Below are 56,646 nucleotides of genomic sequence, written 5' to 3' on the forward strand. Positions count from 1 at the left end.
AAAGTGTGTGCTGCACAATTTTCGATCAGTTGGACGTCGCGCTGATGAAGTTCAGCGCGTTCTTGTGCACGAGGGGGTGCCGCTACGCGCTGTGGAAAGCTTGCGCGCCGGATATGCCCGTCCGCTGCGCGAGTCGCGACCCGTTCGTGCGGCGCTCAGCCGCCCCAGATTACCGCATCGGGAATGTCGTAACGCTCGGCCCCGATCGTAAGGACGGTGGTATCGCCCTCATGCGTCGCGATCATGGGCGTTTCGGCGTTCGACGAGACGGGTGCGCCGCCCTCGAACGTCACCTCCCGAAGGGTGCCATCAGGCCAGGAAATCACCACAAGCCCGTTGCCATTGCCCGCACGGGTCACGCCAAAGGTGCAATCGACAACCATACCGTCACGCTGGCAGGGAAGCGGCCCGGTCGCGTGGAAGGCGGTGCCGGGCATGAGGGCATCCTGTTCAGCGGGTAGGGGTGTCATGTCGGGCTCGGCCGGGCCGCTGCCCTCGATTAGGAACTCACCCGCGGCCCAGCCTTCCAGTCCGGGCTCGGACAGGGGTGCGACGCGGCACCAGCGCCGCCCCTCGGCCATCCGGCAGCCGAGGTTGCGCAGCTGCGCCCCGTTCGCCGCCTGTCCAAGAACTGGGGCGCCCGCGCTGGCACTTTCACGGATATTCAGGGAGCCGCCCGGCGTTGCAGTGCGCACGGCGTAGTAGTCCGGCCCGCCTGCCAGCCCGTCGGCAAAGTCGCCGTCGATAATCGCTCCGGTCGTGCCGGTCACGGCGATATCAAGCGTATAGGACGAGGTCAGCCCCTGCCGCGCGGCGTTGCGCATCTGGTAGACCAGAATCTGGTAAAAGCCGGAGGTGTCCAAGGCCGCGTCGAAACGGTTGATCTCGGGCACCATCGGGCCGGTCAGGTCGCTGGCGGCAAGGCCCTCGCCCCCCGGCGCCTGACCGGGGCCGAAGACGGCGAAATAGGTCTGGTTGTTGGAGGCCTTGAGGCCAAGCACCATGCGCTGCCCGGCTTCCGCACCGATCATGTAAGAGACCGCATCATACCCGGTGATCGCGCCGCACAGCCGCGTTCCGGTCTGGCCCGCTGGGAAGGCCACGCTTTCCTTGCGGATCTGGTCTTGCGCCTGCACGCTGCTGGCGGCGACAAGCAGGGCGCACAGCAGGGTGGCGATCTTGAGCTTCATGACATTCCTCCGATGCAGGACGGGGTCATCCTGGCATGGGCGTGCGCTGTTGCTCCCCGCGAATTGTCGCGCCGTGCTTATAAACCGTAGCGATTGCGTGAGGCGGGCGATTTTCGCGGCCAAGGCTCCCGCGCCATGCTAAAGCCGGGCCAAAGATGGCCAGACGTGAGTGCCGCATGAGCACCCCTCAATCCCAGACCGCACGTATCCATGCCCTTGATCTGGCGCGAAGCTTCGCGCTGGTGGGGATGGTGATCTACCATTCGGTCTATGACCTGACATGGTTCGGAGTGCTTCCGGCGGGCATCGCGACGACAGGCTTCTGGTCCTATTTCGCGCGCACGGTGGCGGGCAGCTTTGTGTTCATCGCCGGGGTCAGCCTTTATCTGGCGCATGGACATCAGTTCCGGGCGCGGGCCTATCTGCGCCGCCTTGGGGTTCTGGCGCTGGCGGCGGCGGGCGTGTCGCTGGCCACCTACGTCTCCGACCCGGTTCGGTTCGTCTATTTCGGTATCCTGCACTCGATTGCCGTCAGCAGCCTCATCGGGCTGGCATTCCTGCGCCTGCCCTCGGTCGTGAGCCTGCTCGGTGCGGCGGTGTTCTTTGCGGTGCCATACTACGTCATTGGCGGGGCGTTCGACCATCTGGCGCTGGTCTGGCTCGGACTTGGCGCGCAGCACCCGCCCTCGATGGATTACGAGCCGGTCTTCCCCTGGGCCGGGCCGTTCCTGCTTGGCCTGGCGCTGGCCAAGGCGGCAGATGCCGTGGGCCTGTGGCAGTGGCTGCGTGGGCGGGGCGAGAGCCTGCGCTGGCTGGCTTGGCCGGGGCGGCACAGCCTTGCGATCTACCTGGTGCATCAGCCGATCCTGTTCGGGCTGGCATATCTGGCGGCGCGGGCGCTTGCCTGAACGGCATTCAGTCCAGATGCGGCAGGTAAGAGCCTTTCATGGCGAGGATCTTATCTTGAATGCGGGCGGCAGCCGGGGTCAGGGGGGTGTCGCTGGTGTGCAGGATGTACCATTCGCGGATAAGCGGCAGGCCCTTGGCGGGCAGGCGCACAAGCCTGCGGCTGCGCAACTCCTCGATCACGGTGTGCTCTGAAATCAGCGCGATCCCTAGGCCCGCAATCACCGCCTGCTTGATCGTCTCGTTGCTGTCCATGACGATGCTGGCATAGCTCTGACCGCTGCCGATCCGGTCAAGGTAACGGTTCGCCAGAATACGCGTGCCCGAGCCTTCCTCGCGCATGATGAAGGTTTCGCGCAGCAGGGCCGCGTCGGGCACCTCACCGATCCCAGCCAGCGGGTGGTCCGGCGCGGCGATGATGACATGCGGGTGGTTGCCCAGCCGTTCGGCGATGACCGAGGGCGTGCGCGGCGGCCGCCCCATGATCGCCAGGTGCAGGGTGCGCGTGTCGAGCGCGTGGATGATCTCTTGCCGGTTGCCGATCGACAGGCGCACGTCAATGCCGGGGCAGCACTTGCGCATCGCGGCAACGATTCCCGGCGCGAAATACTTGCCGGTCGACACGACTCCCAGGTGGACGCGGCCCTCGTGCCCCTCCTGGACTGCGACAATGTCGCGCAGGGCGCGCGTCAGCTCCCCCTCGATCCGCGCGGCGGCGTCGAACAGAACCTGCCCCGCCTCGGTCAGCGTCATCGCCTGTCCGCGGTTGCGGTTGAGTAGCGCCGTTCCGACGGTATCTTCCAGCAATTTCAACTGGGTATGGATGGCTGGTGCGGTCAGGTTCAGCTGCTCGGCCGCCCCGGTGATTGAGCCATCCGAAACCACCGCCACAAGGGCGCGCAACTGGCTAAGCTTTATACGGTCAGGGTCTAGCATTAGATTTTATTTAATATGATTTCCTTTCTTTTAAATTTCATAAAACAAAACCCCATGCAAGCGTCTGCTCAACGAAACGCCGAAAACAGCTTGGGAGGAAGCCATGGGTTCGACGGTTGCGCCGATTTCCCCCGAGGGAATTCCCGCCGCATTGCTGCCCGCGATCAGCGCGCTCTGCTCGGTCGGGCGCAGCCTTTCGCGGCAGATTGCCCGCGGCCCGCTTGGTGCCTCTCTTGGGCGCGATGTGGGCACCAATACCGGCGGCGACGGGCAAAAGGCGCTGGATGTGCTGGCCGATACCGCCTTCGCCACGGCGCTGACCGGGACGGGCGTGCGCTACTTCGCCTCGGAGGAACGCGAGGAGATCGTCGAGCTTGACCCCACGGGTCATCTTGCGCTGGCCATCGACCCGCTCGATGGCTCGTCCAACATCGACGTCAATGTCTCGATCGGCACGATCTTTTCGATCTACGAGGCCTCTGGGGGCGCCGAGGCCAGCTTTCTGCGCCGCGCCCGCGACCAGATCGCGGCGGGCTACATCATCTACGGGCCGCAGACCTCGCTGATCGTCACCTTCGGGCAAGGCGTGCGTTACTACACGCTCGACCCCGAAACGCAGGTCTTCGAGCTGGCGCAAGACCACCTGCGCCTGCCCGAGCAGTCGGGCGAGTTCGCCATCAACGCCTCGAACTACCGCCACTGGCCGATGCCGATCCGCGCCTATATCGACGACTGTCTGGCGGGCGAAGAGGGGCCGCATGCGCGCAACTACAACATGCGCTGGATCGCCTCTCTGGTGGCCGAAACGCACCGCATCCTGACCCGTGGCGGGTTGTTCCTGTACCCCGGTGACGCGCGGCGCGGCTATACGCGCGGCCGTCTGCGGATGCTTTACGAATGCGCCCCCATCGCCTTTGTCATCGAACAGGCCGGGGGCAAGGCCAGCGACGGGTTGCTGGCCATCATGGATCAGCGTGTCGAGGACCTGCACGAGCGTATGCCGCTGATCTTCGGGTCGCCCGCCCAGATGGACCGGGTCACCGTCTACCACGATCTGCCCCCCGCCGAGACATCGGCGCTCTTCTCTGAACGCAGCCTTTTCCGAGTCTGAGGATCAATAAAGTGAGCAAGAAACACCCTGTCATCTCGGTGACCGGCTCGTCGGGGGCTGGCACCACGACGGTCAAATCGACCTTCGACCAGATCTTTCGCCGCGAGGGGATCAAGGCGGTTTCCATCGAGGGCGACGCCTTCCACCGCTACGACCGCGCCGCGATGAAGGCCGAGCTGGAGGCCCGCACTGCTGCCGGCGAGGCGACCTTCAGCCACTTCTCCTACGAGGCCAACGAACTGGCCAAGCTTGAAGAGGTTTTCCGCACCTATGGCGAGACGGGCCGGGGCGAGACGCGCCACTACGTTCATGACGACCGCGAGGCAGAACGCTGGGGCACGGCGCCGGGCAAGTTCACCGAATGGGAGGCGTTCGAGGATGGCTCGGACCTGCTGTTCTACGAGGGTCTGCATGGCGCCGTGGTCAATGACGAGGTAAACATCGCCGCCCATGCCGATCTCAAGATCGGGGTCGTGCCGGTCATCAACCTCGAATGGATCCAGAAGATCCACCGCGACAAGGCCAGCCGGGGTTACACGACCGAGGCCGTGACCGACACGATCCTGCGCCGGATGCACGCCTATGTGCACTGCATCTGCCCGCAATTCACGGAAACGGATGTGAATTTTCAGCGCGTGCCGGTCGTCGATACCTCGAACCCGTTCATCGCGCGCTGGATCCCGACGGCGGATGAAAGCCTTGTCGTGATCCGCTTCAAGAACCCGCGCGGCATCGACTTTCCCTACCTGACCTCGATGATCCAGGGCAGCTGGATGAGCCGCGCCAATTCCATCGTGATCCCCGGCGGCAAGCTCGACCTCGCCATGCAGCTGATCTTCACGCCGATGATCCACCGCCTCGTCAATGACGCGCGGCGCGCCTGAGGAGACAGCCATGAACCAGATCGCCCAGCTTTCGACCCCTGCCGAGACGATGATGGCCAATGCCATCCGCGCGCTGACGATGGATGCGGTGGAGGCCGCGAAATCGGGCCATCCGGGGATGCCCATGGGCATGGCCGATGTTGCTGCGGTATTGTTCAAGCGGTTCGTCAAGCTCGACCCCTCGGCGCCCGGTTGGGCGGATCGCGACCGCTTCGTGCTGTCGGCGGGGCATGGTTCGATGTTGCTTTATGCGGTGCATCACCTGCTGGGCTATGCCGATATGCCGATGGGTCAGTTGCGCGCCTTCCGGCAGTTCGGCAGCCGCACGGCGGGCCACCCCGAATACGGCCACGCTGCCGGGATCGAGGTCACGACCGGGCCGCTGGGGCAGGGGATCGCGACCGCAACTGGCATGGCTCTGGCCGAGCGGATGCTGAATGCGCGCTTTGGCGACGAGCTGGTGGACCATTTCACCTATGTCATGGCGGGCGATGGCTGCCTGATGGAGGGGATCAGCCATGAGGCGATCGACATGGCCGGGCATCTGGGCCTCGGCCGGCTGATCGTGCTGTGGGACGACAACGGCATCACCATCGACGGTGGGACCGAGCTTTCGACCTCGACTGACCAGCTTGCCCGCTTCGCGGCAAGCGGCTGGCATGTGCAGCGTGTCGATGGCCACGCGGCCGAGGAAATCGCCGCCGCGATCGAGGCCGCCCGCGCCGACGCGCGCCCCAGCCTGATCGCCTGCCGCACGGTGATCGGCTACGGCGCGCCGACCAAGCAGGGTAGCCACGACGTGCACGGCGCCCCCCTCGGCGCGTCCGAGATCGCGGCGGCGCGCGAGGCGCTTGGCTGGACAAGCGCCCCGTTCGAGATCCCCGAGACGGTCTATGCCGAATGGCGCGCCGTTGCCGAGCGGGGCCGCGAGGCGCATGCCCAATGGGCTTCGCGTCTGGCCAAGTCGCCCCTGCGCGACGAATTCACGGCCTTCCACACCGCCCCCGATGCCCGTGCGCTGGACGCCGCCATCGGCGCCTACAAGCACAGCCTGATCCAGAGCGCGCCCAACGTCGCCACCCGCAAGTCCAGTGAAATGGCGCTGGAGGTGCTCAATGAGACGCTGGCCAATACCGTTGGCGGTTCGGCAGATCTGACCGGCTCGAACAATACCCGCAGCAAGGGGATGACCTCGGTCCGCCCCGGCGATTTCGGCGGGCGCTATGTCCATTACGGTATCCGCGAGCACGGCATGGCCGCCGCGATGAATGGGATCGCGCTGCACGGCGGCTTGCGCCCCTATGGCGGCACCTTCCTCGCCTTTGCCGATTACGCCCGCGGGGCGATCCGGCTTTCGGCGCTGATGGGTGTGCAGGTCACCTATGTGCTGACGCATGACAGCATCGGGCTGGGCGAAGACGGGCCGACCCATCAGCCGGTCGAGCATCTGGCCTCGCTGCGGGCGATGCCGAACCTGAACGTGATCCGTCCGGCGGATGCGGTCGAGGCCGCCGAGGCCTGGCAGATCGCCGTCACCGCCGAGGGCCGACCGAATGCGCTGATCCTGTCGCGCCAGAACCTGCCGATGATCCGGGGCCGCCATATCGACGAAAACCTGACCGCGCGCGGCGCCTATCTGCTGCGCGACCCGGTCGAGGGGCGCGACGTGACGCTGATCGCTACCGGGTCTGAAGTGCAGATCGCCGTTGCCGCTGCCCGCCTGCTGGAAGAGCGCGGCCTCCGCGCCGCCGTCGTCTCGGCCCCCTGTTTCGAGCTTTTCGCTGAGCAGGGCCCCGCCTACCGGCTGCGGGTGCGCGGCTCTGCCCCGCGCGTGGGCATCGAGGCCGCGATCCGTCAGGGCTGGGATCTCTTCCTCGAACGCAATGACGCCTTTGTCGGCATGGCGGGCTTTGGTGCCTCGGCCCCGGCGGCGCAGCTTTACGAACATTTCGGCATCACGCCCGAGGCCGTCGCAGAGGCGGCGGAACGGGCCATCGCAAACAACCGCAAGCAAGAGGAACTGGCATGACCGTTACAGTTGCCATCAACGGCTTTGGCCGCATCGGGCGCAACGTCCTGCGCGCGATCTCGGAGTCGGGGCGCGACGATATCGAGGTCGTCGCCATCAACGATCTGGGCCCGGTCGAGACCAACGCGCATCTGCTGCGCTTCGACAGTGTGCATGGCCGCTTTCCTGGCGAGATCACCGTCGAGGGCGACATGATGGATGTCGGGCGCGGCCCGATCAAGGTTACCGCCCTGCGCGACCCGCGTGAGCTGCCCTGGCAGGGCGTCGATGTGGCGTTGGAATGCACCGGCATCTTCACCGACCGCGACAAGGCCGCGCTGCATCTTGAGAACGGATCGCGCCGGGTGCTGGTATCGGCCCCTGCAAGTGGTGCCGACAAGACCATCGTCTTCGGGGTGAACCACCGCAGCCTGACGCATGAGGACCGCATCGTCTCGAACGCGTCCTGCACCACGAATTGCCTCTCGCCCGTGGCCAAGGCGCTCAATGATGCAATAGGCATCAACAAGGGCTTCATGACCACGATCCACAGCTACACGGGCGATCAGCCCACGCTGGACACGATGCACAAGGATCTCTACCGCGCCCGCGCCGCAGGTCAGTCGATGATCCCGACCTCGACCGGGGCCGCCAAGGCCGTGGGTCTTGTGCTGCCCGAGCTGAACGGCAAGCTTGACGGGGTGGCGATCCGGGTGCCGACGCCCAATGTCTCGGTCGTCGATCTGCTGTTCGAGGCCTCCCGCGACACCACGATCGAAGAGGTGAACGCGGCCATCCGCGCCGCTGCCGACGGGCCGCTGAAAGGCGTGCTTGGCTATACCGAGGCGGCCAATGTCAGCATGGATTTCAACCATGACAGCCGCTCGTCGATCTTCCACATGGACCAGACCAAGGTCATGGATCGCCGCCTCGTGCGTATCCTGAGCTGGTATGACAACGAGTGGGGTTTCTCCAACCGCATGGCCGATACCGCCGTGGCGATGGGGAGGCTGAACTGATGGCGCTTCCCTCGATCCTCCAGGCCGATCTACGCGGCAAGCGCGTGCTGGTGCGGGCCGATCTGAACGTGCCGGTCGAGAACGGGCGCGTCACCGACACCACGCGCATAGACCGCTTCGCTGCAGGGATGCGCCCGCTGTTGGCGCGGGGCGCGCGGCTGGTCATTCTGACCCATTTCGGCCGCCCCAAGCGCAGCGAGATGAACCCGGCCTATTCGGTGGACAAGCTGCGCCCGGCGCTCAGCCGCGCGCTTGGGGTCGAGGTGCGCTTTTCGGATGTCTGCGCGGACAACTCGGCGGTGATCCTGTCGAATGCCCTGCGCGAGGGCGAGGCGCTGCTGTGCGAGAACCTGCGCTATAACGGGGGCGAGACGGATAACGACCCCGCCTTCGCCGCCGAACTGGCCAAGCTGGGGGATCTCTACGTCAACGACGCCTTTTCCTGCGCGCATCGCGCCCATGCCTCGACCGATGCGCTGGCGCGCCTGCTTCCGGCCTATGCCGGGCCGCTGCTGGTCGAAGAGATCGACGCGTTGTCGGCGGCCCTTGAGGCGCCGCAAAAGCCCGCCGTCGCCATCGTGGGGGGCGCCAAGGTGTCCTCGAAGATCGCCGTGCTCAAGAACCTCGTGCGCAAGCTCGATCACGTCATCATCGGCGGGGGCATGGCCAATACGTTTCTTTTCGCTTCTGGGGCGGCCATGGGCCGGTCGCTTCACGAGGCCGACCAGGTCGAGACCGTCAGGGAGATCGAAGCTCTCGCCCGGGCGCATGGCTGCCGCCTGCACCTGCCACGCGATGTGGTGGTCGCCCGCGAATTCAAGGCGCAAGCCGCCCATGAGGTGGTGCCCGCCGATGCCTGCCCACAGGATGCGATGATCCTCGATGCCGGCCCCGAGGCCGTGGCCGAGTTCGCAGCCGTGCTGGAGGGCTGCCGCACGATCCTGTGGAACGGCCCGCTTGGCGCCTTCGAGATGCAGCCCTTCGACGCGGCCACCGTCGCGCTGGCCCAAAAGGCCGCCGAGCAGACCCGCGCGGGCCGAGCCGTCTCGGTCGCGGGCGGAGGCGATACCGTCGCCGCGCTGAACGCGGCCGGGGTGGCCCAGGATTTCACCTACGTCTCCACCGCCGGGGGCGCCTTCCTCGAATGGCTCGAGGGCAGGGAGCTTCCCGGTATCGCGGCACTTCACGCCGCCGAATGTGCTGCCTGAGGGAGGACACGATGGCACTGATTACCTTGCGCCAACTTCTGGATCACGCCGCCGAGCAGGGCTACGGCGTCCCGGCGTTCAACATCAATAACATGGAGCAGGGGCTGGCGATCATGGCCGCGGCTGCTGCCTGCGACGCGCCCGTGATCTTGCAGGCCAGCCGCGGTGCGCGCTCGTATGCGGGCGATATCATGCTGCGCCACATGGTGCAGGCGCTGGCCGAGACCTATCCCGATATCCCCGTCGTCCTTCACCAGGACCACGGCAATAACGAGGCCACCTGCCTCTCGGCCATTCGCCACGGCTTTACCAGCGTGATGATGGATGGCTCGCTCGAAGAGGATATGAAAACCCCGGCGAGCTATGACTACAACGTCGCCATCACCCGCCGCGTGACGCAGGCCGCCCATGCCGTGGGCGCGTCGGTCGAAGGCGAGCTGGGTGTTCTGGGCAGCCTTGAGACCGGCGAGGCTGCGGCCGAGGATGGCTCGGGCGCGGAAGGCAAGCTGAGCCACGATCAACTGCTGACCGATCCCGATCAGGCCGTGGATTTCGTGATGGCCACGAAATGCGATGCGCTGGCAATTGCCTGCGGCACCTCGCACGGGGCCTACAAATTCTCGCGCAAGCCCGATGGCGAGATCCTGTCGATGAAGACCATCGCCGCGATCCACGAAAAGCTGCCCGACACGCATCTGGTCATGCATGGCTCCTCTTCGGTGCCGCAGGAATTGCAAGACCTGATCAACGGCTATGGCGGCGAGATGCCCCAGACCTATGGCGTTCCGGTGGAAGAGATTGAACGCGGCATCCGCATGGGGGTGCGCAAGGTCAATATCGACACCGACTGCCGCATGGCGATGACCGGCCAGTTCCGCAAGGTCGCCACCGAAAAGCCGCGCGAGTTCGACCCGCGCAAGTTCCTGATCCCGGCGATGAAGGAACTCGAAGCCCTCTGCCGCGACCGGTTCGAGCGCTTCGGCACAGCCGGGCAAGCCGGAAAGATCAAACCGGTATCGCTGGACGAAATGGCCAAACGCTACGCCTCGGGCGCGCTCGATCCCCGGATCGCGGCCGCGCGCGCCGCCTGAAACACCAATGGGAGGAGAACCCAGATGAACGACATGTCCGAAGCCAAGACCGTCACCGGAGCCAAGCGCTACTCGGCCGGCGTCATGAAATACGCCCAGATGGGCTATTGGGAGCCTGACTACACGCCCAAGGATACCGACGTGATCGCGCTGTTCCGCATCACGCCGCAAGATGGGGTCGACCCGGTCGAGGCCGCCGCTGCCGTCGCGGGCGAAAGCTCGACCGCGACCTGGACGGTGGTCTGGACCGACCGCCTGACCGCCTGCGAGAAATACCGCGCCAAGGCTTATCGCGTGGACCCGGTGCCGAATTCGCCCGGCGAGTTCTTTGCCTATATCGCCTATGACCTCGACCTGTTCGAGGGCGGCTCGATCGCGAACCTGACCGCCTCGATCATCGGCAACGTCTTCGGCTTCAAGCCGCTCAAGGCGCTGCGCCTTGAGGACATGCGCCTGCCAGTTGCCTATGTGAAGACCTTCCAGGGCCCCGCGACCGGCATCGTGGTCGAGCGCGAGCGCCTGAACTGCTACGGCCGCCCGCTTCTGGGCGCGACCGTGAAGCCCAAGCTGGGCCTGTCGGGGCGCAACTATGGCCGTGTGGTCTACGAGGCGCTCAAGGGCGGGCTCGACTTCACCAAGGATGACGAGAACATCAACTCGCAGCCCTTCATGCACTGGCGCGACCGGTTCCTCTACTGCATGGAGGCCGTCAACCGCGCCTCGGCCGCGACTGGCGAGGTGAAGGGCACCTACCTGAACGTCACCGCCGGCACGATGGAAGAGATGTATGCCCGCGCCGAATTCGCCAAGTCGCTTGGCTCGGTCATCATCATGATCGACCTGGTGATCGGCTACACGGCGATCCAGTCGATGGCCAAATGGGCGCGCGACAACGACATGATCCTGCACCTGCACCGCGCGGGGCACTCGACCTACACGCGCCAGCGCAGCCATGGCGTCAGCTTCCGCGTCATCGCCAAGTGGATGCGCCTTGCTGGCGTTGACCACCTGCACGCGGGCACCGTTGTCGGCAAGCTCGAGGGCGACCCGGCCACCACCAAGGGTTACTACGACATCTTCCGCGAGGAATATAACCCGATGGCGCTGGAGAACGGCATCTTCTTCGACCAGGACTGGGCCTCGCTCAACAAGATGATGCCAGTGGCCTCGGGCGGCATTCACGCGGGCCAGATGCACCAGCTGCTGACCTACCTGGGCGAGGATGTCGTGCTGCAATTCGGTGGTGGCACCATCGGCCACCCGCACGGCATCGCGGCGGGCGCCACTGCCAACCGCGTCGCACTGGAGGCGATGCTTTACGCCCGCAACGCCGGACGCGACATCTGGAACGAGGGCGAGGACATCCTGCGCGATGCCGCCAAGACCTGCACGCCGCTCAAGCAGGCCCTCGATACCTGGAAGAACGTCAGCTTCGACTATGCCTCGACCGACGCGCCGGACTTTGCGCCGACGCCCGGCGTGTCGATGTAACCGATTGGGAAAAGGAGAAAAGACATGCGTCTTACGCAAGGACAGTTCAGCTACCTGCCGGATCTGACGGACGAGGATATCCGCGTTCAGGCCCAATATGCCATCGACAAGGGATGGGCCGTCTCGGTCGAGTTCACCGACGACCCGCATCCCCGCAATACCTACTGGGAGATGTGGGGCCACCCGATGTTCGACAACCCCGACGCCGCCGCCGTGGTCTATGAGGTCAACGAGTGCCGCAAGCTGCATGGCGGGAAATACATCCGCGTCATCGCCTTCGACGCCAGCCCGGGCTGGGAGTCGATCCGCATGAGCTTCATCGTCAACCGCCCCAAGACCGAGCCGGGCTTCCGCGTCGTGCGGCAAGAGGGCGAGGGCCGCGTGGTGCGCTACACGATCGAAAGCTACGCGGTGCGCGAACCCGAAGGCCAGCGCTACGCCTGACCCATATGCGGCCCGAGGGCATCTCGGGCCGCCCATGCCACCCAAAGGGACTCGCTATGACCGAAGACGCCCAGACCCGCCCCGCGACCGTGGACCTTGCCGCCGCCTACGAGGAAAGCGGTGTGCGCGAGGTTCTGGAAGAGCTGGACCGAGAGATGATCGGCCTTGCCCCGGTCAAGCAGCGCATCCGCGAGACGGCGGCGCTGTTGCTGGTGGACAAGGCCCGGCGCGAACTGGGGCTGGCCAGCGAAACGCCGACCCTGCACATGAGCTTTACCGGTAACCCCGGCACCGGCAAGACGACCGTCGCGCTCAAGATGGCCGAGCTGCTGCGCAAGCTGGGCTATGTGCGCAAGGGGCATCTGGTGACGGTCACGCGTGATGATCTGGTCGGGCAATACATCGGCCATACCGCGCCCAAGACCAAGGAAGTGCTCAAGAAAGCGATGGGTGGGGTGCTGTTCATCGACGAGGCCTATTACCTCTACCGCCCCGAGAACGAGCGCGACTACGGTCAGGAAGCCATCGAGATCCTGCTTCAGGTCATGGAGAACAACCGCGACGATCTGGTGGTGATCCTGGCGGGCTATGCCGACCGGATGGATCGCTTCTTTGAGTCGAACCCCGGTTTCCGCTCGCGCATCGCGCATCACATCGAGTTTCCCGACTATAGCGATCCCGAGTTACTGAGAATTGCCGACATCATGCTTGGCCAGCAGAACTACACCTTCGACCCGGCCGCCCGCGCGGCGATGGAGGAATATATCGCGCTGCGCCGTGGCCAGCCGCATTTCGCCAATGCCCGCTCGATCCGCAATGCGCTTGACCGCGCGCGGTTGCGTCAGGCGAACCGTTTGTTCTCCAAGGCCAAGGGGCCGCTGACGGCCGCAGATCTGTCCACACTGACCGAGGCCGACCTGCGCACAAGCCGCGTGTTCCGCGGCGGGCTGGATGTTGACCGCGCACGCCGCGCAGAGGCGGCAGAATGACGGAGGATGCCATGAGCTTCGATCGCTCGCTGAAGATCGCCCCTTCGATTCTGGCCGCAGATTTCGCCGATTTCGGGCGCGAGGTCCGCGCGGTCGAGGCCGCGGGCGCCGACTGGATCCATATCGACGTGATGGATGGGCATTTCGTGCCGAACCTCACCTTCGGCCCGCCCATAGTCAAGGCGTTGCGCCGCCATGTGCGCACGGTGATGGATGTGCATCTGATGATCGCCCCGGTCGATCCCTATATCGACGCCTATGCCGATGCGGGGGCCGATATCCTGACCGCGCATTTCGAGGCCGGGCCGCATATTCACCGCACGCTGCAAGCGATCCGCGGGGCAGGGATGAAGGCAGGGCTTGCGCTTAACCCCGGCACTTCCGTCGAAGTTGCAGCGCCACTGCTGGATCTGTGCGATCTGGTATGCGTGATGACGGTGAACCCAGGTTTCGGCGGGCAGAGGTTCATTCCCTCGCAGGTCGGTCAGATCGCACGGCTGCGCGAGATGATCGGGGATCGCCCGATCCATATCGAGGTCGATGGCGGGGTGGATGCCACCACCGCGCCGCTTGTCGCGGCGGCAGGCGCCGATGTTCTGGTGGCCGGATCGGCGGTCTTCCGGGGCGGTTCGGTCGATGATCCGTCGCCCTATGGCGCGAATATCCGCGCGATCCGGGGCGGCTGAGCGGCCTCAGCCTTTCGGGCTGGCCGCCAGCAGCAACGCAAGCGTGCGCGGATGCGAGAGCGCCGCGTCCGCGAGGCTGGAGCGATTGAGGCTTTTGTAGAAGTCGCGCTTGGCCTCGCGCAGCGTTTTCGTCAGCCCGCACGACCCCTGCAACAGGCAGCCTGTGCAGTCCACCATCTCCGTATCGCCCTCCATGAACTGCACAAGGTCACCGATTCGGATCTCGGTCGCGCTGCGAGAAAGCTGAACCCCGCCGGTGCGGCCGCGCGCGCTAAGCAGAAATTCGCCCTCAACAAGACGCTGCACGACCTTCAGCAGGCTGCTCTGCGGCAGTTGATGCGCATCAGCAATTTCCGAAACCGGGACAATCTTGTCCTGGTTCGCCACAAGGTAGAGGCAGAGCCGCAGCGCATAGTCGGTAAACTTGGAGAGGTTCACGGTCGTTTCGTCTTCTAATTGTTACACTCGGGGCGACACTTATCGCCCATGCCACCTTCGCTTCATAACAGGTTAATAACACTATATTTTTTAGCGTAACCTTGCGTAAGCTAGCCTGAATCTCTGCGCCATATATCCTTTTGGCTAGGTTTGGGCGCCCGTTCGGCTTCGCGTGGCAGCAGCCGTAATTGAACCAATGGATAAAAAACATTCAGCGCAGCTGAAGCTATTTTCTGGGCGAGAATCGGACACCTTTGGCGAATCTGTGTCGCCGCGCGCACTAGTTGCCGATCATTTGGGTCGTGTTTCCTGACGAGCCCATGCACATGGTCAGAATAGCAATGCTCTCGTCCTGAGCACAATCAGAAACTATTCGTAATGCAATGATAATAAACGAAAAAGTAATTAGCGCTCGTTGCGACCTAATATACCCTTCAAAGGCATGCGGCGTTCCGAGCAATAGCGTTTTCATGCTTGCCCCGGGTGCGACTTAGGCGGTGGCGCGGAGCCTTTAAGCGCCTGTGGCGTCACCTTTGCGCCAGAAGATTGGCCAAATCCTCCACGGTCACGCCCCAATTTGACCAGATTGTCGCGGTTAACAAGACGCTAGTGGTTAGCCCTGTGCGCCAGCCGATTTGACTCAATCTCGAAGGTTACACGGATGAAATCTGGTTTCTTCTCAACTCTCCTTACGGTTGTCATGCCGCTTGCATCTTCTGCGATGGCCGCCGACGTCGAAAAGCCGGAACTCGTCTTCGGCTTCATCAAGCTGACGGACATGGCGCCGCTCGCCGTTGCGCTGGAGAACGGCTATTTCGCCGACGAGGGCCTGAACGTCACGCTCAAGGCGATGCCGAACTGGACCGCCGTGTCCGAGGGCGTCGCGGATGGCTCGCTTGACGGCTCGCACATGCTGGCGGGTCAACCGCTGGCGGGCCGCATCGGGATCGGCGTGCAGGCGAATTTCGTAACGCCCCTGTCGATGGATCTGAACGGCAACGGCATCACCGTGTCGAACGACCTCTGGGCGCAGATCGCCGATATTGTGCCGCGCGACGATTATGGCCGCCCGAAGCATCCGATTTCGGCCTCGGTCCTCAAGGATGTGGCGGCCAAGATGAAGGCCGAGGGCAAGCCCTTGCAGATGGGCATGGTTTACCCGGTCTCGACCCATAACTACGAACTGCGCTACTGGCTGGCGGCGGGCGGTCTGAACCCCGGCATGTACAAGGCTGAGGATCTGGCTGGCATCACCGGTGGCACCGAGAATGCCGATGTGGAACTTTCGGTGACCCCGCCGCCGAAGATGCCCGAGACGATGGCTTCGGGTGCGATCGCGGGCTACTGCGTGGGTGAGCCCTGGAACCAGGAAGCGCTGTTCCGCGGCGTGGGCGTTCCGGTGATCTCGGACCACCAGATCTGGAACAACAACCCCGAGAAAGTCTTCGGCATGACCGAGGAATTCATCACCGCCAACCCCAAAACCACCGTGGCTGTCGTCAAGGCGATGATCCGCGCGGCGAAATGGCTTGATGACGGCGGCACCTTCAACCGCCCCGAGGCTGCCGACATGCTGGCGCGCCCCGAATATGTCGGAGCCGATGCCAACGTGATCATCAACTCGATGACCGGCACTTTCGAATTTGAACCCGGCGACAAGCGTATCATCCCGGAATTCAACACCTTCTTCGCGAATTACGCGACCTATCCCTACTACTCGGACGCGATCTGGTACCTGACCCAGATGCGCCGCTGGGGTCAGATCACCGAGGCCAAACCGGCCGAGTGGTATCACGACGTCGCCAAGGCGACCTATCGCCCCGACATCTATATGGAAGCCGCCAAGGCGCTGATCTCTGAAGGCCATCTGGCTGAGGACGAGATCCCGGCTGGCACCGATGGCTACCGTGCGCCCACGTCCGACTTCATCGACGGGGTGGAATACGACGGTCACGATCCGCTCGGCTATCTCTCGCGGATGGCCATCGGCAACACGAACTGAGGGCAGGAACATGCGTCACTTCTTTAAAGGAATGTTTGCAGCCCTCGCGGTAACCGCCGCACTGAGCGGAACCGCGAAGGCCGAAGAGGAACTGCCGTCGATCGGCATCATGGCAGGCGAATACGGCAGCTCGTTCGCGACGCTGGGTGAGGAACTTGGCCAGGCGCTGAACGGTTGGTCGGGCACCGAGGTTCGAACGATGCTGGGCAAAAGCTCGCGTCAGACGATCGACGATCTGCTTTATCTGCGCGGCGTGGACCTTGGCTTCGTCAACGCCGACCAGATGGCGAACCTTCAGTTCACCGAGCCGAACCACCCGGCGCTGGCCCGTCTGGCCTACCTTGCCAAGGTGTTCGACAGCGAACTGCACCTGATCGTGCGCAAGGATGGTGGCGCGGACTCGTTGCAGGACATGAACGGCAAGCGGATATCTGTCGGCACCACCACCAGCGATACCGCGCTGACCTCGCGCCTCGTGCTGCGGATGCTCGGCGTCAAGGTCAATGCCGTGTTCCTCTCGACCGAAGCGAGCATCGACGCGCTCAAGCGGGGCGAGATCGACGGGATGTTCTACGTCGGCCCGGCGCCCTCGCCGATCCTGACTCAGATCCTGCAGGAAGACGCGCTGAAGCTGGCCAACGTGGGTTATTCGGACGCTTTCAAGGGCATCTACAACCCCGCCGAAATCTCGGCCGAGACTTATCCCGACCTTGTGGACGACAAGTTCGTCGAGACGATCTCGGTGCCCACCATCCTCGCCGTCTACAACAAGTTCCCGCCGTCGAGCGCGCGCTACCAGAACCTCACGCGGTTCACCGACGCCTTCCTGGCAACGGTTCCGCGTCTGGGGCAGCCGCCGCGTCACCCGAAATGGCGTGAGATCGACCTGACCGCGAAAGTCGATGGCTGGACCCAGTTCGAATACTTCCGCAACGCCGTCACGCGCCCGTCCAATTGATGCGTGGCATCCGACATAGATAAGGACCTCAGACAATGAAACTTACTTTCTCCAAGTTTGTCCGGTCGGCCTGCGTGGGATTGATGATGGCCTCGAGCGGCGTCACTCCGGTCAACGCACAGGGCGCGGCGGTGCGCGATGCGAACGCGGGGCGGCTCGGCCTGATCTCGGAAAGCTCGGTCGGCACGGCGGTGCAGATCGGCGACCAGATCGCCCGCACCCTTGACGGCCGTTCGAAGCTGCGTGTGGTGCAGTATCTCTCGACGGGCAGCCAGAAGAACCTGCGCGACCTGATGAACTTCCGCTTCGCCGATGTCGCGGTGATCAACTCGGATGTGCTGATTTCCGAGCGCCTGCGTCACCCCGATGACGAACGCCTGAAGGACGTGAAATTCATCGCCCGCGCCTTCACCAGCGAATTGCACGTGCTGGTGCGCGAAGAAAGCACCTTGGACACGGTCTATGACCTGTCGGGCCGCAACGTCGCCATTGGCGAGACCGGCTCGGGCACCTCGCTGACTTCGCGGCTGGTGATGCGTGCGCTCAAGGTCAGCCCTCGCGCAGTCGAACTGCCGATGACTGACAGCATCCAGGCGCTCAAGCGCGGCGAACTCGATGCGGTGTTCATGCTCTACGGCAAGCCGAACGGCTTCCTGCGCAGCCTCAAGCCCGAAGACGGCCTGCGTCTGCTGGAAGTGCCGCTGACCGAGGAGCTTGGCGCGATCTATCGCCCGGCCGAGTTCACCGGCGATGACTACCCGGCGCTGGTGTCGGACAAGCTGACCCAGAGCCTTGCCGTTGACGTCGTTTTCGCCATCGAGGAAGGCCCGCGCCTCGGCCTCGACGATCGCGAAAAGATCGGGAACTTCCTGCGCGAGATCAAGGCGAACGAACAAGTTCTGCGCAGCGGCCCTGGGCACCACCCGAAATGGTCCGAGTTCAGCTTTGACGTCGAAGTTCCGCATTGGGAACGCGCGTCCCTGGTGGCCGAGGTGCTGGAAGGCGCCCCGAAAGCCGAGACCGACGGCCCGAATATCTTTGATGTGATGAAGACGTTGAACGAAGAATGAGCGTTTGCCTCGGAGAGGGGGGAGACCAATGAACTACGCTGAAAGCCTTGAACCCGCTGATGATTTCCTGCCTGTCGGGACGACGCTTCTGAACGGCACCTATGCGATTACCGATCATCTTGGGTCGGGTGGTTTCGGGCTGACCTACCTTGCGGGCGACCAGATCGGCCGCAAGGTGGTCCTCAAGGAATGCTTCCCCGCAAGCGTGTGTCTGCGCCGCTCCAAGCAGGTGCGCCCGCAGACCCGCTCGCACGAGGATGATTTCGAGAAGCTGATCCACAATTTCGTGGGCGAGGCGCGCCAGCTTGCCAAGCTCAAGCATGAAAACGTTGTGCCGGTGCTGCATTTCTTCGAAGAGAACGACACCGCCTACATGGCGCTGGAATATGTCGATGGCGTCGATCTGACGACCCATGTCGATGAGAAATCCGGCTACCTGACGCCGCGCCGGATCATGGATCTGGCCCGGCAACTGGTCGGCGCGCTGGATTATGTGCATCGCCACGGTGTGCTGCACCGGGACATCGCGCCCGACAATATCATCGTGTCGAAGGACGACACGCCTGTGCTGATCGACTTCGGTGCCGCGCGTAACGTGGATGCGGCCCTGGCGCAGTCGATCTTCGCGGTGAAGGACGGGTTTTCACCGCCCGAGTTCTACCAGCCGGGCGAGACGCATTCGGCCGCGAGCGACATTTATTCATTTGGCGCAACGCTTTACACGCTTGTGACCGGGCAAGTTCCGGTAGATGCGCAGCGTCGTATGGTCGCGCAGCAAAATGACCAGGCCGACCCGCTTGCGCCCCTGACCGGCGCGGTTCGCGGCTTCCCCGAGGGCTTCCTGCGCGCCATCGACAAGGCCATGGCGCTTGCCCCCGCCGATCGGCCGCAGCGCGCCTCGGAGTTGCTCGAACTGATGCAGACGACCTATGATGCCGACGGCCAGCCGGTGAACGCGCGCAAGCCGCATCTGCATGTCGTTGGGCAAGAGGCGAACTCGGCCCCGGCGGCGCGCAATCCGACAAGCCAGCCGCGCATTCCAGTGCCGACTCGCCCGGCGGTGCCCGCCGGTGCCCGCACAACCGAGCGTCCGGGGCAGGCCTGCAAGCCGGTGACCCGGCCGACCGGTGCGCCCGCGCAAAAAGCGGCCTGCGCCCCCGCGCGCCCCGTGACCAAGCCCGCGACGCGCCAAGTCGAACGCACTGCGACCGCGTTGTATGACCCAGCACCCGCCGACGCCAATACCCGTGCCAAGCGCGCGGGGGCCGAGGTGCTGCCGCCGCTGGTCAGCGCCGGCCCCGACGATATTTCGGCCCTGCGCCCGAAGGCTGGGGGCAAGTCGAACCTCGGAATGATCCTTGCCGCCGCAGCGATCGCGATTGGTGCAGCGGGTGGCTATTATGTCGTTGCGAACAAAGGTGGCGAGCCGTCGGCAACCGAGACGGTCGTGGCGCAACCTGCTGCCGTGGCACCCGCCACCTTGGAAGCCGCGCCGGTGGAGACCGCGACGGCGGCTCCGGCAACCGCCCCTGTTGCGGCGCCCGTCTCCCCGGCCGAGGTTTTCGCTCCGGCGAAGGCTGCCGTGGCCGCACCGGAGGCGGGGCAGGGTGGCTGGCGTATCGACGTCGAGCTTGCCCTGACGCAGGGGGCCGATGCTGCGGGCAAGCCTGCCGTCGTCTTCACCGGCGGCGAGAACAGCCCCTATCCTGCGGGCACGGTTCTTGCGGCGGTCGGTGGTAGCCCCGTCGGCGGCGATCCAAACGGCGTCGCGGCGCTTGCGGCCAGCTACTTTGCGCAATCCGATCCAGCCTCTGCCGGCCTTCCGGTCGAGGTCACGAACCCGCTCTTTGGCACCACGACAGAAGCCGTGCTGCCGGTTCAGGTCTCGCGTGAGGTCAGCATGGGCAGCTTCGATGTCGTGCAGGAGCCCGACCGCGATACATGGCGCGTGCGCGTCAGCGCGGCCAAGGAGTCCAGCGGTCTGATCGAGGGCGATATCCTGCTGTCCGAGCGTCAGTCCGGCCACCGGATCGAGCGCGCCTCGGACCTGTCCGGTGTCCTCGAAGGCTACAGCCGTCTTGGTCAGCCGTCCTACGAGCTGATCGTCCAGCGCAACGGCGCCACCAAGATCATCGGTGTGGGGCTGAGCACGCCGTAACCACGTTCTGGCAGAGTGTCTCTCTTCTCTGAAGGCGCCAGGGGGCCATCGGTTCCCTGGCGCCGTTCCTTCTCAGCGGCCTGTCCAGACCGGATCGCGGCGCTCCAGAAAGGCGCGGGCGCCCTCGGCGGCATCGGCGCTGGCCATGATGCGGCGCAGGGTATCGGCGTTCTCGGTCCAGAGATCGGCAACCGGCGCGGTGTCGGTCGCGCGGCTCAGCCGCAGGGTTTCGTGCACCGCTGCCGGGGCATTGCCGTTGATCTGGTGTGCCAGCGCGCGGGCAGCGGCCAAGCCCTCGCCCGCCGGGGCGCGGCGGCTGAGCAGGCCCATCTCCCACGCCTCATCGGTGTCGAACAGCCGCCCCGTCAGCAGGATCTCGCGCGCCCGCGCCGGGGGGATCAGGCTGGCAAGACGCAGCGCGCCGCCCGCGCCGGCAACAAGGCCGCGGATCACCTCGGGGAGGCCGAAGCGGCAACCGTCCTCGGCCACGATCAGATCACAGCCAAGTGCGAGTTCGAACCCGCCCGCCACCGCCGCGCCATGGACTGCCGCAATCAGGGGTTTGCTGCGCTTCGCCTCGGTCAGCCCGCAAAAGCCGCCGTCGCGAAAGAGCACCTCATCGACCTGACCGGCGCCGAAAGCGGCCAGATCCATGCCCGCGCAAAACACCTTTCCGGCGCCGTTCAGAATGGCGACGCGCAGGGCTGGGTCACTTTCGAACCGGGCGATGGCCTCGGCGAGGGCGGTGCTTAGATCGGCATTGATCGCATTGCGCCGGTCCGGGCGGTTAAGCGTGATGGTCGCGATGGCGCCATCGGTTTCGAACAGAACGGGGTGGTCGGTCATGCGGATTGCCCCTCGATCAGGCGTTGGCGCAAGGCGTTGCGGATGATCTTGCCCGTGGTCGTGACCGGCAGATCGGCGGTGAAGTAGATCGCGCGCGGGTATTCGTAAGCGGCCAGTCGGTCGCGGACATGCGCGGCGATTTCGGCTCGCAGCGCGTCTGTGGGTTCGAACCCAGGGCGCAGAGTGATGAACGCGGCCACGATCTCGCCGCGCAGGGCGTCGGGTTGGCCGACCACGCCCGCCATGGCAACGGCCGGGTGGGCGATCAGGCAATCCTCGATCTCGGCCGGGCCGACGCGATAGCCGCCGGTCGAGATGATATCGTCGTCACGTCCCTTGAAGCGCAGCCGCCCGTCGTCGCAACGCTCGCCCCGGTCGCCGGTCACAAGCCAGCGCCCTTCGGGGCCGGTCACGAACTTCGCTTCCGTCGCAGTGGGTTGGCGCCAGTATCCAAGGAACATCACCGGATCTGGCGCAAGGATGGCGACCGCCCCCTCTGTGCCGGGGGGAAGGCGCTGCCCGGTCTTGTCGTCGATGACATCGACCTCGTGGCCGGGAACGGGCCAGCCCATGACGCCCGCCGCCGGAGGGGCAAGCGCCGCGCAACTTGAGACGACCATGTTGCACTCGGTCTGGCCGTAAAACTCGTTGATCGTGACGCCAAGCGCCGCGCGGCCCCACTCAAGCAACTGGCTGCCAAGAGGCTCGCCGCCGCTTGCGACCGAGCGCATTGTGATGCCCCAACTCAGGCTGTCCGGGTCGGCCTTCATCATCTTGAGCGCGGTGGGCGGCAGGAAGGCGTTGCGGATATCGAGCCGCCGGATCAGGTCCACCGCCGCCCTGGCCGAGAATTTGCGAAAACGGCAGGCGACCACCGGCACGCCGTGATGCAGCGCGGGCAGAAGCACATCGAGCAACCCGCCGATCCAAGCCCAGTCCGCCGGAGTCCAGATCCGGTCGCCGGGTTGGGGCAGGAAGTCGTGGCTCATCTCGACCCCCGGCAGGTGGCCCAGCAACACCCGATGCGCATGAAGTGCGCCTTTCGGGTTGCCTGTCGTTCCCGAGGTATAGATCAGGATGGCTGCGCTTTCGGCGGCACTGTCCACCGGGGTGAACGCAGGCGAGGCACTGGCGCGGGCCGCCGCGAAATCCGGTGTGTCCGCCGTGGCGCCATCGACGGTGAAGATCGTCTGCAACTCGGGCAGCGCGTCGCGGATACCCTGGATCAGCGGCAGGCTCGCGCGGTCTGTCACCAGAACCCGCGCGCCACTGTCGCGCAGCCGGTGCAGCAAAGCATCGGGGCCAAAGAGAGTGAAAAGCGGCAGCGACACACAGCCCGCCTTGAAGGCCGCGATATGTGCGACGGCAGTTTCGCGCCGCTGAGGCAGCAAGATCGCCACCCGGTCGCCGGCCTCGCCCCCGCCCGCGTCTAACCCGAGACCGCGCAGCACATTGGCAAAGCGGTTCGATGCGTCGCGCAATTCGGCATAGGTGGTCTTATGCACCGCGCCGTAGCCGTCATCCTCAACCTCGATCAGCGCGACGCGGTCAGGCTCGGTCGCGGCCCAACGGTCGCAGACATCGGTGCCGATATTGTAGCGCGCGGGAACGTCCCACTGGAACGCCGCGCGCGTGGCGGCATAACTGCCTTTGGCCGACAGCATGATTTCCTCCCCTGCGAGGCCCGAGCCCGGGCCTGCCTCCTCCGCCCCCAGAAAAGCGCGCTCGGCGCGTGCTGTCCACAGGCTGCGGAAGTGACGCAGGGTCGCATGGACGATTTGTCCACCCGAAAGCGTGCGTTTGGGCGATCGGTTCGCGCGGGCGCTCATGGACGGAAAACCTGTCTTTATAGGCCGGTTAGGCGCGTTTCCTGATACCGCAGGGGGCTTGGTGCGCTACACTTTGCCCACGCATTTCACGGTCGGAACAGCACAGGGGGACTGCACAATGGCCGAACAGGGTATTCGCACGACGCACGGGCGCGGGCGGCTTTATGACAGCATTCTGGATGCGGTCGGGGATACGCCCGTCATTCGCATCAACAACCTCGCGCCCGAAGGCGTGCGCATGTATGTGAAGGCCGAGTTCTTCAACCCGGCCAGTTCGGTCAAGGATCGCCTTGCGCTGAACATCATCGAGGCGGCCGAACGCTCGGGCACGCTCAAGCCCGGCCAGACGGTGGTCGAGGCCACCAGCGGCAATACCGGGATCGGTCTTGCGATGGTCTGCGCGCAGAAGGGCTATCCGCTTGTGGTGACCATGGCCGACAGCTTCTCGATTGAGCGGCGCAAGCTGATGCGGATGCTGGGGGCGAAGGTGATCCTGACCCCGCGCGCGCAAAAGGGCACCGGCATGTATCGCAAGGCCGCTGAACTGGCCGAGCAGCATGGCTGGTTCCTCGCGCGGCAGTTCGAGACCGACGCCAATGCCGATATCCACGAAAGCACCACCGCGCGTGAGATCATCGCCGATTTCGCGGGTGATCGGCTCGATTACGTGGTCACCGGCTATGGCACCGGCGGCACGGTGACGGGCCTTGCCCGCGTACTGCGGCGCGAGCGCCCTGAAACCAAGATCGTGTTGTCCGAGCCTGCCAACGCAGCCCTGGTGGCCAGCGATATCGCGCAAGAGCGCGGCGCGGATGGCTCGCCCGCGGTCAGCCACCCCGCGTTCGAGCCGCACCCGATTCAGGGCTGGACCCCGGATTTCATCCCGCTCGTGCTGCAAGAGGCGCTGGACAACGGCGGCTATGACGAGCTGATCCCGGTCGCAGGGGGCGATGGCGTGGCATGGGCACGCAAGCTGGCGGCGCAGGAAGGTATCCTGACCGGGATTTCCGGCGGGTCGAGCTTTGCCGTCGCGATGCAGGTGGCCGAGCGCGCGGCGCCCGGCTCGGTCATCCTGGCGATGTTGCCCGACACCGGCGAGCGCTACATGACCACGCCCCTGTTCGACGGGATCGTCGATGACATGGACGCGGAAGAGCAGTCGATCTCGCTCTCGACGCCCGGTTTTCAGATGGGCTGAACCGCTTAGGCGGGCAGGGTCTCGAGGTTGACAGAAACAGCCCCGAGGCCCGTAATCTCGCCCCGAACCTCGATGTCGCCGGCGACATAGGTGAGCGGGTGGATCGTGCCGGTGATGACGACTTGGCCGGGTTGCAGCCCGCCGCAATGATCGCCGATCGCGCGGTGCAGGGCGTGCAAGGTGCCAAGGGCCGAGCCACCGGGAACCTCGGTCGCGCCATCAAGCAAAACCTGTTCACCCGCCTGCATCTGGCCGGTCAGGCGGGTGAAGTCGTTGCCGTCCCAATCGGTCAGCGGGGTGCCAAGGATCAGCCCGGAATTGATCTGGAAATCCGCGAGTTTCACCAGCGGGTCCGCCGCCGCCGGACCGGTGATGCGCGTATCGACCAGCTCGATCACCGGCAGGGGGACGATGCAGGCGGCCACCGCGCGCAGGTAGTCGGGCTGCGCGGGATCGGGCAGTGGGGCGATGATCTTCCAGCCGACCTCAAGCTCGACCCCGATACGATCCGAGACCGGGTAGCGGCTGCCCGAGGGTTGGCAGCGCGCGGCCATGATCGGTGCCATGATCGGTGGCGCGTCGGGTTTCAGGCCCACCTTGAAGCCGCCCGCCGGACCAAGCGCAGCCAGCAGATGTGATTGCACAGCATAGGCCTGCGCCGCCGAGGTCGGTAGCGCCCCTTGCGGCGCAACCCGGGTGCCAGCGCGGTAGGCGGCCAGAAGCTCTTCGGCGAATGTGGTCATCTCGGTCATGGGCGGTCCTATCGTGTCGCGGTCGGGCAATATGACCCGAGCGTCCGCGCGGGTGCAAGACGGCTGTTCGGCGTCAGGACTGTCGCAGGGAGTGTTGGTTGTCGCGATACCAGCGGTAGGTTTGCGCAAGGCCATCGGGCAGGGCGATGCGGGCGCGCCATCCCATCCCAGTAAGGCGGCTGACATCCAGCAGCTTGCGTGGCGTGCCATCAGGGCGCGCTGGATCGAAGGCGATCCGGCCCGCGAAACCGGTGACCCCCGCGATCATCCGCGCCAGTTCCGCGATGCTGATCTCGGACCCCGTGCCGACATTGACATGGCTGCACATCGCCTGTGTCTGTGCGCGCCAGACCTCGGCCGGTAGCGCTATCGCGAACAGGGCGGCCTCGGCCAGATCGTCGACATGCAGGAACTCGCGCAGGGGGGTGCCACTGCCCCAGATGGTGACCTCATCCTCACCGCGCCGCACAGCCTGATGGAAGCGGCGCAGCAGGGCGGGCAGGACATGGCTCTTCTCGGGGTGGAAGTTGTCGCCCGGTCCGTAAAGATTGGTGGGCATCAGCGCGCGGTAATCGGTGCCGTGCTGCCGATTGTAGCTTTCGCAGAGCTTGATCCCGGCGATTTTCGCGATGGCATAGGGCTCGTTCGTGGGTTCGAGCGTGCCCGTCAGCAGCGCCTCCTCGGACATGGGCTGCGCAGCCGCGCGCGGGTAGATGCAGGATGACCCGAGGAACAAAAGCCGTCTCACCCCCGCCGCATGGGCCTGATGGATGACATTGGCCTCGATCATCAGGTTTTCATAGAGGAACTCCGCCGGGCAGGTGGCGTTGGCATGAATTCCGCCGACCCGCGCGGCGGCCAAGATGACCTGATCGGGGCGTTCGGACTGCATGAAGCCGCGCACAGCTGCCTGATCGGTCAGGTCGAGCGCTGCGCGATCGCAGGTGATGACACTGGCCCCGTTGGCTGACAGTCGCCGCAAAATTGCGCTTCCCACCATGCCCCGATGACCCGCAAGGAAAATCCGCATCCCGGCCTCAGCTTGCAATCGAGACCGGCAGCCCAAGGCCGTTCTCCATCAGCAGGCGCTGACGCCGAGCCGCGCGCAGATCCTCGGCCACCATTTCCGCGCACATCTGCCGGACCGAGACCTCTGGTCTCCAACCAAGCTTGTCGCGGGCTTTCGAGGCATCGCCGAGCAGGGTCTCGACCTCGGCGGGGCGGAAGTAACGCGGGTCGATGCGCATCACCACATCGCCGGGCCGCAGCGCCGGGGCCATGTTGCTGGTCACGCGCTCGATGATCGCGACCTCGTCCACGCCATCGCCCTCAAAGCGCAGCGTCACGCCCAGTTCGGCGGCCGACCAGCGGATGAAGTCGCGCACGGAATGCTGCTGCCCGGTCGCGATCACGAAATCCTCGGGCGCATCCTGTTGCAGCATCAGCCATTGCGCCTGCACATAGTCGCGCGCGTGGCCCCAGTCGCGCCGGGCGTCGATATTGCCCATGAAGAGGCAATCCTCGATCCCCTGAGCGATATTCGCCAGCCCGCGCGTGATCTTGCGGGTCACGAAAGTCTCGCCCCGTCGCGGGGATTCGTGGTTGAAAAGGATGCCGTTGCAGGCAAACAGCCCGTAAGCTTCGCGGTAGTTCACCGTGATCCAATAGGCGTAAAGCTTGGCCACGGCATAGGGCGAGCGCGGGTGGAAGGGCGTCGCCTCACTCTGTGGGCTTTGCTGGACCTGCCCGTAAAGCTCGGAGGTCGAGGCCTGATAAAAGCGCGTCTTGCGCTCCAGCCCCAGAAACCGGATCGCCTCAAGCAGGCGCAGCGTGCCCATGGCATCCACATCGGCGGTGTATTCGGGTGCCTCGAAGCTGACCGCGACATGGCTTTGCGCGCCGAGATTATAGACCTCGTCAGGCGCCACCGCCGCCAGGATGCGGGTCAGGTTGGAACTGTCGGTCAGATCGCCGTAATGCAGGTGCAGGCGGGGCGCATCCTCATGCGGGTCCTGGTAGATATGGTCGATACGCTGCGTGTTGAACGACGAGGCGCGGCGCTTGAGGCCGTGCACCTCGTAGCCCTTGGCCAGCAGGAACTCGGCCAGATAGGAGCCGTCCTGTCCGGTGATTCCGGTGATCAGGGCTGTCTTTGCCATCACATCCCTCGGTTGCGTTAATACAACCTTTACGTGTTTGGCGAAATTGAGCAAGGCCCTTGGAGTGAAAAGGGCGGGGCCGGGGCCCCGCCGCTTCGTCCCTTAGGGGATCAGCTTGGCGATGATCAGATCGGCCGCCTCTTCGGGCGTCATCTGCGTGGTGTCGATGCGGATCTCGGGGCTGTCAGGCGCCTCGTAGGGCGAGTCGATCCCGGTGAAGTTCTTGAGCGCACCCGAGCGAGCCTTGGCGTAAAGCCCCTTCACGTCGCGCCCTTCGGCCACGGACAGCGGCGTGTCGATGAAGACCTCGACGAATTCGCCCGGCTGCATCATCGCGCGCACCATGTCGCGCTCGGCCCGGAAGGGTGAGATGAAGGCGGTGATCACGATCAGGCCCGCGTCGGTCATCAGCTTGGCCACCTCGCCCACGCGGCGGATGTTCTCGACCCGGTCGGCGTCGGTGAAGCCCAGATCCTTGTTCAGCCCGTGGCGCACGTTGTCGCCGTCAAGCAGGAAGGTGTGGCGGTTCATCCGCGCGAGCTTCTTCTCGACGATGTTCGCGATGGTGGACTTGCCCGAGCCAGAAAGGCCGGTCATCCAGAGCACGGCGGGCTTTTGGTTCTTCATCCCGGCGTGATGGTCGCGGCCCAGATCGGTTGCCTGCCAATGGATGTTCTGCGCGCGGCGCAGCGCGAAGTGGATCATCCCGGCGGCGACCGTGTGGTTGGTCATCTTGTCGATCAGGATGAAGCCGCCTAGGTCGCGGTTTTCGGCATAGGGCGCGAAGGGGATGGCGCGGTCGGTCGTGATATTCGCCACGCCGATCGCGTTCAGATCCAGCGTTTTCGCGGCCAGATGCTCCATCGTGTTGACGTTGATCTGGAATTTCGGGTGCTGCACCGTCGCCGAGACGGTCTGCGTGCCGATCTTGAGCCAATAGGCGCGGCCCGGAACCATCTCGGTCTCATCCATCCAGACCACGGTGGCCTCGAACTGGTCGGCGACCTCAAGCGGCTCCTTGGCGGCGACGATCACCTGCCCGCGCGAGCAGTCGATCTCATCGGCAAGCGTGATGGTGACGGATTCGCCCGCAACGGCCTCGTCGCGGTCCCCGCCGAGGCTGACAATCCGCGCGACCGTCGAGGTCTTCCCCGAGGGCAGCACGCGCACCTCGTCGCCCAGGCGGACCGAGCCGCTGGCGATCAGCCCCGCGAAGCCGCGGAAGTCGAGATTGGGGCGGTTGACCCATTGCACCGGCATACGGAAGGGGCGCGCCTGATCCGAGGTTGCGTCCAGCTCGACCGTTTCAAGATGCGGGAGTAGCGCGGGGCCGGTGTACCACGGGGTGTTCTCGCTGAGCGCGGTGATGTTGTCGCCTTTGAAGCCCGAGATCGGCATGGCCACGAAATCTTCGATCCCGATGCTGGTGGCAAAGGCGCGGTAGTCGGCGACGATGGCGTCAAAGGTCGCCTGATCGTAGCCCACGAGGTCCATCTTGTTGACCGCGAGCACAATGTTGCGGATGCCGAGCTGATGCACCAGGTAGCTGTGGCGGCGGGTCTGCGTCAGCACGCCCTTGCGGGCATCGATCAGGATCACGGCCAGATCGGCGGTCGAGGCGCCGGTCACCATGTTGCGGGTGTATTGTTCGTGGCCGGGGGTGTCGGCGACGATGAACTTGCGCTTTTCGGTCGCGAAGAAGCGATAGGCCACGTCGATGGTGATGCCCTGTTCGCGCTCGGCCGCGAGGCCATCCACCAGCAGCGCAAAGTCGATCTCTTGCCCCTGCGTGCCCACGCGCTTGCTGTCGGCCTCAAGCGCCGCCAGCTGGTCCTCGAAGATCATCTTGCTGTCGTAAAGCAGCCGCCCGATCAGCGTCGATTTGCCGTCATCGACCGAGCCGCAGGTGATGAAGCGCAGCATGGTCTTGTGCTGGTGCGCCTCAAGATAGGCGTCGATATCCTGGGCGATCAGCGCGTCGGTCTTGTAAACGGTGTCGGTCATGGTCGTGTCTTCTCGCAAGCGGCCGGGGCCGGATGGGGGGAGGGGCTCAGAAATAGCCTTCCTGTTTCTTCTTCTCCATCGACGCGGCCTGATCGTGGTCGATCGCGCGTCCCTGGCGCTCGGATGTGGTGGTCAGGAGCATCTCCTGAATGACCTCGGGCAGCGTCTGCGCCTCGCTTTCGACGGCGCCGGTCAGCGGGTAGCAGCCAAGCGTGCGGAAGCGGACCGAGCGCATCACGGGTTCTTCGCCTTCGCGCAGCGGGAAGCGTTCATCATCGACCATCAGGATCAGCCCGTCGCGCACCACGGTCGGACGCGGGGCCGAGAAATAGAGCGGCACGATCTCGATCCCTTCGAGGTGGATGTATTGCCAGATGTCCAGCTCGGTCCAGTTCGAGATCGGGAAAACGCGCACGCTTTCGCCCTTGGCCTTGCGCGCGTTGTAAAGCCGCCAAAGCTCGGGGCGCTGGTTTTTCGGATCCCAACGGTGATTGGCCGAGCGGAACGAGAACACGCGCTCCTTGGCACGGCTCTTTTCCTCGTCACGGCGGGCGCCGCCGAAGGCCACGTCGAAACCGTAATGATCAAGCGCCTGCTTCAACCCTTCGGTCTTCCACATGTCCGTGTGCAGCGAGCCGTGGTCGAACGGGTTGATGCCCTTCGCCACCGCCTCGGGGTTTTGATAGACCAGCAACTCCATGCCAGCCGCCTTGGCCGCACGGTCGCGCAGCGCATACATGTCACGGAACTTCCAGGTCGTATCGACGTGAAGCAGCGGGAAGGGCGGCGGGGCCGGGTAGAAGGCCTTCTTCGCCAGATGCAGCATCACCGCGCTGTCCTTGCCCACGCTGTAAAGCATGACGGGGTTCTCGGCCTCGGCCACCACTTCGCGCAGGATGTGGATGCTCTCGGCTTCGAGGCGTTGCAGATGGGTGAGGTTCTTGGTCATGGCGGCGCTTTGCATCCCTCGGGTTCGTCTGGCGCTTTTCTATCAGCGGTCGCGCCGGAACGCACCTCTGTTTGGGGGGAGAGTTTTCGAGATTAATCGTTAACACCGGGATAATGGCCGCCTTTGCGTTGGAAACGCCGAAGGTCGTTCCTGCCCTGTTTTCGAGCGCTTCTGACTCGGTGGCAGCAACGGTGCACGGAAAAATTGTATCAACACATACGATTTCGTGAATTCAAGGGTTGCGTCGCGGCAGGCGCGTAAGATAAGTTCGTCTCGTATCAGTGCTTTGTAGTAATTGAACCCGCGCGAACTGCGCCCTCCCTCTGCTGTCGCCAGAGGGTTAGAGGTGTGTTGCCGCGCGTAGCCTCGCCGTATCGGGGGGCGTCGGCTGCCTACAGGGGCCGATCGGGTCATGCGTCTTACGACAAGGCAATCCGACATTCCTGTAGGGAGCATGCTGTGAGCAGAGCTAGCAGAGCCATGTTTGCGACGGTGGCACCGATCGCGCTTTTTTCCATTCTTCCGGCACCGCTTTGGTCGGGCACCTTCGACGATCTGCCCGTGATCGAGGTGACCGGCGACGGCTATATCTTCGCCGATCCCGCCGAGGGCGTGCTTGAGCCGGGGCTGAAGGCGGTCACGCTGGAACCCAACGCCGATTACGACAACACCCAAAACCCGAGCGGCGTCGGCAACTGCCTGATGGCGAACAACCCCGACATCCTCTGCACCGCCCAACAGGGGGCGGGCAAGCGCATCAAGACGCGCCTGACCGGCAAGGATGGCATGGACATTCGACTGAGCACCCAGCCGAGCGAGGGCATCACCGAGTATTTCCTTTACGGCAAGACCTCGAACCTGACCGGCGCGCGGATCACCGGTTTCACCATCGAGTTCGGCACCGGAACGGGCGCGGATTTCGTGGCGATAGATCCGAGCGATCCGGCGACCGCCGCGCTCTTCGATCCTGACTTCAACCCTTATGCGAACCTGCCCGACGGGTTGTTTGGCGACGGTGGTCAGGAAGGCACCGGTATCGGCTTCTTCGATGCCTCGGGCGCCGACATGACGGTCGAAACGGTCAACCCGGCGCTGAACCTCAGCGCGCTGTCGAACGCCACGCACACGACCTATTTCGGCGATGCGCTGCTTGATAACAGCATGGTGCCCGATGCCTATTTCTGGGATGTCACCGGCACCGAGATCGAATCCGACGAACCCGTTCTGGTCGCCTGGCATAACCTGTCCGAAGGCGCCTGGCTTTATGGCAACCTCGGGCTGGAACAGGGCGATCTGGACCTGCGTCTTGCCGCGCTGGCCGATAGCCTTGGCGTGAGCGTCGAGGCTCTGGCCTATACGCCGGGCGGTGCGCTGCCCGAAGAGGTCGTGGCGCTGATGGAGGGCAACGCGCTCTTCGAGGTCGATATCATCGAGGATCTTCGCAACCTCAACCTCAACTTCATGATCGACCTTGGTGATGTTGCAGGCAATGAGGTGACGTTGCGCCTGACGCCGATCTTTGCCGATATCGTGCAGGAAACCCAAAGCGACTATCAATTCGTTACGGCGGCGCAACTCGATGCGGCGGCCAACGTGCCCTATTTCGATCTAGGCAATGCCGAGGAATACCAGTCCGCCATCGCCGCGATCCTCGCTCTGGACGCACCCGAGCAGGCCGAGGCGCTGGAGCGCACGGGTTTCAGCTTCCTCTCCGCCTTCAGCGGGCTTGGCTTCGAGATGGGCCGCGCGCAGGTTCTGGCGTTCGACGGGCTTGGCGCCGAAAGCGGCTCGGACGGGGCGGTTCTGTCCTCGAAGGGGCTGCCGAACGGCTGGATGCTGGGCGCCGACACCTATGGTTTCGTCAGCCTCCAGGGCCAAGCCGCAAGCTATGAAAGCACCGCGAACGGCATCGGCTACGACGTGGACAGCTTCGGCGTGAACGGCGGTGTCGAGCGCATGATCGACCCGACCCTGTCGGTGGGCGTCATGATCGGCGCGGCCAGCGCCACGAGCGACGCCTATAACGACCGCGGCGAGATCGACGCCAAGGGCTATTCCCTCGCGCTCTTCGGCCGCAAGGCCTTTGGCGAGGGCGGCACCGTCCAGGCGATTCTGGGCTATCAGGATCTGTCCTTCGACACCGCGCGCAACGTCATGGACCTGACGGCGAAGGGCGAGACCGATGGCTCGCAGATCTTCGCGGCGATCAAGGCCGATTACATGTTCGAGCGCGGTGCCCTGCGGTGGGGCCCGATGGCCGGGATCGAGTATTACCACCAGAAGGTCGACGGCTTCACCGAAACCGGCGCCGACGCCTGGAACCTTGCGATCGGCGATCAGTCGGGCGACGTGACGGTGGCTTCGCTTGGGGTGAAGGGGGACTATCGCCTTAACGCCTCGGACAGCCGCCTGACCGCGAGCCTGTCCTACAACAGCGCCTCGGGCGACGATCAACTGATCCGGTCGGGCTTTGTCGGCCTGCCGGGCGGCGTGGTGCCGGTCGATGGTTTCGATCAGGACTGGGTCGACGTGGCTGTTGGCTTCTCGTCCTCGCTGCCGGTCTCGAATGGCAAGGGCGCGCGTATCCAGGGCGGCTATGTCGGCTCGTTCGGCGACGATTACGAGAACCACGCAGTGCAGGTCGCGCTGAAGATGGCGTTCTGAGCACATGGAGAAGCTGTCGTCGTTTGAGTGGCGGGCGAGAGGATGCTTCCCACCGGCTGCTCTCCGTGTCGATATCTTGTCACATTCGCTCTAAATTTTCGGGTGGCCCACGTGGCCGCCCATTTAAATTGGTGCCTCATCCTGCGTGTGCCCTGAGTCATGGGACAAACTTCTTGATTGTGTGCCGCCGCCGCCGCTAGGACTTGGGCCAGCAAGGCAAAATTGTTAGGCCGAAGACAGGGGTGCACGATTGGCTGAATACGAGTGGTATCGCACGTGGGTTTCTGAAGCGACCGGAGCAGCGCGGGCGGATTCCGAGCTGATCGTCGTTTGGTTCGATACCGTCGCGCCGAGCGATCCTTCGGGCTACGACCTGATCATCATCGATGTTGACGGCGACGGCAAGATTTCGCCCGACGAATGGGAAGATGCGACCGGTGCGAGCGGCACGAAGTTTCGTGGCGATAACACGAGCGACAGCCTCTACAACCCCGAGCCGTCACTGGGTAAATCGGATGGCTATCTCTACACGACCTATCCGATCGATGCGGGTGACACCGGGTTGCTCGACGATATGGTCAGCGATTTTGTTCCGGTCTATCCGCAGACGCTTGATCCGAATATGCCCTGCTTCGCACGCGGCACCTGGATCGACGTTCCAGGCGGGCGTCGTCTGGTCGAAGATTTGCGCATCGGCGATGAGGTTCTGACTGCCGCCGGGAGCGTGGAGGAGATCCGCTGGATCGGGTCTCGTCGCCTGACGCGCGAGCTGCGCGAGCGTCCGCACCTGCGGCCGATCCGCATCTCGGCGGGTGCCTTGGGGCCGGGTATTCCCTCCGAGGATCTCATCGTTTCGCCTCAGCACCGGGTGCTTGTCCGCTCGCCCATCGCGCAGCGCATGTTCGAGGCTGACCAGGTTCTGGTGCCTGCCAAGCATCTTCTTGGGTATCCCGGCGTCGCCATCGTCGAGGACCTCGATGAGGTCGAGTATTTTCACATCCTGCTCGATGCGCATGAAATCCTGATCTCGAACGGAGCCGAGACGGAGTCGCTCTATCTCGGGCCGCAGTTCCTGAAGACCGCCGGCAGAGCCGCGCTGCGCGAGATCCGCGAGATTTTCCCCGATCTCGAAGATGAAATCCGCCCCTTTGCCCATCCGGTGATTGGGTCGCGCCACGGGCGCAAGCTGGCCGAGCGGCATCTGCGCAATCGCAAACCCCTGACCGTTCCGCGTGGCTGATCCGCCCGCAGGGCGCCGCCCCTTCGCGCCGACTGCACATTTGACGCAGTTGCACGAGGGATGCGGGCGCCTATGTTTCAAGGGCCTTGACGACACCCCCGGTACAGGAAAGAAACAGGTCCAATTTCCGCGCCGCGGCGGCCGGAAACGAGGGGGGCTGGAACGTGTCACCGTACTTTGACTTTCCCGACCGCTGTTTTCCGGATAGGAGACTCCCATGAAATTTCGCTTTCCCATCGTCATCATCGACGAGGACTTCCGTTCGGAAAACTCGTCCGGTCTGGGTATTCGCGCTCTGGCGGAAGCCATCGAGAACGAAGGGTTCGAAGTGCTGGGGGTGACCAGCTACGGTGACCTTTCGCAATTCGCGCAGCAGCAGTCCCGCGCCTCGGCCTTCGTGCTTTCGGTCGATGACGAGGAGTTCACCCCGGGCCCCGAGCTTGACCCCGCGATCATCCGCCTGCGCGACTTCATCGAGGAAGTGCGCTGGAAGAACGCCGATGTGCCGATCTATGTGCATGGCGAAACCAAGACCGCGCGGCACCTGCCCAACGACATCCTGCGCGAGTTGCACGGCTTCATCCACATGTTCGAGGATACGCCCGACTTCGTCGCCAAGCACATCATCCGCGAGGCGAAGGGCTATCTGGAAGGCATCCAGCCGCCGTTCTTCCGCGCGCTTCTGGATTACGCCGAGGATGGCTCCTATTCTTGGCACTGCCCGGGGCATTCGGGGGGCGTGGCCTTCCTGAAAAGCCCGATCGGCCAGATGTATCACCAGTTCTACGGCGAGAACATGCTGCGCGCCGATGTGTGCAACGCGGTCGAGGAACTCGGCCAGTTGCTGGACCATAACGGCGCCATCGGCGCGTCCGAGCGTAACGCCGCGCGGATCTTCAATGCCGATCACTGCTTCTTCGTGACGAATGGCACCTCGACCTCGAACAAGATGGTTTGGCACCACACGGTCGCGCCCGGCGATGTGGTCGTGGTGGACCGCAACTGCCACAAGTCGATCCTGCATTCGATCATCATGACCGGCGCGATCCCGGTCTTCCTGCGCCCGACGCGCAACCATTACGGCATCATCGGCCCGATCCCGCATGCCGAGTTCGAGATCGAGTCGATCAAGGCCAAGATCCGCGCCAACCCGCTGCTGGAAGGCTACGACGCCGAAACGGTCAAGCCGCGCATCATGACGCTGACGCAATCGACCTATGACGGGGTGCTTTACAACACCGAGGTCATCAAGGGGATGCTCGACGGTTATGTCGAGAACCTGCATTTCGACGAGGCATGGCTACCCCACGCGGCCTTCCACCCGTTCTACGGCACCTATCACGCGATGGGCCGCAAGCGCGGGCGTACCAAGCATTCGGTGACCTACGCGACGCAGTCGATCCACAAGCTGCTGGCGGGGATCAGCCAGGCCAGCCACGTTCTGGTGCAGGACAGCCAGGACACCAAGCTCGACCGGCATCTGTTCAACGAATCCTACCTGATGCACACCTCGACAAGCCCGCAATATTCGATCATCGCCAGCTGCGACGTGGCCGCCGCGATGATGGAGCCGCCGGGCGGCACCGCGCTGGTTGAGGAAAGCATCCTTGAGGCGCTCGACTTCCGCCGTGCGATGCGCAAGGTCGATGAGGAATTCGGCGAGGACGACTGGTGGTTCCAGGTCTGGGGCCCCGAGGCGCTGGAAGAGGAAGGCATAGGACGCAACAAGGACTGGGTTCTGCGTCGAACCGACGAGGACGGCGTTCAACTGGCCGATGGTGAGGACAGCTGGCACGGCTTTGGCGACATGGCGCCCGGCTTCAACATGCTCGACCCGATCAAGGCCACGATCATCACGCCCGGTCTCAACCTCGACGGGCGGTTCGAGCCGACCGGCATCCCGGCCTCGATCGTCACCAAATACCTGGCAGAGCATGGCGTCGTGGTCGAGAAGACCGGGCTTTACAGCTTCTTCATCATGTTCACCATCGGCATCACCAAGGGCCGCTGGAACACGCTTCTGGCGGCGTTGCAGCAGTTCAAGGACGACCACGCCAAGAACCAGCCGATGTGGCGCGTCATGCCCGAGTTCTGCGCAAGCCAGAAACGCTATGAGCAGATGGGCCTGCGCGATCTGTGCGATCACGTCCACACGCTTTATGCCAAGTATGACGTGGCGATCCTGTCCACCGACATCTACCTGAGCGACCACACCCCCGCGATGAAGCCAAGCGATGCATTCTCGCATATCGCGCGCCGCACCACGCAGCGCGTGCCGATCGACGAGTTGGAAGGGCGCATCACCACCAGCCTCGTGACGCCCTATCCGCCGGGGATCCCGCTGCTTATTCCGGGTGAGGTCTTCAACAAGAAGATCGTCGAATACCTCAAGTTCAACCGCGAATTCGCGCGCGAATGCCCGGGCTTCGAGACGGATATCCACGGCCTTGTGCAAGAGGTCGGGCCTGACGGGCTGGTGCATTACTTCGCCGATTGCGTCGCCGAGTGATAACAGCGACGGCACGCATCCCGCCCGCCTGGCGGGGTGCGTCTTTCTTTGTCGCCGTGGCCGCGACTTGCTAGGATAGGCGCCAGAACAGGCTCCAAGGGGCATCCATGGATATCGGTTGGCTCGAAGATTTTCTCGCCCTTGCCGAGCTGCGCAACTTTACCCGCGCGGCCGAGTTCCGAAATGTCAGCCAGGCCGCGTTTTCGCGCCGCATCCAGTCGCTCGAAAACTGGTTGGGGACGGGGCTGATCGTGAAGGGCTCGCAACCCGTACGCCTGACCGAGGCGGGCGAGCAGTTTCGCGAAACCGCGCAGGTCTCGGTCGAGCGGCTGCTGGAGACGCGCGCCTCGATCCGCGGGAGCCAGTTCGACGCCATGAGCCAGATCCGTCTGGCCATGCCCAACGTGCTGGCCCGGTCCGAGTTCAAGCGCATTCTGGGGGTGATCGGGCCGCGCACCAAGACCTCGTTTTCGGTCATCGTCGGCACCACAAGCGAGGTGACCGCGCGCTATCTGGCGGGTGATGCCGATATCCTCTTCGCGCATGACGCGCCCGCGCTGCCCACGCATGAGGCGCTTTCCAGCCACGAACGCCTTGCCCTGCGCCGCGACCGGTTTCTGCCCTATGCCACGCGCGATGCGGCGGCGCGCGAACGCTTCGGCTTTCCGGGCACGCCGGGGCAGCCCTTCCCGCTGATCGCCTATTCGCAGCGGGCCTATTTCGCGCGGCTTTTCGAGCATGTTCTGGAACGCGCGCCGCACCGCCCGAGCTACAAGGTCACGGTGCAATGCGATATGTCGGACGTCCTCAAAGAGGTGATCGTGGCGGGCTACGGCGTCGGCTGGCTGCCGCAAAGCACGGTGGACGCAGCCAGCGCCGAGCAGATCGCACCGGTCGATGAAAAGGACTGGGCGATGGAGCTTGATATCTGCGCCTTCCGCCCGCGTCACCCGCTTGGCCCCAAGATCGAGGCGGTGTGGGAGGCCCTTTGCGCCTCGGTCTCGCAGGGCTGATGCAAGCCCTGCATGGGCCATGCGACATCCGCATTGGACTTGCGCGCCCGCGTGACGCTTTTGTGTCGGCAAGCTGCATCGTGCAGCGCGATACAGGAGAAAAACATGCATCACGCGATGCGTATCGAAGAGGACAACCTCGGCCAGATCCACCTGCCAAGCACCTGCCTGTGGGGCATTCACACGCAGCGGGCGATCGACAATTTCCCGATCTCGGGGATGAAGCTGAACCTCTTTCCCGAATTCATCCGGGCATTGGCCTGGGTCAAGACCGCCGCCGCACGGGCGAACCGCTCGCTTGGCGTGCTTTCGGGCGAAAAGGCACGGGTGATCGAAGAGGTCTGCGCCGATATCGTCGCGGGCCGCTACCACGATGCCTTCCGGGTGGACATGATCCAAGGGGGCGCGGGCACCTCGACCAACATGAACGCCAATGAGGTGATTGCGAACCTTGGCCTGATGCGGATGGGCCATGCGCCGGGCGAGTATGACCACCTGCACCCGAACGACGATGTGAACCGCTCGCAATCGACCAATGACGTCTATCCCACGGCCATGCGCCTAGCGATCGTATCGCAATGCGATGATTTCCGCGCGGCCCAACTGCGGCTGGCCGAGGCCTTCAAGGAACGTGCCGAGGCCTTCGCCGATATCCGCAAGATCGGCCGCACCCAGTTGCAGGATGCGGTGCCGATGACGCTTGGCCAGGAATTCGCGGGCTTCGCCGCGACGATCCTTGAGGATGTCGAGATAATCGGGCGCCTCTCGCATCTTCTGCTGGAGGTCAACCTGGGCGGCACCGCCATCGGGACGCGCGTCAACACCCCTGAGGGCTATGCCGAGGCTGCCGTGCGCGAATTGGCCCGCGTGTCGGGGCTGGAGGCGAAACTGGCCACCGACCTGATCGAGGCCTCCTCGGACACTGGCGCCTATGTCACCTTCTCGGGCGTGCTCAAACGCATCTCGGTGAAACTTTCCAAGATCTGCAACGACTTGCGGCTGCTGTCGTCGGGCCCCCGCTCGGGCTTCATGGAGATCCGGCTGCCGGCGGTGCAGGCGGGATCGTCGATCATGCCGGGCAAGGTCAACCCGGTGATCCCCGAGGTGGTGAACCAGGTGGCTTTCCAGGTGATCGGCAACGACCTGACCGTGACCATGGCCGCCGAGGCCGGGCAGCTTCAGCTGAACGCTTTCGAGCCGGTGATCGTGCTCAACGTGCTGCAAAGCATGCGCATCCTGATGCATGCGATGGACACGCTGGCAGAGCGTTGCGTGAAGGGGATCGAGGCCAACGTCAGCCAATGCGAGGGCGCGCTGGAGAACTCGCTGGTGCTGGCGACGATGCTCGTGCCGCATATCGGCTACAGCAAGGCCGCCAAGGTCGCCAAGATCGCGCTGGCCGAGGGCGCGCAGGTCGTCGAAACCGCCGTCAAGATGGGCTATGGCACGGCCGAGGAAATCGAGGCGATGATCCGATAGGAAAGGGGGCCTCGGCCCCCTTTTTCAATTCAGCCACAGCTCGATCAGGGCGGCTTCGGGCGTTTCGGCGCCGCCGTTCTCGACCCCCGCCGCCCAGAGGGGCGCGCCTGCGGCATAGGCGCCGGGGGCAAGCCCGCCCGCTTCGCACTGGCTGACCGCGCGGATACGCTTGCCCGCCCGCACCGCATCCGCCAGCGTCTGCATCAACACAGGATCGTTCATCGCCGTGCCCGCCCCGAACACCCGCAGCACCGCCCCGTCCAGCGCGTTCAGCGCCGCGCGCAGGGCCTCGACCGGAAGCCCGGGCGAGAGGCTGAGGATCGCCAGACGCTCCGCGCCAAAGCGCCGCCGTGCTGGCAGGTGCAAGGGCGCCTGCGGCTGGCTGCGGAAACTGTCAGATGCGTGGCTGTCATGCTTGATCAGCCCCGCGGCCGAGAGCACCCGGCCGGAAAACGCCAGATGCACGCCTTCGCCCGGCAAAAGCACCGAACGCAGCGCAAGGTCGAGATTGCCCTCGGCATCGCCGCCCTGCGCCAGCGGCACCATTGAGCCGCAGAGCACCACGCGCCGACCCGATCCGGCCAGCGCCCGCGACAGCGCCGCGCCGGTGAAGGACATTGTATCCGTGCCATGCGTCACGATCACCGGCATCTCGGGGTGCGCGTCGATCTGGTCGAGCATCCGGTTCCAGTCGGCAGGGCCGACATTGGCACTGTCGAGCAGGGGGGCGAAGACATGGCTGGTCAGGTGAACATCTTCGGACAGACGCGCTGCAATCGCGGCTTCGACCAGCCCCGACTGGGGCGTCAGGCCTTGCGCGCCCGGCACCATGCCGATGGTGCCCCCGGTGTGGATCAGCAAAAGCTTCATGCGTGGCCTCTGGGGTTTCGCAACTGGGGCGGCTTAGTTCGTGACATGGGCAAGCAGCAGGCAGCTTTCGCTATTCAGCACGCCCGGCACCTCGCGTATCTCGCGCAGGACGCGGTCGAAATTGACCAGGCTGTCGGTCTTGATCTCGACCACCAGATCCCAGGCGCCGTTCGTGGCATAGACGGTCGCCACCTCCGGGATGCGGGTCAGGGTGCGGATCACGTTGCGCGACATCTTGCCTTGCAACTCGACCATGGTAATCGCGCGGACCTCACCCTCGACGTCGGTGTCGGTCTCGACGGTGAAACGGCGGATGCGGCCTTCGCGCACAAGCGCCTCAAGTCGGGCCTTGGCGGTGGTGCGCGAGATGCTGACACGGTGCGCCAGTTCGGTGATCGACATGCGCGCATCGTTGCGCAGCGCGGCGATAATCGCGCGGTCGGTGGCGGAGAGGGGCGTGCTCATTGTGCGTCTTGTCCTGCGCGGTATTCAATTTGCGCAGAATAGACGTCAATTAGGGCAATTTAGCAATCAGATTCGGCATCGGTTTCACGCTTTCTTGTTCGTCATAAGGGAGAACAAGATGAGCCGTAGCTGTTCGATTCTCGGCGCGCCGATCCAGACGGGCGCGTCGCAGCCGGGGTGCCTGATGGGACCGGCCAGCCTGCGCACCGCAGGCTTGGGCAAAACTCTGGCCGATCTGGGCTGGAGTGTGCGCGATCTGGGGGATCTGTCGATCGCCCCGCAACAAGCGATGAGCCACACCAACGCCGCCATTCACGACCTGGCCGAAACCCGCGCCTGGATTGAGGTTCTGGCCAGCGCCGCCTTTGACGCCGCGCGCGACCATGACTTCCCGATCTTCATGGGCGGCGATCACTCGATGGCCGCGGGCACGGTCGCGGGGCTTGCGCGCCATGCGGCGGGGCAGGGGCGCCCGCTGTTCATCCTGTGGCTTGATGCGCACCCGGATCTGCACACGCTGGCCACCACCGAAAGCGGCAACCTGCATGGCACGCCCGTGGCCTATTTTACCGGCGAGCCGGGCTTCGAGACCTACCCGCCGCTCAGCCACGCCGTTGATCCGCGCAACATCTGCATGATGGGCATCCGCTCGGTCGATCCGGCTGAACACGAGTTGATCTTGCGCAGCGGGATCGAGGTGCACGACATGCGCGCCATAGACGAGACCGGCGTTCTGCCGCCTCTGCGCGCTTTCCTTGAACGCGTCCGCGCCGCCAACGGGATGCTGCACCTCAGCTTCGACGTCGATTTCCTTGATCCCGACATCGCGCCCGCCGTGGGCACGACCGTGCCGGGCGGCGCCACCTTCCGCGAGGCGCATCTGATCATGGAGACGCTGTGCGACTCGGGTCTCGTGACCTCGCTCGACCTCGTCGAACTCAACCCCTTCCTCGATGAACGCGGCCGCACCGCGAAACTGATGTGCGACCTGACGGCCAGCCTGTTCGGCCGCCGCGTTCTTGACCGCATGACCCGGAGCTACTGATGAAACCGACCCCTTCGCACCTGGCCTATGTGCCCTTCGTTTCCGTCGAGAACATGATGCGCCTTGTGAACGCCACCGGGCCCGAGCGCTTCATGGCCGAGCTTGCCGGCTATATCGAGGAAGACTTCAAGCGCTGGCCTGAATTCGACAAGACGCCGCGCGTGGCCTCGCATTCGCAAGACGGCGTGATCGAGCTGATGCCGACCGCCGACAGCGAGAACTACGGGTTCAAATACGTCAACGGCCACCCGAAGAACATGCGCGAAGGCTATCAGACCGTGACCGCTTTCGGCGTGCTCTCGTCGGTGGCCAACGGATACCCGATCCTGTTCACCGAGATGACGGTGCTGACCGCGCTGCGCACGGCGGCGACCTCGGCGCTGGTCGGCAAATACCTTGCGCCGAAGGGCGCCGAGGTCATGGCGATGATCGGCAACGGTGCGCAATGCGAATTCCAGGCGCTGGCCTTCCGCGCGATCTGCGGCATCAACCGGCTGCGGCTGTATGATATCGATCCGGCCGCCACCGAAAAGGCCGCGCGCAACCTGATTGCGCAGGGCTTCGAGGTGGTGAAATGCGCCTCGGGTAACGAGGCGGTCGAGGGTGCGCAGGTGATCACCACCTGCACCGCCGACAAGCAGTATGCGACGATCCTCACCGACAACATGGTCGGCGCCGGTGTCCATATCAACGCCATTGGCGGCGACTGCCCCGGCAAGACCGAACTGCACAAGGACATCCTGCTGCGCTCGGACATCTTCGTGGAATACCCGCCGCAGACCCGCATCGAGGGCGAGATTCAGCAGCTGCCGGAAGACCACCCGGTGATCGAGCTCTGGCAGGTAATGCGTGGCGAGCTGCCCGCGCGTCGCGACGCAAAGCAGATCACGCTCTTCGACTCGGTGGGCTTCGCGATCGAGGATTTCTCGGCACTGCGATACGTCCATGACCGCATCAAGGGCACCGACTATTTCGCGCCGCTCGACATGCTGGCCGACCCGGACGATCCGCGTGACCTGTTCGGCATGGTGATGCGCGCGGCCTGATCGCCGCGCACGCGCCACCACAGGTGGAATCTACGCCGTTCGCGCATCGAATTGATCACTTCGATCAGAACGATCTTCATGATGCGCGAATTGGCAAGTGTTTTTGGGCGCTGCCCAAAGGGATGACCTTGACGCGCTTCTCGGGGGGAGAGGCGCCCAACGGGAAAGGGAGACTAGATGAGCGCCGATGCCATCATCGACGTGCGCGATCTGCACAAATCCTACGGCAATCTCGAGGTGCTCAAGGGCATCAGCCTGACTGCGCGCACGCATGACGTGATCTCGCTGATCGGGGCCTCGGGGTCGGGTAAATCGACCTTCCTGCGCTGCCTCAACCTGCTTGAGATCCCGACGCGCGGCGAGGTCTTTGTGCATGGCAAGCGCATGCCGCTGTCTGATCCGGACCCGTCGCGGGGCGAGCGCCGTGTGACCTCGGAACGCGAGCTGCGCGAGATCCGCACCCATCTGGGCATGGTGTTCCAGCAGTTCAACCTGTGGTCCCACATGACCGTGCTGCAAAACGTCATCGAGGCGCCGATCCGCGTGCGTGGCATGGCCCGCGCCGAGGCCATCGAGCGCGCCAAGGACCTGCTGGACCGCGTGGGCCTGTCGGCCAAGGTCGACAACTACCCCAGCCAGCTTTCGGGCGGCCAGCAGCAGCGCGTGGCGATCGCGCGTACTTTGGCGCTCGACCCCGAGATCATTCTTTTCGACGAGCCGACCTCGGCCCTCGACCCCGAAATGGTGGGCGAGGTTCTGGCGGTGATGCGCGATCTGGCCTCGGAAGGGCGCACGATGATGGTCGTGACGCATGAGATGGGCTTTGCCCGCGAGGTCTCGACCGAGGTCGTCTTCCTCGAAAAAGGCAAGGTCGGCGAGCGCGGCGCGCCCGAGCAGATCTTTGGCGATCCGCAAACCGCCGCCTGCAAACAGTTTCTGAACAAGGTCCTCTGACCGGAATACCCAGGGAGAATCCAATGAAAAAGACCCTTATCGCGCTGGCCCTGCTGGCCGCGTCGCCCGTCGCTGCCGAAACGCTGCGCATCGCCACCGAGGGCGCCTTCCCGCCCTTCTCGGAGATCAACGCCAATGGCGAGGTCGTGGGCTTCGACATCGACATCGCCAAGGCGCTCTGCGCCAAGATGGAGCGCGAATGCGAGATCATCGCGATGGACTGGGATGGGATTATCCCGGGCCTCGTGAACGACAAATACGACGCGATCGTCGCCTCGATGTCGATCACCGAAGAGCGCAAGCAGACCGTCGATTTCACCAACCCCTATTACAGCAACTACCTTGTGCTGCTGGCCAAGAAGGGCTCGGGGCTGACGGTTGACGGTATCGCACAGCAGGCGGTGGGTGCGCAGCGCGCCTCGATCTCGTCGTCCTGGGCCGAAGAACAGGTCGGCGCGCGCGGCGATCTGCGCCTCTATGACACGCTGACGGCATCGTTCACCGACCTTGAGGCTGGTCGCATCGATAGCATCGTGTCGGATTACTTCCCGGCGCTCGACTGGCTCAAGGATCACCCCGATTTCGAAGTCGTCGGTGACCGCATCGACATCGGCGATCAGATCGGCATCGCCGTGCGTAAGGATGACGCCGAGCTGCGCGACGCGCTGAACGTGGCGCTGGAGGGCATCGTGGCCGACGGCACCTATGGTCAGATCTCGACCGGCTATTTCGGCACCGACATCCACTAAGGCCGAATGCGTGCGGGCCCGCGCGGCCCGCCGCTTTCCGGGGGAGGCAAGATAATGGAACTCTTGGGTTTCGGCGCCGAGGGCTGGGGCGACGATCTGTTGCGCGGCGCGGCCCTGACGGTGCAACTGGCCGTGGTCTCGCTGGCCATTGGCCTGACCTTCGGGATGGTTCTGGCACTGGCCAAGCTGTCGCGCTTCGCGCCGCTGCGCTGGCTGGCACAGGGCTATACGCTGTTCATCCGCGGCGTGCCCGAGTTCCTGATCCTGCTTCTGGCCTTCTTCGGAACCGAAAAGGCGGTTGCCGCCGGTGCGGCGCTCTTGGGCCTTGAGGGCGGCATCGAGGTGCCCAAGTTCGCCGCCGCTGTGGGTGGCCTGTCGGCTATCTTCGCGGCCTATGGCTGCGAGGTGATCCGCGGCGCCTGGCTTGCCGTGCCCAATGGCCAGATCGAGGCGGGCCACTCGGTCGGCCTCAGCCGCTGGCAGATCTTCTACCGCATCCGCCTGCCGCAACTGTGGCGCATCGCGCTGCCGGGCTTGGGGAACCTGTGGCTCGTGATGCTCAAGGATACCTCGCTGGCCGCCGTTCTGGCCATCGACGAGCTGCTGCGCGTCGCCAAGGTCGCGGGCGAGGTCACGCGCCAGCCGCTGATGTTCCTGCTGGCGGCGGGGGCGCTTTACCTCGTTCTGACGGCGATTTCGGACAAGTTGCGTGCGTCCTTCGAGGCGCGGGCGAACCGGGGGATGGCACGATGAGCCTGTATCAGGATCTGAAATACGCGATCTCGGACGGGGTTTGCTATGCTGCGCAGGGTGTGACGCCCGAGGGGTTTGCCACCTACTGCCCGCGCTACATCGACGGCTTCCTCGTGACGCTAGAACTGCTGCTGCTGTCCTCTGCGCTTGGGCTGAGCATCGGCACGCTGGTGGCAGTGGCGCGCGTGTCGCGGCAGCGCGCGCTGCGCGTGGGCGCTTGGGCCTGGTCTTACATCTTCCGGGGCACGCCGCTGCTCGTGCAGCTCTGGATCGTCTATTACGGGCTTGGCAGCCTCGGGCCGGAGAAGCTGGGCATCCTGTGGCCCTTCTTCAAATCCGGCTGGGCTGTCGGGCTTGCGGTGCTGACCATCAACACCTCGGCCTATATCGCCGAGATCCTGCGCGGCGGGATCGGGACGCTGCCTCCGGGGCAGCTGGAGGCGGCGCTCAGCTGCGGGATGTCGCGCGGAATGGCGATGCGCCGGATCCTGTTGCCACAGGCCTTCCGGGTTGCCTGGCCCGCCTATGGGAACGAGTTGATCTTGCTGATGAAAGGCTCGGCGCTGGTTTCGACGATTACGGTCATGGACCTGATGGGGCAGACGCGTTCGGTTTTTGCGCGCGGCTACTCGCTCGAGACCTACATGTATAGCGCGGTTCTCTATGCGTTGCTGGCGCTTCTGCTGACGGCGGGGTTGCGGGCGGTGGAAAAGCGCCTTCGCGTTGCCTAAAGCACTTCGGAAAATGACCAGAAAGGCCCGCGCGTTTGCGCGGGCCTTTTTCGTTGTGCCGCGCGCGCCGCCGTCAAAGGCATTGATCTTTCCCGAAACACTAATATCATTGAATTCGAATATGAAAGTGTGTGAGGGGGAGGCACATGATCGAGAAACCACAGCCATTCTGGTCGCCCGTCGCTGCGGGTGTCGCACTGGGCCTGGCCCTGCTGCTGACATTCGTCATTACTGGAAACGGGCTGGGGGCGTCGGGCTTCATCACCCGTTTCGCCGCCCAGACCAGCGCATGGGTCGCCCCCGAGGCGACCGCGACCAACGCCTATTTCGGGCCCTTCATCCAGGCGGGCAAGCCGCTCGCGTCCTGGATCACTTGGGAAGCGATTGGCGTTCTGATCGGCGCCTATCTGGGCAGTCGTAACGCCGGGCGCATCAGTGTTCAGGTAGAGCGCGGCCCGAGCATCGGGCGCGGCGAACGTCTGATCTATGCCCTGATCGGCGGCGTGCTTGTGGGCTTTGGCGCACGGCTTGCGCGCGGCTGCACCAGCGGCCTCGGCCTCTCGGGGGGCGCAACGCTTGCGGTCGCGGGCTTTGTCTTCCTAATCGGCTTCTTCGCGGCAGGCTTTCTTGTCAGCGCTGTCTTCCGGAGGGCCTGGCAATGAGCTTTCCGCTTTATGACTACGGCATCGCAAGCGGCCTGATTTCGGGCGTGCTCTTCGGTTATGCGCTTGAGGGGGCGGGGTTTGGCAGCCCGCGCAAGCTGACGGCGCAGTTCTCTCTGCGCGATTTCGCGGTGTTCAAGGTGATGTTCACCGCCGTTTTGGTCTGCGCGGTGGGGCTTTACCTGCTGCGGTCGGGCGGGATCATCGCCGAGAACGCGGTCTATGTGCCCACGCTCTTCTTCTGGGCGATCCTGGTGGGCGGTCTGCTGATCGGTGGCGGCTTTGCGCTTGGCGGCTATTGCCCCGGCACCTCGCTGGTCGGGATCTCGTCGGGTCGGATCGACGCGGTGGTTTTCACCATCGGCATGATCGGCGGCACCACCGCCTTCGCCTTCGTCTATGAGCCGCTGCAGAATTTCTACTTCGCCGCCAAAGGCCCCGACGCGCAGCGCCTGCCGGACCTGCTGGGCATTCCCGAATGGGCGGTGCTGGTGATCCTTGGCGTGCTTGCGCTGGCCGGGTTCGCCGTCGGCTCGCTGCTTGAACGCGCGCGTGGCGGCCCGCTGACCGCTGAAGAGGTCTGCACCCCGGCAGGGGAAGAGCCCCTGTCGGCCTCGGGCCACGCGATGAAAATCTGAAGATCCAAGGGAGGAGATCGTTCATGAAGACCAAGACCCGCAAGAGCCTGCTTCGCGCAGCGCTGGTGCCGGTGGCCGCGCTGGCCGTCGGTTCCGCCGTTCCGGCCATGAGCCGCGCGCAGGGCACCAACCCCTGTGCCCCCGCGATGGCGCCCGCCAACCCCTGCGCCCCGGCGATGAAGCCCGCGAACCCCTGCGCGCCCGCCGCCGCTCCGGCCCCGGCCACCTCGGCCGAGGCCGCAGCGATGCCCTCGGGCCCCTATGATACGACGACCAAGTATCCGCAGGCGGTCTATGGCAACGAGATGCCCAATATCGTCGCGAACTACCTGCGCGCCACGCCCTATGTGGGCACGGGCGGCCTGATCGACCCTTCGGGGATCGGGATGCTGGCCGGGATGGGCTTCAAGACCGTCGTCAGCCTGAATACCTCGGAAGAGGGCGCCGACGCCGAGCAGCCGATGATCGAGAAGGCGGGCATGACCTTCATCGGTATCCAGGTGCCGACCACGGCCCCGACCGCCGAACAGGTTGCCGAATTCGCCGCGATCGTCGAAAATCCGGAGAACTACCCGATGCTCGTGCATTGCGAATCTGCCAACCGCGTGGGCGCGATGTGGGCGCTGTATCGGGCCTCGAAAGGCGTTCCGGCCGAGGTTGCGGTGGAAGAGGGCCGTGCCATCGGCCTCAAGACCAGCCGCGAGCCGGCGGTGCGCGAACAGCTTGGCCTGCCGCCGCTCTGAGCGGTCAGCGCCATGCACATGGGGTCGCGCCACCGGCGCGGCCCGACACGGGAGGAGTCATGGCGGATCACCGAGCAACCCCCGACAAGCCGCTGTCGCGGCGACTGACGCCGCTGGACCTGACCGCACTGCCGGTCGAGCGCCTTGAGGACATGCATGACGCCGCCGCGACCGTTCTGGAATGCGAGCACGCGTTGCAGAAATCGGGCATGAGCGTCATTTCCGAGGTGCTGCGCGGGCAGGGCGATTTCGTCATATGGGAGCGGTATCCCAAGGGCGACATCTTCGACAGCGAGACCCATAGCCATTACTTCTACCACTCGCACACGCCCGAAGAGATGGCCGATGGCGAGAATGGCCATTTCCATCTGTTCGTGCGGCCTGCCGGGCTGGCGCCGGGGCTGAAGCCCTGGGCCTTCTCGGGCGCGGTGATTCCCGAGGACGAGGCGGCGCGCTTCATCCATATCGGCGCGATCAGCGTGGATGGCTACGGGCGTCCGCTTCGGCTGTTCACGACGAACCGTTGGGTCACGGATGAAACGCTCTATCGCGCCGCCGATATCGTGCCGCTACTGGACAGCTTCGCCATCGAGCTTGCCCACCCGAACTGGGCGGTCAGCAAATGGCTGACGGCGATGGTGCGCCTGCACCTGCCGCAGCTGGCCGCGCTGCTGCATCTGCGCGATGCGGTGATCATGGATTGGTCCTCGCGCCATGCGGCCGAGACGCTGGAGGACCGCCGCCTGCAAAACACCAGCGAGGTCGCGCTGGATATCCCGGCGCAGATCGCGGCGGTCGAGGCGGCGCTTGGGCTGTAAGCGCCGCCTGCCGGTTGCTCAGTAGAACACGAAGCTGCGCATCGAGACCGAGGCGATATCGATGCTTTCGTTCATGAAGATCAACTGGTCACGGTCGTCCGATGCCCCCGCGATCGTCAGCGCGGGCAGGTAGTGATCGAGCGACGGATGCGCCATCTGCAACAGCGGGCCAAGGCCCTGACGGTCAGCCAGCGCGGCCATGTCACGCTCACCAAGGCGAGTGGCGAAATGGCTGTCGAACTCCTGCGCCCAGTCATAGGGCGAACCGCCCCATCGCATGGTGCGCAGGTTATGCACCACGTTGCCCGAGCCCAGGATCAAAACGCCCCGGTTGCGCAGTTCGGACAGGGTCTTGCCGATCGAGAGATGCCAATCCATGTCCTTGGTCATGTCGATCGACAGCTGGAATACCGACACGTCGGCCTCGGGGTAAAGCCAGGTCAGCACCGACCAGGCGCCGTGATCAAGGCCCCAGCGGTCATCGCCCTCGGCATGGTGGCTGGCCAGTAGCGAGATCACCTCTTTTGCCACTTCCGGGCTGCCCTCGGCCGGGTAGCTCTGGGCGTAAAGCTCGGGCGGGAAGCCGTAGAAATCGTGGATCGTGCGCGGCATGGCCGAGACATCGACCAGTGTCGTGCCGTGGGTCATCCAATGCGCCGAGACGACAAGGATCGCCTGCGGGCGGGGCAGGCTGCGACCGAGGGCGGCCCAACTGCGGGCGTAATCGTTATCCTCGATCGCGTTCATCGGGCTGCCGTGGCCAAGAAAGACGACCGGCATCCGGTCCGAGGCCTTGAGGCTGTCTTTCAGGGCCTGAAGTTTCTGTGCAACGCTCATCTTCTGTTCCTCCTGGCGGTAGGCCCGCCGCAGGGGATGCGGCGGGCGTATTGTCTCAGCGGCGGCGCAGCTGGTAAAGGGCGTAAGGGCCATCCCCCAGAAGGGCAAGCGCAGCCTGAACCAGCGCCCACATCGCGGGGTATTCCCAGCCGCCGCCCGGGTTGCTCCAGCCAAAGCCATTGCCGAAGTGGGCGACGAAGGCCGCACCAAGCAGCACCGGCACCAGCGCGGCCGAGACGTAGCGCGCCGCGATCCCAAGGATCAGCGCAAGGCCGCCGCCGATCTCGGCAAGCATGGTCAGATAGCCAAGTGCGCCGGGAAGGCCGATGGATTCAAAGTAGCCAGCGGTTCCCGCGGGGGTGAAGACGAAGAGCTTCACAAGCCCGTGGTAAAGGAAAAGGGCGCCGGTGGTGACACGCAGCAGCAGTGCGGCGTAGGGGGCAAGCTTGAGGTCGATCATTGGTCTGTTTCCTGTCCTGAATTAGCCGACCCATTTCGGAGCGATGCCGGTGCCTTGACCGAGCATGTAGCCGAACTGGATGTTCATATAGCCGAGCGGTTCGAGGTAGCGGGCATTGCTCAGGCCGCCCGCGTCGCGGACCTCAAAGCCTGCATCGGTCGCGAGGGTGGTGACGGTCGCTTTGGCCTCGGCATCGTCGCTGGCGACGAAGGTCTGGATCGGCGCGTCGCCGATCTTCAGATCGCCTGCGTAATGCTGCGCGAAGACCGTGTTGAAGGCCTTGACCACTTTCGCGCCGGGCGCGAGGCGGGCGATTTCCTCGGCGGCCGAGGTCGTATGGCCCAGTTGCAGCGCCGAGAAATCCTCGGTGACCGGGTTCGACAGATCGACGACGATCTTGCCGTTCAGGTCCGCTTCCGCCGCGATCTTGGCCGAGGCGCCGTAGGGCGTGGCCAGGATCACCACTTCGGCCGATTTGATGGCGGTCGCCACGTCGGCGGCCTGCGCGCTCACGCCGTCGGCCTTGAGCTTGTCAGCGGCGGCCTGACCGCCCTCGCGGTCTGCGACCACGACGCCGTGTTTCGTTTTGCCAAGCACCCGCGCGAGACCTGCGCCGATGTTTCCGGTTCCGATGATTGCGATGTTCATTTTCTCTTCCTTTGTGTCGTCCCGGCTTGCCGGGGGTGTCATTCGTGATGACCGGAAGATGCGCTATTGCGTTTGACAACGAAATGACGATGATGGCGAATAACTATCGCCATTTTGTTCGCAATGGATAATGTATGGATCTGCTCGAAGGGATCAGGGCCTTTGTCGCGACTGCGCAGACCGGGTCGTTCACCGCGGCGGCCGAGCGGTTGGGCGTGTCGAACCGGCTGACGTCGAAATATGTGGCCGAACTTGAACAGCGCCTTGGCGTGCGGCTGTTGCAGCGCACGACGCGCAAGGTTGGGCTGACCCCGGCGGGGGAGGATCTGCTGTCGCGCGCGCCTGCGCTTCTGGATGAGCTTGACGATCTGGTCGCGGGGCTGGGTGAAGAGGGGCGGGGGCTAAGCGGCATCCTGAGGGTCTCGGCGCCGGTAACATTCGGTGAGGTTTTCCTGCAGGATATGCTGCGCCGGTTTGCCGAACCCCATCCCGATCTGATCATCGACCTGCGGCTAAGCGATCGCTATGTCGATCTGGCGACCGAGGGGATCGACCTTGCCTTCCGCATCGGCGCGCCGCGAGTGTCCGCCCTTCGGGCGCGCAAGTTGGCTGAGGTTCGCAGCCGGATCGTCGCCTCTCCCGACTATCTGGCACGCAACGCGGCCCCCGAAGAGCCAGCCGATCTGTCCAAGCACGCCTGCATCCTGGACACGAACCGGGCGTTTCCGGCCCGGTGGGAGGTTCTCGACGGTGCCCAGGTTGTCCCGGTAGAGGTCAAGGGGCGCTTTCTCGTGAACAGTGCACGTGCCGCGCGCGATCTGGCGCTGGCAGGGTGCGGGGTCGCGTTCTGTCCCGATTTCGTTCTGGCGGACGATCTGGCGCAGGGGCGCCTCGTGGCATTGCTGCCTGACTTCGAGACCCCGCGCCGCCCGCTCAATGTGATCTACCTTGATGGCCCGGTCCTGCCGCGTAAGGTGCGCGCGCTGATCGACTTCGCCGTGCGCGAGATGAAATAGGGCTTAGGCTTCGGCCAGACCTGCATTGGTGTCGAGCAGGAATTGCGCGATTACCGGGCTACTGGCGGCACCGATCGCGCGGGCATTGGCGCCAATCATACCGGCCTCAATCGCGGGGATGATGATGCCCCGCGTATCCAGTCTGGACACGCGTTCCCGAACGCGGGCAACGAGGCGCTCGCGGACATCCGGGGGGAGGGCGCCATCGATCAGGATCGCCTCAAAGTCGATCACGGCGCAGGTGGTCAGGCTGGCATGGGCCAGTGCGGCAGCGGTCTGCTCAAGCCAGGGGGCTACCCATTCCGACAGGCTCGACCAATCCTGCGGCACTCGCCAAAGCCTGTCCGGGTCGATCCCGTTTTGGATAAGGCTGCTTTCGAGCAGGTGGATCGATGCGCGATCGAGCAGTTGGCACTCGCTTCCGTCATCGCGGCGACTCGGCAGGGATCCGAGCGACCCAGCATTGCCCTGATAGCCTTCGTAGACCGAGTGATTGAGCACGACCCCGCCGCCGATGAAGGCCGCCAGAAAGAAATAGGCGTAGTCGCGGAATTCCTTGCCACGGCCAAACATATGTTCGGCCCGACAGGCGGCAGTGGCGTCGTTGACGACGAAGACCGGGAGCTGTGAGAAGCGAGCGACTTCCTCGGCGAAGCTGATTTCGCGCCAGACCTGGAACTCGGCCTCGGGCGCGCGGACCTGTTCGTGCCAACTCCACATTTCGAAAGGCGCGGCGATTCCCAGGCCACAGATGCGGCTGACCTCGTCAGACGTCATCGCGGCTTCGATTTCCTGAATGCCTTCGTGCAGGAACGAAAAGACCTCGGTCGGCATCGGGTAGTTATAGCGCGTGTGCAGCTGCTTTCGGATGTTGCCCTGAAAATCCATCACCAGCAGGTCTGCGCTGCGTCGACCAATCTTCATTCCGTAGGAAAACAGGCCCTGAGGATTGATCGCCATTGGCACAAAAGGCTTTCCGACCTTGCCCTTGACGCTTTCGCCGCGAACGAGGAGCCCGTCGCCTTCAAGCTTGCGGAGAATGACAGAAATCGTCTGCGGAGAAAGCCCCGTGCGCCGAGCAATGTCGCTGCCGGGCAGGGCGCCGTGCCGCAGCAAGGTCGTCAGCAGCAGGCGCTCGTTATAGGCGCGCACTCCGCTTTGATTCACGCCGCCGCTCAGGCTTCTGACCTTGTCCATTTCCATGGTGCCGACCTTAATCACGACTATCCCGAGAAAGAAAGTGGCAGCGATTAATTAATAAATCAAGTTGATTTACTTATTGACAGGAGGCGAGATTCGGAGTTTCTTCACTGCACTCCGGCGATTGCTGCCGACACAGATGTTTGGGAGGACATCATGCAAAAACTGATGCTTGGAACCGCGCTTGGGCTTGGCGTTATGGCCGGTGGTGCCTATGCCGAAGGGACGACTGCTTGCCTGATCACCAAGACTGACACCAACCCCTTCTTCGTGAAGATGAAAGAAGGTGCTTCGGCGAAGGCCGCCGAGATGGGGATCACGCTCAACACCTATGCTGGCAAGATCGACGGCGATGTCGAAACCCAGGTTGCCGCCGTTGAAAGCTGCATTGCGGCTGGTGCCAAGGGTATTCTGATCACCCCGTCCGACAGCCGCGCTCTGGCGCCTGTCGTTGGCAAGGCCCGCGAAGCCGGTGCGCTGGTTATCGCGCTCGACACCCCGTTCGAGCCCGCCGATGTGGCCGATGCGACCTTCGCGACCGACAACTTCCTTGCCGGCGAGCTGATCGGCAAATGGGCGGCAGCCAAGATGGGCGACACCTCGACCGCCAAGATCGCTCTGCTCGATCTGAACGCGTCTGAGATCTCGGTCGACTATCTGCGCGACAACGGCTTCCTTCAGGGCTTTGGCGTGGACATCAAGGATCCCAAGGACATCGGCGACGAGGACGATCCGCGCATCGTCGGCAATGACGTGACGAACGGGAACGAAGAGGGCGGTCGTACCGCGATGGAGAACCTTCTCCAGAAGGATTCGGGCGTGAACGTCGTCTACACGATCAACGAGCCTGCCGCCGCCGGTGCCTATGAGGCGCTCAAGGCCGTCGGCCTCGAAAGTCAGGCGCTGATCGTCTCGGTCGATGGTGGTTGCCCCGGCGTTCAGAACGTCAAGGAAGGGGTGATCGGCGCAACCTCTATGCAGTTCCCGCTTCTTATGGCGTCGAAAGGCATCGAAGCGATCTCGGCATTCGCAGCCGATGGCACCAAGCCGCAGAACACCGAAGGTCTGGACTTCTTCAACACCGGCGTCGAGCTGGTGACCGATCAGCCGATTGAGGGCATTCCCTCGATCACCTCGGAAGAAGCGCTGCAGAAGTGCTGGGGTTAATCCCTTAACGCCCTAATTGAAGAGGGGCGGACTGTCGCCTCTCTTCCCCCTATTCCTCTACAACCTGATGAGGATACGATGACCGATACATCGCAGCCACCCCGCAAGGGGCAGGATTTCGAGCAGGTGCTCGACAAGAGCGACACCCGCGTCGCGAGCTTTGAAACGCGCGCAAAATCCCCGGTTGAGCGCTTGCAGCATCTGCTTCACGGCAACCCCACGCTTGTGCCGGTTATCGTCCTTCTGGTCTCAATCGCCGCTTTCGGGGTGATCGCCGGAGGCAAGTTCTTCTCCGCCTTCAACCTCACGCTGATCATGCAGCAGGTGTCGATCATCGGCATTCTTGCCGCCGCGCAGACGCTGATCATCCTGACGGCGGGTATCGACCTGTCAGTCGCTGCCATCATGGTCTTGATGGCGGTCATCGCGGGTAACCTTGCGGTATATTCGGGCGTGCCGTCGGGCATCGCGTTGCTGATAGCGTTCGCTGGCGGTGCCGGTGCAGGGCTGATGAATGGCTTCCTCGTCACCAAGATCAAGCTTCCGCCGTTCATCTCGACGCTCGGGACCTGGTCGATCTTTTATGCTCTGAACCTTTGGCTTTCAGGCGCGCAGTCGATCCGCAGCCAGGATATCGACGCCAATGCGCCATTGCTCAAGCTTTTCGGTGAAACGATCGCCATCGGCTCGGCGCGACTGACCTACGGCTCGTTGCTGATGGTGCTGATCTTTCTTGTCCTATGGTACATGCTCAACAAGACGGCCTGGGGGCGCCATGTCTATGCGGTGGGCGACGACAAGGATGCCGCCGAGTTGGCGGGGATCAGAACGGATCGCACTCTGCTTTCGGTCTACGCACTCTCCGGGTTGATCTGTGCAATCGCGGCCTGGGCCTCGATCGGTCGGGTTGGCTCCATCTCTCCCCAAGCATTCTATGACGGCAATCTTCAGTCGATTACCGCTGTTGTGATCGGGGGGATCTCGCTCTTCGGGGGGCGCGGTTCGATCCTTGGCGCGCTGTTCGGCGCCCTGATCGTGGGCGTCTTCCAATCCGGTCTGCGCCTGGCAGGTGTGGACGTGCTCTGGCAGGTCTTCGCAATCGGCTGGCTTATCATTCTTGCGGTCGCCATCGACCAGTGGATCAGAAAGGTTTCGGCATGACCCAACCCATCCTTCAGGCCCGCGGACTGGTAAAGCGCTACGGCCGTGTCACCGCGCTGGACAATTGTGACTTCGACCTGATGGCCGGTGAGATCCTGGCTGTTATCGGAGACAACGGGGCGGGCAAGTCCTCGCTGATCAAGGCCCTTTCGGGTGCGATCAAACCGGACGCCGGCGAAATTCGCCTGGATGGCCAAGAGGTCGCCTTCGCGTCGCCGCTCGAAGCCCAGAATGCCGGGATTGCTACGGTTTATCAGACGCTTGCCCTGTCACCCGCTCTGTCGATCGTGGACAATATGTTCATCGGCCACGAGATCCGGAAGGAAGGCATCGCGGGGTCGCTGTTCCGCGCACTCGATCATGGGAAGATGCGCGATTTCGCGCGGCAGAAGCTCAATGAGCTGGGTCTCATGACCATTCAGAACATCGACCAAAAGGTCGAGACCCTCTCGGGCGGGCAGCGGCAGGGCGTCGCCGTGGCTCGTGCAGCGGCCTTCGGTTCGAAGGTGATTATCCTTGACGAACCGACCGCCGCGCTTGGCGTCAAGGAAAGCCGCAAGGTGCTGGATCTGATCCTCGATGTGCGCTCGCGCGGTATCCCGATCATCCTGATCAGCCACAACATGCCGCATGTCTTCGAAGTGGCCGACCGCATTCATGTGCATCGCCTTGGCAAGCGGCTCTGCGTGATCAATCCCAAGGATTACACGATGTCGGATGCGGTTGCCTTCATGACCGGCGCGAAGCAGCCGGAAGGGGTAATGGCAGAAGCATAAGCTTTCGGGCGCCGGCGGATCAAACCGCGCGGCGCTCGGGGCTTTTGGCGCAGGCGTCATCCAGCCATTGGTTCATGGCGTCGCCGCTCGGGTCGAGGTGTTCTGCGAAGGCGCCCGCGAATTCCGCGAAGGCCTCGGCGTTCAGACCGTTCAGGCCGACGATCACGGGAATACCGCGCATCAGCGCGGTGCCGATCAACTCGCGAAAGCCCCGGCCCTCGGCTTCATGCTTGCCGAACTTGTTGACGATCATCAGATCGGCGCCGCTTTCCAGCGCGCCTTCGGTCAGGCGCACGGCTTGCTCAAGCGCCGAAGGGTCAAGGCGGCACCCGCGCGACTGCGTGCCAAGCGATTGCGAGATGCGCAGCACTGGGCCGTCAGGCAGGACGCGCACATCCATGTCGCAGTGTTTGCTGTCGGTCGGATCGTGGTTCACCTGAACCGTCCCGACGACACACAGCCCGCGCTGCGAGGCGCGGGCTGCGAGGTCGGAGAGCAGGCGATTGGTCTCACCCCGGCCCGTGGCCAGAACGGATGCGAGTTTCATCGCCTGCAAATCCTCAGTTCGTCTTTTCGAGATAGGCTGCAACGTCTTTGCCGTTGTTCGGCGTCTGCGGCGGGATGGCGCCTTCGGCCTCCAGCTTCTTGACGACGTCACGGTAGGTGTCGAGGTAGC

At 64.2% G+C, this 56,646-nt stretch carries 53 protein-coding genes (1 of these 53 only partly in view); 35 read left to right on the forward strand and 18 right to left on the reverse strand.

The features are described 5' to 3' along the window. Positions 1-155 precede the first annotated feature (155 nt). The gene (locus LZA78_RS12320; RefSeq protein ID WP_233677241.1) at positions 156-1,190 is read right to left on the reverse strand and encodes an SH3 domain-containing protein; all 1,035 of its coding nucleotides are present in this window, start codon (positions 1,188-1,190) and stop codon (positions 156-158) included. A 176-nt stretch (positions 1,191-1,366) separates the two neighbouring features. On the opposite strand from LZA78_RS12320, the gene LZA78_RS12325 reads away from it, so the two are divergent. Beyond that, complete coding sequence (locus LZA78_RS12325) at positions 1,367-2,098, forward strand: heparan-alpha-glucosaminide N-acetyltransferase (protein ID WP_233677242.1); 732 nt, start codon at positions 1,367-1,369, stop codon at positions 2,096-2,098. 7 nt (positions 2,099-2,105) lie between these two features. On the opposite strand, the gene LZA78_RS12330 is transcribed toward LZA78_RS12325, so the two are convergent. Then, entirely contained in the window at positions 2,106-3,032 is a 927-nt protein-coding gene (locus LZA78_RS12330) for a LysR family transcriptional regulator (RefSeq protein WP_233677243.1), read from the reverse strand. 103 nt (positions 3,033-3,135) lie between these two features. Here LZA78_RS12330 and LZA78_RS12335 point away from each other — a divergent pair, with 103 nt between their 5' ends. From LZA78_RS12335 to rpe, 10 genes are read left to right on the forward strand one after another with little or no spacing between them, the layout of a single operon-like run. After that, positions 3,136-4,143: a class 1 fructose-bisphosphatase gene (locus LZA78_RS12335; RefSeq protein ID WP_233677244.1), complete on the forward strand. Its 1,008-nt coding sequence runs from the start codon at positions 3,136-3,138 to the stop codon at positions 4,141-4,143. Positions 4,144-4,154: 11 nt separating this feature from the next. After that, a complete protein-coding gene (locus LZA78_RS12340; RefSeq protein WP_233677245.1) occupies positions 4,155-5,027 on the forward strand; it encodes a phosphoribulokinase in 873 nt (290 codons plus the stop codon). A 10-nt stretch (positions 5,028-5,037) separates the two neighbouring features. Further along, entirely contained in the window at positions 5,038-7,056 is a 2,019-nt protein-coding gene (gene tkt / locus LZA78_RS12345) for a transketolase (protein WP_233677246.1), read from the forward strand. Beyond that, the gene (gene gap, locus LZA78_RS12350; RefSeq protein WP_233677247.1) at positions 7,053-8,054 is read left to right on the forward strand and encodes a type I glyceraldehyde-3-phosphate dehydrogenase; all 1,002 of its coding nucleotides are present in this window, start codon (positions 7,053-7,055) and stop codon (positions 8,052-8,054) included. Before tkt ends, gap begins: the two co-directional genes overlap by 4 nt. Beyond that, on the forward strand, positions 8,054-9,262 hold the full coding sequence (locus LZA78_RS12355) for a phosphoglycerate kinase (RefSeq protein ID WP_233677248.1): 1,209 nt from the start codon (positions 8,054-8,056) through the stop codon (positions 9,260-9,262). The genes gap and LZA78_RS12355 overlap by 1 nt, the downstream gene beginning before the upstream one ends. Before the next feature lie 11 nt (positions 9,263-9,273). Continuing rightward, positions 9,274-10,353 (forward strand): class II fructose-bisphosphate aldolase, encoded by a 1,080-nt coding sequence (gene fba, locus LZA78_RS12360; protein ID WP_233677249.1) that lies wholly within the window; start codon positions 9,274-9,276, stop codon positions 10,351-10,353. Positions 10,354-10,386: 33 nt separating this feature from the next. Then, on the forward strand, positions 10,387-11,844 hold the full coding sequence (locus LZA78_RS12365) for a form I ribulose bisphosphate carboxylase large subunit (RefSeq protein ID WP_438811076.1): 1,458 nt from the start codon (positions 10,387-10,389) through the stop codon (positions 11,842-11,844). A 24-nt stretch (positions 11,845-11,868) separates the two neighbouring features. Next, positions 11,869-12,288, forward strand: a complete 420-nt coding sequence (locus LZA78_RS12370) for a ribulose bisphosphate carboxylase small subunit (protein ID WP_218630220.1) — start codon at positions 11,869-11,871, stop codon at positions 12,286-12,288. Positions 12,289-12,344: 56 nt separating this feature from the next. Next, positions 12,345-13,277, forward strand: a complete 933-nt coding sequence (cbbX, locus tag LZA78_RS12375) for a CbbX protein (protein WP_233677251.1) — start codon at positions 12,345-12,347, stop codon at positions 13,275-13,277. A gap of 11 nt (positions 13,278-13,288) precedes the next feature. Further along, positions 13,289-13,963 (forward strand): ribulose-phosphate 3-epimerase, encoded by a 675-nt coding sequence (gene rpe, locus LZA78_RS12380; protein WP_233677252.1) that lies wholly within the window; start codon positions 13,289-13,291, stop codon positions 13,961-13,963. 6 nt (positions 13,964-13,969) lie between these two features. On the opposite strand, the gene LZA78_RS12385 is transcribed toward rpe, so the two are convergent. Further along, on the reverse strand, positions 13,970-14,401 hold the full coding sequence (locus LZA78_RS12385) for an RrF2 family transcriptional regulator (RefSeq protein WP_233677253.1): 432 nt from the start codon (positions 14,399-14,401) through the stop codon (positions 13,970-13,972). 721 nt (positions 14,402-15,122) lie between these two features. Here LZA78_RS12385 and LZA78_RS12390 point away from each other — a divergent pair. From LZA78_RS12390 to LZA78_RS12405, 4 genes are read left to right on the forward strand one after another with little or no spacing between them, the layout of a single operon-like run. Beyond that, on the forward strand, positions 15,123-16,403 hold the full coding sequence (locus tag LZA78_RS12390) for a CmpA/NrtA family ABC transporter substrate-binding protein (protein WP_233677254.1): 1,281 nt from the start codon (positions 15,123-15,125) through the stop codon (positions 16,401-16,403). 10 nt (positions 16,404-16,413) lie between these two features. Next, entirely contained in the window at positions 16,414-17,361 is a 948-nt protein-coding gene (locus LZA78_RS12395) for a TAXI family TRAP transporter solute-binding subunit (RefSeq protein WP_255697435.1), read from the forward strand. Positions 17,362-17,396: 35 nt separating this feature from the next. Beyond that, a complete protein-coding gene (locus tag LZA78_RS12400; protein WP_233677256.1) occupies positions 17,397-18,431 on the forward strand; it encodes a TAXI family TRAP transporter solute-binding subunit in 1,035 nt (344 codons plus the stop codon). Positions 18,432-18,459: 28 nt separating this feature from the next. After that, positions 18,460-20,589 carry a serine/threonine protein kinase gene (locus LZA78_RS12405; RefSeq protein ID WP_233677257.1) on the forward strand — a complete coding sequence of 710 codons (2,130 nt, stop codon included), beginning with the start codon at positions 18,460-18,462 and terminating at the stop codon, positions 20,587-20,589. Between the two features lie 72 nt (positions 20,590-20,661). Here LZA78_RS12405 and LZA78_RS12410 read toward each other — a convergent pair whose 3' ends face one another. Both LZA78_RS12410 and LZA78_RS12415 read right to left on the reverse strand, forming a co-directional pair. Further along, on the reverse strand, positions 20,662-21,435 hold the full coding sequence (locus tag LZA78_RS12410; protein ID WP_233677258.1) for an enoyl-CoA hydratase-related protein: 774 nt from the start codon (positions 21,433-21,435) through the stop codon (positions 20,662-20,664). Further along, positions 21,432-23,264: an AMP-binding protein gene (locus tag LZA78_RS12415; RefSeq protein WP_306798981.1), complete on the reverse strand. Its 1,833-nt coding sequence runs from the start codon at positions 23,262-23,264 to the stop codon at positions 21,432-21,434. Before LZA78_RS12415 ends, LZA78_RS12410 begins: the two co-directional genes overlap by 4 nt. A gap of 118 nt (positions 23,265-23,382) precedes the next feature. Here LZA78_RS12415 and LZA78_RS12420 point away from each other — a divergent pair, with 118 nt between their 5' ends. Continuing rightward, positions 23,383-24,462 carry a PLP-dependent cysteine synthase family protein gene (locus LZA78_RS12420; protein WP_233677259.1) on the forward strand — a complete coding sequence of 360 codons (1,080 nt, stop codon included), beginning with the start codon at positions 23,383-23,385 and terminating at the stop codon, positions 24,460-24,462. 5 nt (positions 24,463-24,467) lie between these two features. On the opposite strand, the gene LZA78_RS12425 is transcribed toward LZA78_RS12420, so the two are convergent. The 5 genes from LZA78_RS12425 to cysD form a co-directional block, all read right to left on the reverse strand. Further along, the gene (locus LZA78_RS12425) at positions 24,468-25,214 is read right to left on the reverse strand and encodes a hypothetical protein (RefSeq protein ID WP_233677260.1); all 747 of its coding nucleotides are present in this window, start codon (positions 25,212-25,214) and stop codon (positions 24,468-24,470) included. Between the two features lie 73 nt (positions 25,215-25,287). Beyond that, a complete protein-coding gene (fcl, locus tag LZA78_RS12430) occupies positions 25,288-26,244 on the reverse strand; it encodes a GDP-L-fucose synthase (protein WP_233677261.1) in 957 nt (318 codons plus the stop codon). A 7-nt stretch (positions 26,245-26,251) separates the two neighbouring features. Further along, positions 26,252-27,373: a GDP-mannose 4,6-dehydratase gene (gene gmd / locus LZA78_RS12435; RefSeq protein WP_233677262.1), complete on the reverse strand. Its 1,122-nt coding sequence runs from the start codon at positions 27,371-27,373 to the stop codon at positions 26,252-26,254. Positions 27,374-27,475: 102 nt separating this feature from the next. After that, positions 27,476-29,377: a sulfate adenylyltransferase subunit CysN gene (cysN, locus tag LZA78_RS12440; protein WP_233677263.1), complete on the reverse strand. Its 1,902-nt coding sequence runs from the start codon at positions 29,375-29,377 to the stop codon at positions 27,476-27,478. A 46-nt stretch (positions 29,378-29,423) separates the two neighbouring features. Continuing rightward, entirely contained in the window at positions 29,424-30,341 is a 918-nt protein-coding gene (gene cysD / locus LZA78_RS12445; RefSeq protein ID WP_255697437.1) for a sulfate adenylyltransferase subunit CysD, read from the reverse strand. Positions 30,342-30,806: 465 nt separating this feature from the next. Here cysD and LZA78_RS12450 point away from each other — a divergent pair, with 465 nt between their 5' ends. From LZA78_RS12450 to LZA78_RS12470, 5 genes are all read left to right on the forward strand, one after another. Further along, on the forward strand, positions 30,807-32,990 hold the full coding sequence (locus LZA78_RS12450; protein WP_233677265.1) for a choice-of-anchor F family protein: 2,184 nt from the start codon (positions 30,807-30,809) through the stop codon (positions 32,988-32,990). A gap of 250 nt (positions 32,991-33,240) precedes the next feature. Further along, on the forward strand, positions 33,241-34,230 hold the full coding sequence (locus tag LZA78_RS12455) for a Hint domain-containing protein (RefSeq protein ID WP_233677266.1): 990 nt from the start codon (positions 33,241-33,243) through the stop codon (positions 34,228-34,230). A 217-nt stretch (positions 34,231-34,447) separates the two neighbouring features. Next, positions 34,448-36,739, forward strand: a complete 2,292-nt coding sequence (locus tag LZA78_RS12460; protein ID WP_233677267.1) for an arginine/lysine/ornithine decarboxylase — start codon at positions 34,448-34,450, stop codon at positions 36,737-36,739. A gap of 107 nt (positions 36,740-36,846) precedes the next feature. Then, entirely contained in the window at positions 36,847-37,752 is a 906-nt protein-coding gene (locus LZA78_RS12465) for a LysR family transcriptional regulator (RefSeq protein WP_233677268.1), read from the forward strand. Between the two features lie 105 nt (positions 37,753-37,857). Further along, positions 37,858-39,231, forward strand: coding sequence for an aspartate ammonia-lyase (locus LZA78_RS12470; protein ID WP_233677269.1), 1,374 nt, complete (start codon positions 37,858-37,860; stop codon positions 39,229-39,231). Positions 39,232-39,255: 24 nt separating this feature from the next. On the opposite strand, the gene LZA78_RS12475 is transcribed toward LZA78_RS12470, so the two are convergent. Continuing rightward, on the reverse strand, positions 39,256-40,101 hold the full coding sequence (locus LZA78_RS12475) for an asparaginase domain-containing protein (RefSeq protein ID WP_233677270.1): 846 nt from the start codon (positions 40,099-40,101) through the stop codon (positions 39,256-39,258). A gap of 33 nt (positions 40,102-40,134) precedes the next feature. Beyond that, positions 40,135-40,566: an Lrp/AsnC family transcriptional regulator gene (locus LZA78_RS12480; protein WP_233677271.1), complete on the reverse strand. Its 432-nt coding sequence runs from the start codon at positions 40,564-40,566 to the stop codon at positions 40,135-40,137. A gap of 118 nt (positions 40,567-40,684) precedes the next feature. Here LZA78_RS12480 and rocF point away from each other — a divergent pair, with 118 nt between their 5' ends. The 10 genes from rocF to LZA78_RS12530 all read left to right on the forward strand — a co-directional run bounded on the left by rocF (position 40,685) and on the right by LZA78_RS12530 (position 48,705). Further along, a complete protein-coding gene (gene rocF / locus LZA78_RS12485) occupies positions 40,685-41,611 on the forward strand; it encodes an arginase (RefSeq protein ID WP_233677272.1) in 927 nt (308 codons plus the stop codon). Next, the gene (ocd, locus tag LZA78_RS12490; protein WP_218629408.1) at positions 41,611-42,657 is read left to right on the forward strand and encodes an ornithine cyclodeaminase; all 1,047 of its coding nucleotides are present in this window, start codon (positions 41,611-41,613) and stop codon (positions 42,655-42,657) included. The genes rocF and ocd overlap by 1 nt, the downstream gene beginning before the upstream one ends. Positions 42,658-42,834: 177 nt before the next feature. After that, entirely contained in the window at positions 42,835-43,611 is a 777-nt protein-coding gene (locus LZA78_RS12495) for an ABC transporter ATP-binding protein (RefSeq protein WP_233677273.1), read from the forward strand. Between the two features lie 23 nt (positions 43,612-43,634). Beyond that, entirely contained in the window at positions 43,635-44,360 is a 726-nt protein-coding gene (locus LZA78_RS12500) for a transporter substrate-binding domain-containing protein (RefSeq protein WP_233677274.1), read from the forward strand. Between the two features lie 54 nt (positions 44,361-44,414). Next, on the forward strand, positions 44,415-45,113 hold the full coding sequence (locus LZA78_RS12505; RefSeq protein ID WP_233677275.1) for an ABC transporter permease: 699 nt from the start codon (positions 44,415-44,417) through the stop codon (positions 45,111-45,113). Further along, on the forward strand, positions 45,110-45,844 hold the full coding sequence (locus tag LZA78_RS12510) for an ABC transporter permease subunit (protein WP_233677276.1): 735 nt from the start codon (positions 45,110-45,112) through the stop codon (positions 45,842-45,844). Before LZA78_RS12505 ends, LZA78_RS12510 begins: the two co-directional genes overlap by 4 nt. Positions 45,845-45,990: 146 nt before the next feature. Beyond that, on the forward strand, positions 45,991-46,506 hold the full coding sequence (locus tag LZA78_RS12515; protein WP_233677277.1) for a YeeE/YedE thiosulfate transporter family protein: 516 nt from the start codon (positions 45,991-45,993) through the stop codon (positions 46,504-46,506). Next, positions 46,503-47,144, forward strand: a complete 642-nt coding sequence (locus tag LZA78_RS12520; RefSeq protein WP_233677278.1) for a DUF6691 family protein — start codon at positions 46,503-46,505, stop codon at positions 47,142-47,144. Before LZA78_RS12515 ends, LZA78_RS12520 begins: the two co-directional genes overlap by 4 nt. 23 nt (positions 47,145-47,167) lie before the next feature. Next, entirely contained in the window at positions 47,168-47,887 is a 720-nt protein-coding gene (locus LZA78_RS12525) for a protein tyrosine phosphatase family protein (protein WP_233677279.1), read from the forward strand. 59 nt (positions 47,888-47,946) lie between these two features. After that, a complete protein-coding gene (locus tag LZA78_RS12530) occupies positions 47,947-48,705 on the forward strand; it encodes a DUF6969 family protein (RefSeq protein WP_233677280.1) in 759 nt (252 codons plus the stop codon). 18 nt (positions 48,706-48,723) lie between these two features. Here LZA78_RS12530 and ygiD read toward each other — a convergent pair whose 3' ends face one another. The 3 genes from ygiD to LZA78_RS12545 are packed head-to-tail and all read right to left on the reverse strand — an operon-like array spanning position 48,724 to position 50,650. Then, positions 48,724-49,542 carry a 4,5-DOPA-extradiol-dioxygenase gene (gene ygiD / locus LZA78_RS12535; RefSeq protein WP_233677281.1) on the reverse strand — a complete coding sequence of 273 codons (819 nt, stop codon included), beginning with the start codon at positions 49,540-49,542 and terminating at the stop codon, positions 48,724-48,726. A gap of 55 nt (positions 49,543-49,597) precedes the next feature. After that, entirely contained in the window at positions 49,598-50,002 is a 405-nt protein-coding gene (locus tag LZA78_RS12540) for a DoxX family protein (protein ID WP_233677282.1), read from the reverse strand. 21 nt (positions 50,003-50,023) lie between these two features. Then, positions 50,024-50,650 (reverse strand): NADPH-dependent F420 reductase, encoded by a 627-nt coding sequence (locus tag LZA78_RS12545; protein ID WP_233677283.1) that lies wholly within the window; start codon positions 50,648-50,650, stop codon positions 50,024-50,026. Positions 50,651-50,784: 134 nt separating this feature from the next. Between LZA78_RS12545 and LZA78_RS12550 the strand changes: the two genes are divergently transcribed. Continuing rightward, positions 50,785-51,666 (forward strand): LysR family transcriptional regulator, encoded by an 882-nt coding sequence (locus tag LZA78_RS12550; RefSeq protein ID WP_233677284.1) that lies wholly within the window; start codon positions 50,785-50,787, stop codon positions 51,664-51,666. A 3-nt stretch (positions 51,667-51,669) separates the two neighbouring features. Here the strand turns inward: LZA78_RS12550 and LZA78_RS12555 are convergent, their stop codons facing one another. Then, on the reverse strand, positions 51,670-52,869 hold the full coding sequence (locus LZA78_RS12555; protein ID WP_233677285.1) for an ROK family transcriptional regulator: 1,200 nt from the start codon (positions 52,867-52,869) through the stop codon (positions 51,670-51,672). Between the two features lie 153 nt (positions 52,870-53,022). Here LZA78_RS12555 and LZA78_RS12560 point away from each other — a divergent pair, with 153 nt between their 5' ends. The 3 genes from LZA78_RS12560 (at position 53,023) to LZA78_RS12570 (ending at position 55,970) form a co-directional block, all read left to right on the forward strand. Next, complete coding sequence (locus LZA78_RS12560; protein ID WP_233677286.1) at positions 53,023-54,033, forward strand: sugar ABC transporter substrate-binding protein; 1,011 nt, start codon at positions 53,023-53,025, stop codon at positions 54,031-54,033. A 78-nt stretch (positions 54,034-54,111) separates the two neighbouring features. Continuing rightward, positions 54,112-55,194 carry an ABC transporter permease gene (locus tag LZA78_RS12565; protein ID WP_233677287.1) on the forward strand — a complete coding sequence of 361 codons (1,083 nt, stop codon included), beginning with the start codon at positions 54,112-54,114 and terminating at the stop codon, positions 55,192-55,194. Next, positions 55,191-55,970 (forward strand): ATP-binding cassette domain-containing protein, encoded by a 780-nt coding sequence (locus tag LZA78_RS12570; protein WP_233677288.1) that lies wholly within the window; start codon positions 55,191-55,193, stop codon positions 55,968-55,970. The genes LZA78_RS12565 and LZA78_RS12570 overlap by 4 nt, the downstream gene beginning before the upstream one ends. 19 nt (positions 55,971-55,989) lie before the next feature. On the opposite strand, the gene LZA78_RS12575 is transcribed toward LZA78_RS12570, so the two are convergent. Together LZA78_RS12575 and LZA78_RS12580 are read right to left on the reverse strand one after the other, a co-directional pair. Next, a complete protein-coding gene (locus LZA78_RS12575) occupies positions 55,990-56,517 on the reverse strand; it encodes a DUF2478 domain-containing protein (protein ID WP_233677289.1) in 528 nt (175 codons plus the stop codon). Between the two features lie 13 nt (positions 56,518-56,530). Then, positions 56,531-56,646: the final stretch of a NapC/NirT family cytochrome c gene (locus LZA78_RS12580; RefSeq protein WP_306798982.1), read on the reverse strand. It continues 589 nt past the right edge of the window; 116 of the gene's 705 nt are visible here — the last part of the coding sequence; its start codon lies off the right edge, out of view — the gene reads right to left on this strand; it ends in the stop codon at positions 56,531-56,533.

This window comes from Rhodobacter flavimaris (assembly GCF_021378075.1).
Classification (GTDB): domain Bacteria; phylum Pseudomonadota; class Alphaproteobacteria; order Rhodobacterales; family Rhodobacteraceae; genus Rhodobacter; species Rhodobacter flavimaris.

Bases quoted from the DNA above. Each gene is read 5' to 3' on its own strand.
- LZA78_RS12415 (WP_306798981.1), bottom strand. From the start codon at position 23,264: ATGAGCGCCCGCGCGAACCGATCGCCCAAACGCACGCTTTCGGGTGGA.
- LZA78_RS12365 (WP_438811076.1), top strand. From the start codon at position 10,387: ATGTCCGAAGCCAAGACCGTCACCGGAGCCAAGCGCTACTCGGCCGGC.
- LZA78_RS12320 (WP_233677241.1), bottom strand. From the start codon at position 1,190: ATGAAGCTCAAGATCGCCACCCTGCTGTGCGCCCTGCTTGTCGCCGCC.
- LZA78_RS12370 (WP_218630220.1), top strand. From the start codon at position 11,869: ATGCGTCTTACGCAAGGACAGTTCAGCTACCTGCCGGATCTGACGGAC.
- LZA78_RS12520 (WP_233677278.1), top strand. From the start codon at position 46,503: ATGAGCTTTCCGCTTTATGACTACGGCATCGCAAGCGGCCTGATTTCG.
- LZA78_RS12395 (WP_255697435.1), top strand. From the start codon at position 16,414: ATGCGTCACTTCTTTAAAGGAATGTTTGCAGCCCTCGCGGTAACCGCC.
- LZA78_RS12355 (WP_233677248.1), top strand. From the start codon at position 8,054: ATGGCGCTTCCCTCGATCCTCCAGGCCGATCTACGCGGCAAGCGCGTG.
- LZA78_RS12575 (WP_233677289.1), bottom strand. From the start codon at position 56,517: ATGAAACTCGCATCCGTTCTGGCCACGGGCCGGGGTGAGACCAATCGC.
- LZA78_RS12475 (WP_233677270.1), bottom strand. From the start codon at position 40,101: ATGAAGCTTTTGCTGATCCACACCGGGGGCACCATCGGCATGGTGCCG.
- LZA78_RS12450 (WP_233677265.1), top strand. From the start codon at position 30,807: ATGTTTGCGACGGTGGCACCGATCGCGCTTTTTTCCATTCTTCCGGCA.
- LZA78_RS12570 (WP_233677288.1), top strand. From the start codon at position 55,191: ATGACCCAACCCATCCTTCAGGCCCGCGGACTGGTAAAGCGCTACGGC.
- LZA78_RS12330 (WP_233677243.1), bottom strand. From the start codon at position 3,032: ATGCTAGACCCTGACCGTATAAAGCTTAGCCAGTTGCGCGCCCTTGTG.
- gap (WP_233677247.1), top strand. From the start codon at position 7,053: ATGACCGTTACAGTTGCCATCAACGGCTTTGGCCGCATCGGGCGCAAC.
- LZA78_RS12480 (WP_233677271.1), bottom strand. From the start codon at position 40,566: ATGAGCACGCCCCTCTCCGCCACCGACCGCGCGATTATCGCCGCGCTG.
- LZA78_RS12510 (WP_233677276.1), top strand. From the start codon at position 45,110: ATGAGCCTGTATCAGGATCTGAAATACGCGATCTCGGACGGGGTTTGC.
- LZA78_RS12465 (WP_233677268.1), top strand. From the start codon at position 36,847: ATGGATATCGGTTGGCTCGAAGATTTTCTCGCCCTTGCCGAGCTGCGC.
- LZA78_RS12405 (WP_233677257.1), top strand. From the start codon at position 18,460: ATGAACTACGCTGAAAGCCTTGAACCCGCTGATGATTTCCTGCCTGTC.
- LZA78_RS12420 (WP_233677259.1), top strand. From the start codon at position 23,383: ATGGCCGAACAGGGTATTCGCACGACGCACGGGCGCGGGCGGCTTTAT.
- LZA78_RS12500 (WP_233677274.1), top strand. From the start codon at position 43,635: ATGAAAAAGACCCTTATCGCGCTGGCCCTGCTGGCCGCGTCGCCCGTC.
- LZA78_RS12515 (WP_233677277.1), top strand. From the start codon at position 45,991: ATGATCGAGAAACCACAGCCATTCTGGTCGCCCGTCGCTGCGGGTGTC.
- cysD (WP_255697437.1), bottom strand. From the start codon at position 30,341: ATGCAAAGCGCCGCCATGACCAAGAACCTCACCCATCTGCAACGCCTC.
- LZA78_RS12390 (WP_233677254.1), top strand. From the start codon at position 15,123: ATGGCCGCCGACGTCGAAAAGCCGGAACTCGTCTTCGGCTTCATCAAG.
- ygiD (WP_233677281.1), bottom strand. From the start codon at position 49,542: ATGAGCGTTGCACAGAAACTTCAGGCCCTGAAAGACAGCCTCAAGGCC.
- LZA78_RS12525 (WP_233677279.1), top strand. From the start codon at position 47,168: ATGAAGACCAAGACCCGCAAGAGCCTGCTTCGCGCAGCGCTGGTGCCG.
- LZA78_RS12410 (WP_233677258.1), bottom strand. From the start codon at position 21,435: ATGACCGACCACCCCGTTCTGTTCGAAACCGATGGCGCCATCGCGACC.
- rpe (WP_233677252.1), top strand. From the start codon at position 13,289: ATGAGCTTCGATCGCTCGCTGAAGATCGCCCCTTCGATTCTGGCCGCA.
- rocF (WP_233677272.1), top strand. From the start codon at position 40,685: ATGAGCCGTAGCTGTTCGATTCTCGGCGCGCCGATCCAGACGGGCGCG.
- LZA78_RS12550 (WP_233677284.1), top strand. From the start codon at position 50,785: ATGGATCTGCTCGAAGGGATCAGGGCCTTTGTCGCGACTGCGCAGACC.
- LZA78_RS12555 (WP_233677285.1), bottom strand. From the start codon at position 52,869: ATGGAAATGGACAAGGTCAGAAGCCTGAGCGGCGGCGTGAATCAAAGC.
- LZA78_RS12565 (WP_233677287.1), top strand. From the start codon at position 54,112: ATGACCGATACATCGCAGCCACCCCGCAAGGGGCAGGATTTCGAGCAG.
- LZA78_RS12530 (WP_233677280.1), top strand. From the start codon at position 47,947: ATGGCGGATCACCGAGCAACCCCCGACAAGCCGCTGTCGCGGCGACTG.
- LZA78_RS12335 (WP_233677244.1), top strand. From the start codon at position 3,136: ATGGGTTCGACGGTTGCGCCGATTTCCCCCGAGGGAATTCCCGCCGCA.
- gmd (WP_233677262.1), bottom strand. From the start codon at position 27,373: ATGGCAAAGACAGCCCTGATCACCGGAATCACCGGACAGGACGGCTCC.
- cbbX (WP_233677251.1), top strand. From the start codon at position 12,345: ATGACCGAAGACGCCCAGACCCGCCCCGCGACCGTGGACCTTGCCGCC.
- LZA78_RS12400 (WP_233677256.1), top strand. From the start codon at position 17,397: ATGAAACTTACTTTCTCCAAGTTTGTCCGGTCGGCCTGCGTGGGATTG.
- LZA78_RS12540 (WP_233677282.1), bottom strand. From the start codon at position 50,002: ATGATCGACCTCAAGCTTGCCCCCTACGCCGCACTGCTGCTGCGTGTC.
- LZA78_RS12505 (WP_233677275.1), top strand. From the start codon at position 44,415: ATGGAACTCTTGGGTTTCGGCGCCGAGGGCTGGGGCGACGATCTGTTG.
- fba (WP_233677249.1), top strand. From the start codon at position 9,274: ATGGCACTGATTACCTTGCGCCAACTTCTGGATCACGCCGCCGAGCAG.
- LZA78_RS12470 (WP_233677269.1), top strand. From the start codon at position 37,858: ATGCATCACGCGATGCGTATCGAAGAGGACAACCTCGGCCAGATCCAC.
- LZA78_RS12425 (WP_233677260.1), bottom strand. From the start codon at position 25,214: ATGACCGAGATGACCACATTCGCCGAAGAGCTTCTGGCCGCCTACCGC.
- LZA78_RS12560 (WP_233677286.1), top strand. From the start codon at position 53,023: ATGCAAAAACTGATGCTTGGAACCGCGCTTGGGCTTGGCGTTATGGCC.
- cysN (WP_233677263.1), bottom strand. From the start codon at position 29,377: ATGACCGACACCGTTTACAAGACCGACGCGCTGATCGCCCAGGATATC.
- LZA78_RS12545 (WP_233677283.1), bottom strand. From the start codon at position 50,650: ATGAACATCGCAATCATCGGAACCGGAAACATCGGCGCAGGTCTCGCG.
- LZA78_RS12495 (WP_233677273.1), top strand. From the start codon at position 42,835: ATGAGCGCCGATGCCATCATCGACGTGCGCGATCTGCACAAATCCTAC.
- fcl (WP_233677261.1), bottom strand. From the start codon at position 26,244: ATGCGGATTTTCCTTGCGGGTCATCGGGGCATGGTGGGAAGCGCAATT.
- LZA78_RS12325 (WP_233677242.1), top strand. From the start codon at position 1,367: ATGAGCACCCCTCAATCCCAGACCGCACGTATCCATGCCCTTGATCTG.
- ocd (WP_218629408.1), top strand. From the start codon at position 41,611: ATGAAACCGACCCCTTCGCACCTGGCCTATGTGCCCTTCGTTTCCGTC.
- LZA78_RS12460 (WP_233677267.1), top strand. From the start codon at position 34,448: ATGAAATTTCGCTTTCCCATCGTCATCATCGACGAGGACTTCCGTTCG.
- tkt (WP_233677246.1), top strand. From the start codon at position 5,038: ATGAACCAGATCGCCCAGCTTTCGACCCCTGCCGAGACGATGATGGCC.